This window comes from Paenibacillus wuxiensis (assembly GCF_040195695.1).
Lineage (GTDB): Bacteria > Bacillota > Bacilli > Paenibacillales > Paenibacillaceae > Paenibacillus_B > Paenibacillus_B suaedae.
In genome coordinates, this window is sequence record NZ_JBEFZI010000006.1 from 115,343 (window position 1) to 173,013 (window position 57,671).

Consider the following 57,671-nt stretch of genomic DNA (forward strand, 5'->3'; position numbering starts at 1 on the left):
AGCATTTCCCCCGTATCTATCGTTCTTCACCTATTGACTTCACGAAAATAGGCACAATAGAGCTATTATGTTGCATCACGAGCGCCTTGTCAAACAGCATAGCCACTCGCCTCAAATTAGGCGCTCTCTTCAATCCATTCGTCTAGTCACCATGCTCCTGACCCACATACACTTATAACGTAAGATAAAAGCAAAGCATGACGAAAGGAGCCAATGAACATGTCCGAAGTATGTGGTTCAGTTGGAGGCTTTTGTGGTGGAGGTTTTACTAGCGTTGGCGTAATTCTTGTTCTCTTCATTTTGCTCGTCATTATTACTCGTTCCTTTGGCTGCGGATTCGGTTTCTAATTTACGCCAACAACCCCGGCTGTTGCAGCCGGGGTTGTTTCTTCTATCTTATACTTCTTTATCTATTAGGATTCAAATAATGCCTGTGCGATATATTGCCCTTGAGCACACCCGCCCGGTATGGCGAACAATGCTCTCGCTACCGTCTTCGTAGATTCGTTCATCTTGTCCTTCTGTCCAAGAATTTCTAACATCTGACAAGCTGTTTATATGGATTCATTCATAAAGGAACCGTCATTCATCCATGATCGTGCTATATACTTCTTTCCTGCGGTGATCACTGCATGATCGCTGCAAAATGGATATTGTCATGTATTCAATGCTGCGTTCCATCATAGCTAAGCCTCGCTTTGGCTTTAGGTTTTATCATTGCACATGCCATACCTGCAAAGATGAGAACGATTCCCCCTATCTGCATCCCTGTCGGCCGAAATCCAGTGATCCACGTATCCAGTAAAATTGCCACGGCGGGATCGAGAAATACGAGTACTGAAATGACTCGTGTAGGCAGCTCTCTTAAACTGTCAAAAAACAATAAATATACAAATCCGGTATGAATGAACCCAGTCGCTACAATTGCGAACCAATTGCTCCATGTTAATGCACCATAAGACGACATATCAACGAATGGCAGCAGCAATACGATCCCGAGGCTCGTCTGCACAATCGTAATCGCATACCCACTTAGTTGAACAACACCCTTGCCTAACAATGTGGTCATTGCATAAAACACAGCTGCCATGAATGCCCACACTACCCCTGATGTGAACAGCTCGTCCATGCTTGCGCCTCCTTCGATACCGATAACAAGAACAGTACCGACGAAGCATATCCCCACAGATAAAATAGACCAGACCGTTAATTTTTCCTTGAATAAGATACTTCCAACTAGCACGACAATGACCGGAGCCAAATGATATATCGATATCGCAATCGTAATCGACATCCACTCGAAGGACTTGAACAAGAACACCCAATTGCCCACAAGAAATACACCGCAAGCTATCGTTTGCAGCAATTCCCGTTTGCTCCACTGTTCACGCCGGTATTGGCCTGAAGCCGCCCAGCAAATTCCCAGAAATAATGTTGCGCAAATGCATCGTATGAAGACAAGCTCCATTGACGGTAATCCAGTATGCTCGGAGAAAAATCCGATAGAGCCAAAGATGCACATGGATATGATCATTTTCATCATTGGCAGCGAGTTATTCCATTTCAAGACGATGACAACCTCCTTAATGTACCTCACCTGGTGAATGAATTTCATAGAACGCAGCCTTACTACCCTTCTACATTTTACCACATGTAACATATATAAAAAGAAGGGACAAGCTGTGCATCGCCTATCCCTTCCCTATAATCAACCTATCTCTGTTATTCAGATGCTTTTACCGCCCTTGTCTTCCCCTGCCACTTGTTCTTAATCGAATGAATGATTTGGGCAATCGCGCCATCACCAGTTACATTAGCAGCCGTACCGAAGCTGTCCTGTGCAATATACAGTGCAATGGCAAGACTAATCATTGCTTCATCGAAGCCGAGCATGGATTGGAACAATCCGGTTGCCGCCATGACGCCGCCGCCAGGAACACTTGGTGCTGCAATCATCGATATGCCTAACATGAAGATGAACGGCATCATTGTGCTTACCGATAATGGCGCGCCATTAATGTACATGATCGCACTTGCTACGGAAGTAATCGTAACCGTTGAGCCAGTAATATGAATCGTTGCACATAACGGTACCACGAAGTTTGATACTTCTTCATCGGTACCAAGCTTCTTCACTTGAGACATGGTCACGGGTATCGTTGCCGAAGAAGACTGCGTCCCTAGCGCTGTTAAATACGCCGGGAGCATCGTGCGCAGCATCGAGATTGGGTTGCGCTTGTTCAATATGCCCGCGATCGTATACTGTCCAACAATGACCACAGCATGCAGCACTAATATGACAAGGAAAACTTTAAGGAACACTTGCAGAATGAATGCAACCTCGCCTGCTTGTGTCATGTTCATAAAGATCCCCGCAATGTGGAACGGCAATAGTGGAATCAATATCGCATTGATTACCTTGCCTACAATCTCCTTGAACTCCAACGATGCGGTAAGCAAGACATTTGACTTCACAAACGTAATGCCGACACCGATCACGAAGGATAGCAGCAGAGCAGTCATAATGTCGAATACCGGTGGCATGTCCAATTTGAAGTAACTTGTTAGCAGCATCTCTTCTGGATTGCTCGCCCGAAGGCCAGATGCTCCAGACAGCAGCCACGGGAATGTTGTCTTGGCGACGCCGTATGCCAGCATGCCAGACAATACCGTGGATACATATACAATCAATGCCGTTATGCCAAGAAGCTTGCCAGCTCCCCTCCCCAACTCTCCAATGCCTGGGATAATAAAGCCAAGAATGATTAACGGTATGAGAAAGCTCAAAAATTGCCCGAATAAATGATTAAACGTAGCAAATATTCTTATAAACCAATCTGGCATAATTAGTCCCGCTCCAGTACCGAGCAGGATTGCGATAATAATACGCGGTAATAATCCTAGTTTTCTCATGAAGTACTCCCCTCCAGTGCACGCAAACAAATCAATATATATGTCCTCACACAGTATACATATGTATTCTTCTTGAACACATTGTCCATATTAGCATACAACGAAAGAGAACAACACTGACAAATTGAGGGATTCATTGCTCAACTATAGGATGTACTCGTCCCCTTGAATCCATGATAACTGATTCAAGCATTCTCATTAACTTGGCGATACGATCATTTCAAGATTATGCTTCGCTGCTCATATGTGGTAATGTGATAGAGAGACAACTGCAGCGTTGCTGCAGCAAGGACAAGGAGGAAATATTTTTGAATCGCACAAAATCCATTACATTCTTCACGCTCATGCTAGTCGTACTGCTTATCGCGGCTGGTTGCGGCAGCAAGCCAAGTACTGGGCAAAATGGAGCGGCAGACACAACCAAGTCTGGTCAAGAGACGAACAAGGAGGCTCCGAAAGATAACAGCGATAGCAAAAAGACTTCCGATTCCAAAAATCCGATTGTCACGATCGAAATGGAAAGCGGAGACAGCATTGAGATTGAGCTGTATCCTGACAAAGCTCCGAACACCGTAAACAACTTTATTTCTCTCGTGAACAAAGGATTTTATGACGGGACGATCTTCCATCGTGTTATTCCAGGATTTATGATTCAAGGCGGAGATCCTCAAGGCATCGGCATTGGCGGGCCTGGTTATGGCATTAAGGGAGAATTTGCGAACAATGGAGTAGAGAATGACCTGAAGCATACGGAAGGCGTATTATCAATGGCACGCTCTCAGGATCCGAATTCAGCAGGATCCCAATTCTTCATCATGGTAGCAGACGCACCACACTTGGATGGGGATTACGCGGCCTTTGGCAAAGTGATCAAAGGGATGGAAATCGCGCAAGCGATCGTGAATGTACCAACCGGGGCTAACGACAAGCCGGAGAAAGACCAAAAAATGAAAAAGGTTACTGTAAATACATTCGGCATCACGTATCCGGAGCCTGAAAAAATTCAAAGCTAACTCATAAGCTAATATATTTGATTACAGGGACAATAGAAGGCTGGCTCCTTCTTTTGTCCCTGTTCTATTTTATATAACCCATCAATGGGAATCACGTAATCATGCTGATGTGCTGGTGAGCACTCTATTTATCGGCTTAAGGTGATTTCGCAGCCTAAGGAACGTTGTAAGGAGTCAGGGGCTGCACTACTTCCGTGCGCCCCGTTGTCCTTTGCTGGCATTGCTGCGAGATGAACGAGATTGGATCGACGGCTGTGACTTGCGTACTGGCTTTCCAGAATGACGGCGACCTCCTGCTTTTGCACGATTTCCTTTTGTGAGCGCAATTGGGCCCATTAATGACTGAAAAGTGCTGTACATGGATCGTGCTTGCTGGAACATGCCGAACATCTTCTGAATTTTGCCGAACGTATTCATCAGGTCATCGATTCCATATTGTCTGTTCAATGAAGTGTAAGAACCACCGCCTGCGTTGTCTGCAGCTTCTTGATTCGCAACTGCATTGGATGCAGAGGGATCCGTTGGGGTTGTTAGCCCCATTACATTTTGATTCATGTAAGGCGCAGATGCTTTCGTTCTGCCCGGCTTGCTGATAGATCGTGAGGCTGCTCTAGGCGAGGCGGACAGCTTGTGCTTGGGTTTCGAGCCTTTGCGTCGAGACGTTCTCATGATGACGACCATCCTTTACCTCTGCTTGTATGGGTGATTCCACTCTTGGTAGAGCGGAAGCCTTACAAGATAATCTATGCACTCCCGCAACAGCTCGTATAGGTATCTATCTCTTTATTCGTATTTTTGTGCCATCACCCAACTAGGGGTCTGATCTTAGGAAATACTTGCAAGGCGTTATGATAAAATACTTCCTCATGATGACGCTCCGGAATGACCGTTTTCACAAAGTCAATGTAGGTTCCAATCGGTGCAAGTGGCCAATCTGTTCCGAAGAGCAGCTTATCATAGCGGTCACAATACACGATGGCGTGGCGCAAATGCTGAAAAAATAATGGCGACTCCTCGTCCAATCGCGCAAATCGCCTTGAATCTCCCACAAGCAGCCCCGACAGATCTGCATACACGTTTCGATTCTTATATACGACTTCTGCTCCGTCCAGTACCCATGGATCACCGAAGTGTGCCATCATCATCGTCACATCACGATGCTTCACGGCCACTTCATCAATCGTTAACGGATGGGCGTATTTCAGCAGCCCCCGTTCTGAATACGTATCTCCACAGTGGAATACAACCGGAACCTCGTACTTGGCAGCCAACTCATATACCCGATCATAGACACTGTCGAATGCATAGAATGGATAATAGCCAAGATATAATTTCAATCCCACTGCTTGCGGCTTCTGCAGTTCGAGCTCTATCCGTGCCCATGCCTCTTCATCGCATTGATAGGGATTGATTCCAATACAATAAGCAATCGAAGGAGGGAGCACATCCACAAGATCAAGTACCATCGGGTTATGGGCCTCAGCATCAGGGAATCCCTCTGCTTTCGTCTCTGCCAGCCCCATTCCGATACCGAAGACAACACCATGCTGTGCGTATTCTTGCAGAAGCCCCTTCACACTGTATTCTACCTTGGATAATTCGTCTGCCGTACGCTGGAACTCCTCGATTCGGGACAGGTGCATATGGGCATCAATGATTTTCACCCCTTGACCACCTCCGGCTCAGATTGCGGAAAACGAATAGCACGAAGATCGGTTAACGCCTCCGGTTCGATTCTTTCCATCGAGAACATCAGCATAACGGGAGAAGTACGCTGAGTATGACCGTTCGGGATGTGCAGCTTGTGAATCACATTTGTATGTGTCACTTCTTTATTGGCATACACGCTCGAGCGAGAAATCGTATGATCTGTCACGATGTGCATAATGGCTGTCTTATCGCTGGAACCGAATCGATAATCAGAATTTTCGTAAACATCGACAACTCCCTTACCTTGAGGGAAAGCGATTGGCTTTCCGTTCGAAGAATACGCTTCGAGCCAGCTATTTTGCTCAGGTTCCCCGTTATAAATGAACATTTCTTGCTCCAATCGATCATTCAAATAAGCTTGAGAAGCTTGATGCACATCCGTGAAATGGCATAATACTGGTACACCTGGCAACAGTAAATAATAATTGCTCAATCGAATTCCTTTATACTTTTCATGCTCACGAATATGAAGATCAACCCGAATTCCCTGCCATTCATTACGATGCTGATCAAACAGCTTAACAAATTGTGCAGACCGTTCTTGTTTTAAGGCTGACAGCATCGTAAGCTGATCGAGGCTGGAATAAAGCCCACCGACAAATGGATTCCACCATGACTTAACGTCCCGATCCGGGAAATTACTCATTAACCATTCTTCCCCTTCAACTTCGAGCGAGAACAGAGAAGAATAATAGTCAGGTGCCGCTTTCATCCGAATAACTCCGTTATCAACCGTGTATACGGTATACTCCGAATCCACCGTCTCGGTGCAATCAATCGGGCTCGATAACTGACGGAAGATTGCTGAATGATACTGCCCTAGCTCTACATCCAAGCATGTGTGAGCATCAACAACATCAATCGATTGAAGTAGTGGGCGCAACGTCACGCTTGCTTGCGTCACCTCTTCTTCAGGCGTTATGGAGCACTGGGCTTCAATCTCTGCCGAATAGCGGTATGACATCTGCACATTGCCACTCCATATGCTTTGTTTTCGATCCTCCAAGATCATGGTAGGTTCGCCCTTCACGAACGGATTCCGGTCGACTGTCTGCAGATGCGTCTGAGGGGTAAGTTCGATATGCTCATCCCATCCCTCCTGCATGGTACAAGCACGGAAGGCCTTCCAATCCACAAAGCTTCCCAGTGAAATGAATATGGGTTCACTCTTCACTGTCTTCCAAGCATCAAGCATCCCTATATTCGTATCCAAATCCATATACCAGCCTTGAAACTTCAATTCGTATTTCTTACCCCAGCTTATCCCGATCGGCAGCTCGTCTCCGCGGCTGAATAACCAACGTTCCGTTATTAGGTTGCTATCCCAGAACTCATATTCACTTCCGATAGAATCATTCATTTCTACAAACTGACCCGCATAAGGAATGATTGCACGGTAGAGATCATGACGAACGGATTGGGATATCCATAAATCTTCAAGCAGCGGCTTATCCCCTTCATTCGTTGCTTCGAACCAGCGTTCAACGATGCCATCACCATGAAGCCGAGTCATTACTTTCAATAAGACGCCCGGGAAAGCTGAGGAGCGGTAATGCACTTCCTTCACCATGGCTCCGTTCTCTTCTTTTGCAAAAGACACATGACTAGGCGCTGCCTTGGAGAACTCATCCGAAAATGGCTTGCCTAGTTTCGGAAATAAGAGACTCATGTGCTTGTCCATTCCGACGCAGCTAAGCGTTGTGTCGTTATGCTCCTTCATGAGAGATACTGCATATTTTCCATGTCCAATCTGCCATCCTGAGTTGCAACGCCCCCCGTAAGCTGCACCTATCCCTGGGAATGACGCACTGATTAACGGAAGGAATGACAATGATTCTCCAGACCCTGTCTCAACTTGTATAAGAAGCTCGGTTTGGTAATAACCGAATTGAAGAACTTGATACCGGAGTGGAATGGACTTGCAGGAGAGCGGCTCGATCTGAATTTCGAACTGGCTGTGCTCCCAATCGATCTGATCTTGAGAAGGGAGCATGAAGCGGAACGTCGCTGACTCTGCCAGGTGACTTGCGATGTCAAGATAGGCAACGCCTTGCTTCCTATGGAAGGCGCCGAGATCAGGAAGCCTCAATTCCACAGCAGCGGGCTGTTTCGGAACAACACCGACTCGGAACTGTGCGGATTTCCCATTGATCAACAGCTCTGTACATACAGTTGGAGTCGTTCTCCACTGGCTGATTTCCTCCTGCAATTGCTGAACATTGAATTCTGCCTGGAGGGTTGCTTCTCCAATTACATCAATTGATGACTGCCAATCAAAATGAATATTGCGATCACTCTTCCCTTGAAGTTCGATATGAAGAGGTTTCCCTGACTTATTTACGAGATGGTAGTGAATCGAGTAGGTTCTTCCGCAAATCAGATCCGGCTGCGCGATCTCGGCCGTCAATATATAATCATCCGTATCAATCTGCCTCATACCGCGTCCTCTTCGTTCAAATTCCACTCTCAGTTTCTTGCCGGACTTCTCCCACTCATACCGATAATAGTCGAACCCATTTTGCTTGATGCCGTCTGGTGCGAGGGTGATTTCTCTCACGGAATCCTGATACCAATCAAAATACTCAAAATGAGATGCCAATGCTTCTGTGCGGACTACCGTTGGGATAAAGTTCATGAGATGTGTCGTTTCATCCCGATCCTCCCAGAAGAACCCGCATTTTTTATATAAAGGAACCGCCTTCGTATTGCTTTGCCACGTGTACAAATCCAATCTTGGCCATCCTAATGTAATCGTGTCATCAATGACTTGAAGTAAGAGCTGCTTGCCAATCTTCTGCCCATGATAGTCGGGATGGACATTTAATAAATGCACATACAGTGCGCCCGTGTCTTCCCGATACTCGCATATTTTGCAAAAGCCTACGACCCGTTCGCCGTCTAGCGCTAAGTATAAGGCTAGAGTATCCGCACTCTCCTCCCTCTGCCGCACTTGCTGTGCCGTCATCCTTGAATTTCCGCCGCCGAATGATTCATGACTATCATTCCACATGTCGGCGATCGCTGCTGCCAATTCGGGTCGATACTTCTCAATTTGGATTGTACGAATCATACCGCAACCTCCCAAGATTACTTCAACTAGAGCTAGTAGAGATGCCATTATATGACATCACCACTGTTGATTATATCATCATATCAGTGGATAAATGTTACATTTGAAATACACTTTCGAAATCACGTTCTCCCTCGTAAAACAGTCCAAAATCTAGTTGACAAGCTCAATCGTGAACAGCTACGATATGATTGTTCATATGTCCATATATTGGAATTTTAGCTTCGAATGCATAATTGAATCCCCCTCTAGCGTATATAGAGGGATTTTCAATTTGTAGATCTAGAATATACGTTCTTAATCACAGTACATAGCGTCTTAGGTAGATTGGATGTGGAACTAGTATGAAAATACGGAGAACAAGACCGGACTTTCTCCTACTGCTGCTAACTGTCTTATTGGTAAGCTTCGGAATCATGATGACATTTAGCGCAAGCTCATATACCGCGTTGCAATATTATAAACAACCTTGGTATTTCATTGATCGCCAGCTCGGATTTGCCTGTGTGGGATTCGTTCTTATGCTGCTGTTTATGTGCATCCCCTACCCAAAACTCAAGAAGCTATCTGTCCTGCTTGTCTTCGGCTCCATTGCCACCTTACTGCTCGTCCTACTCATTGGCAAGGATGTAAATGGTGCAAGGCGCTGGCTTATGATAGGCGGCTTCACCATACAACCGACGGAGTTCATCAAATTATTTGTGCTGCTATATGCATCTATTCTCATTGCCCGCAAGGGAGACAAGATTCGCAGCTTCAAGCTCGGGCTGCTTCCACTCCTATTCGTGGTTGGCTGCATCGCCTTATTAATATTGAAACAGCCGGATTTCGGCTCTTCCCTGCTTATCATCATTGTAACCGGGGTTCTCATCTATGTCGGTGGTGCAAAGCTGTCCCATCTTCGTTCCATCCTGCTAGGACTGGCGCCCATTATCATATTCCTCGCCGTGTTCAAAAGCTATCGGTTGAAGCGGATTACTTCCTTTATGAATCCGTGGAACGATCCTGATGGAAGCGGCTATCAGCTGATTCAATCATTATATGCTGTATCCCATGGCGGGATTGCTGGGACTGGATTTGGGCAGAGCATACAGAAGATGTCTTACCTGCCAGAGGCACACACAGATTTCATTTTCTCCATCATTGCGGAAGAATGGGGGTTATCAGGTACAATCTGTTTTCTCTTGCTCTACTTCCTCTTCCTGGCTCGTGGACTGCTTGTAGCCTTGCGTTGCAATGAACCGTTCGGACTAATCCTTGGTACGGGGATTATTTCTATGATAGGCATCCAACTTGTGATGAACATAGGTGCTGCCACTGGATTTCTGCCGATTACAGGTATCCCGCTTCCCTTCATCAGCTATGGAGGCTCTTCCCTGATTGTGTGTATGACTTCGGTTGGCATGCTGCTGAACATCTCTCGCTACACCTATGAGACTCAACAGGCTGAAAGTAAAAATATAAAAAGGAAAACGAGGTATACTCATGAAAGAAAGATTGGAGCGCATTAACTATGTCATTAGCTGTTGGTATCGATCGCTCTCGTTCTAAGTAAAAGCAGCTGCCAGAAATCTGAAAGCGGCTATCACTTATCTGAATCGAATCAATTTAGCACGCCATTATGATATTGCGGCACACTGCTGTATTACTATGAAGCACGCAGAGACTTACCGGATAAGAACACGAACTTTAGAACATGCCAAAAAACCCGCGACTCCGCGGGTATCTTTATGTATTCGACTTGCGGTACAACATGCAGCCGTGCATCGCCTAGTCTGTTTACATTTCTTTGTTCGAATCCTGACCAATGGTCATACGATATTTCAGTTCCGTAATATTTTGCTCCATTTTACGAACAATTTCCTCAATGAATTTAACATCCACAGACGGCTCCGTATTTACGATTTCTTCACGTTCACGATGCATCATTGAGATCTTATTTGCTCGTTCTTGCAGCTTCAATTCCTTGTATTTCTCCAACAGATCAGAGATTACCGCATAGAATTGGCTGTAATCCTTAATAATATCATCCAAGAATGCGTCTACTTCATCGGGATCATATCCACGGAATTTAATCTGAAAATCCTTCTGATGAATGGTGAATGCATCCAGCGTAATTCCTAGCTGCTCAAACAATTCCTTCTGATGATCATATTGATCGTTCTTATTCTCTTCCATCTCTGTTCCTCCGTTCCATGCCAACCGGATCGCCTTCCTATTCCAAGTTGCGATCGATTTTATCTAAAGAACACACTATCAGCACTAACCGAACATTTCAAGTGTTTCCTTGTAACCTGTAAGTAAATGGCAAGAAAAATCCTTCTTAGCCTGCGTCAAATCGGAAAATGCCCCAGTCTTGTATGATAAGACTGAGGCAAGGTGCCTACACGATTACACGGTATCGTTGTCCTTAGCTGCGGAACGGTTCGCTCCCGCTTGTTCGAAAGCTTCTGCACTAAACTCTACATTATTGGCCTGCTCAGGAACAGGAAGCTTATTCAGCTTCGTGGATTGAACCTCTGCTTTTGTAGCAACTTGATCATCATGAGATTGCTTGTTGTTCATTGCTGCCCCTCCTTTCCCTAACCTAGGATCGAAGGTTATTATGTGCATGAACATGCATTTCCATACCTATCCATCACATTGTTCGTAGTGGATTAGGAATTCACTACAGCAGCATTCCCGTTTATATAAGTCCGTTCTTGCAGTGAGATTTCGATAATACGATGAAGCAGCTCACCGTACGATATCCCCGCTGCTTGTGCACTTTTAGGCAATAAGCTGTTTTTCGTCAACCCAGGAAGCGTATTGACTTCAATCACGTACGGAGTTCCTTGATGTAAAATCATATCAATACGAGCGTATACACTGCATTGCGCAGCTTCATATACGCCAAGAGCAGTCCGGCTAACCTGCTGCATCACTTGCTCCGGCAGCTCGATAACTACCTCGTCCGCACCACCATCTTCATACTTGGAGGTATAATCGAAAAATTCCCCCTTCGGCTTAATCGATAGAATCGGCAGCATTGCTCCATCTAATATGGAGCATGTGATCTCTTCGCCTTGAATATATTGCTCAATCAGCACTTCCGAATCATATTGGAACGCTTCCTCTAAGGCCGCGACAAGCGCATCACGATTGTGCACCAACTGTACACCGATGCTGGATCCGCCTGCGTTTGGCTTAATGACGAGCGGATAACCTAGGTCTGCCTCAATCCGATCGATATCATAGGCGGAATTCGATCGCAGCATAAGCCAATCCGCTGTTGCGAAGCCTTCAAACTTCACCAGCTTCTTCGTCAGCAGCTTATTCATACATAAACTGCTTGATAATATCCCACCCCCAGTATACGGAATCCCGAGCGTATCAAGTGTTCCTTGAATGGTGCCGTCTTCTCCGAACGCCCCATGCAACGCGAGGAGCGCGATATCAATCCCTGATACCTTGTCAATCAGCTCTGCCTTGCTGTTCAATACAATAGGTACCGCCTCATATTTGCCAGTTAGGTGTTTCATCATTTCCTGACCTGTCATAAGCGAGACGTCCCGTTCTGTAGACACGCCCCCCATAATGATACCAACCTTCATCTGTTATCCCCCCTGGATGATTTGCTTTATTACGTTCCCTATGATTCGAGTCCCTCGCTCGATGTCTGGCTTCGATACGCGTGAAAATCCAATTCGGAATGTGTTGGCGCCTCCTCCATCTGTGTAGAATCGGCTTCCAGGTGTAAATAGAACGCCCTGTTCACGGCACTTCATAAGTACATCCTCAACATTAACCGAAGGCTCCAGTTCAATAAATAAGTGGAGTCCACCATCGCCCCATAATCTGCGGAGTGGAATATGTTGTTCACAACACTGTACAGCCCATTCGTACTTGCGTTTATATACGGATTTGGCTTTTTTCAAATAAGATTCAAAATGCCCATTGTGTAAATATTGATAGAGTACCGCTTGATCCAATGTTGAGGTATGGATCGTTCGAGCCCTCTTCATACTAACGAGATATGAAATGAGCTGCTCATCTGCAATAATCCAGCCGATTCTCATCCCTGGAAACAGAATTTTAGAGAAACTCCCAATATAGATAACATGATTAGCCCCGCCAGCGCAGGCAATAAGTGGTGCGACATGCGCACCTGAATAGCGCAGTTCCTCACTAAAGCCGTCTTCGATTACGGGTATGCCGTGCTTGGCAAATAAGCGTATTGCAGTCATCCGCTTGTTAGGAGACATCACCACTCCAGTAGGATTCTGATAGGATGGGATTAAGTATGCCAGATCATAGGAACGTTCCTCTAAGGCGTTCGTTACCTGTTCCATGTTCATCCCATCGTGCTCCATCGCAATGCCTTCGATCTTGAGTCCATGCATCTTGAACAATTTAATGGCACTATGATGGGTAGGATTCTCACAAATGACACGCCCATGACGCTTATCCATAGCAGATAGGACAATATCGAGTCCTTCCGTGAAGCCGTTCGTAATGAGCATATCCTTGCCCTTCATATCAATGCCCTTAGATTCCATATATCGCTTCAACTCTTCAATTAGCGGCTGATATCCCTGAGCATATCCGTAATTCAGCATAATCTCGCCTTCGGCTGCAATACGGTCTACCAATGCCTGCTTAACATATTGAAGTGGAAATAATGATTCATCTGGCGCAATACTCATAAACGAGATCATTCCGCGCTCGCCGCGTACACCGTGTTTCATCACATCCATGCGCTCAGCAGTTTGCGCCTTCTCGCTCATTCTCTTGTTCCAGTCCATATTTGCTACAATTGTATCGGCTCGTTCAGCAGGTGAAGCATAGCTGCCCTGCCCAGGGATTGAATAGATGAGCCCTTCATCAGCAAGTTCTTGATAAGCTGCAATAACGGTGTTGCGGCTTACACCCCATACATTGCCAAGCTCCCTTGTCGAGGGAAGCTTCTGATCAGCTGTTAGCCATCCGCGATTAATGAGCAGTCGCAAATAATCTCTAACTTGCAAATAAGCTGGTCTCCCTGGGATCAGCTTAAAATCTTGGAACATGTGCTCAACTCCCCTTTCTTATCTTGGCACAAACCCTTCCAATTGAGAAGAACCACATTCAGGTTATTTTACAACCGATGCGGTTCTTAGTCGATGTGATAGTGGAATCTAGCACTCTGCTGTAGTAAACTAGTAATGCATCATCCAGATATGATTTGAACGAGCTCTAGGAAGCAACACGATTACTATTAATATTGACTACTACATTGGAGTGATTGCTTGTGACAACGTTACCATTGAATGAACGTGGAATTCCGGCAAGCCGCATCGTGCTTGGCTGCATGGGAATGGGCGGAAGCTGGGATAATGAGCCGTATACAAATGAACATGTGAAGCGTGCGGAAGCTGCTATTGAAGCGGCGCTTGAGATTGGCATCAATATGTTCGACCATGCGAATATTTACTCCCGCGGCAAAGCGGAGCAAGTATTTGGCGACGTGCTGAAAGCGCAACCAGGATTACGCGAGAAGATTATTATCCAATCCAAATGCGGCATTCGTTTCGCTGATGGTGATATTCCGGGAAGATATGATTTCTCAAAATCTCACATCTTAGAGAGTGTCGACGGCATTCTTAGTCGTCTCGGTATTGAATACTTGGACATATTGCTGCTGCACCGCCCCGATCCTCTGATGGAACCGGAAGAAGTCGCTGAAGCATTCAACCAATTGAAGCAATCCGGCAAAGTGCGTCATTTCGGCGTATCCAATATGAGTGCAGGTCAGATTCGACTTCTGCAATCATGCTTCAATGAACCGTTCGTTGCGAATCAGTTGGAAATGAGCTTAGCCCGTTATGGCTGGCTGGATGCAGGCGTGCACGTGAATCAAGCAGCCGCCGCTGACGATACTTTCCCAGATGGAACGCTCGAATACTGCCGCATGAATGGCATTCAAATTCAATCTTGGGGACCGCTGGCGCAAGGCTTGTACTCTGGACGAAATCTTGACAATGAACCCGAATCGGTTCAAGCTACCGCGAAGCTTGTTCAGAAGCTAGCTTCTCAATACAATACAACTTGCGAAGCGATTGTACTTGCATGGCTAATGAGACATCCAGCACATATTCAGCCCGTAATTGGTACTGTTAATCCAGAGCGGATCCGCGCTTGCAAGGATGCACCTTCCATTACATTGTCGCGTGAAGAATGGTATTCCCTCTACGTCAGCACGAGAGGCCGTATGCTGCCTTAATCATCGTTGACACAGCGATATAGATGACTGAATCAAGCGGCATCCATCCGGATGCCGCTTTTCTTCTGTTGAATACGATTTTTTCGTTCAATATCGTAAATTCAAGATGATCAAATTTACAAAATGATTCGATATGCATATTGACAATAATTTATTTATATGTTATCATATATTATTTAACTATTGATATTTAATTCCATCCGTGATAAAACATATTATGCTAAGACGCAATGGCAAACCTTACTCACGATGGAGGGATATACTATGATCGTTGCACCAGGAGTCATGATGTTGGAGTTGGAATCTGAAGGCATTGGAGGACCAGTAGCAATTCATCCTACTCTAATATGGGATGAAGAGGATGCAATACTAATCGACACTGGGATGCCAGGGGATTGGATTCGAATCCAGCATGCGATGCAAGAAGCAGGCGTGCCGCTCGATCGATTGCATGCTGTCCTGCTTACCCATCAAGACCTCGATCATATCGGGAGTCTGCCTGATGTGGTATCAGCCAAGGATGGCCATCTCGAGGTGATAGCACACCACGAAGACGCCCCCTACATAGAAGGCAAATCTCCACTCATTAAGACAAGCCATGAAGCTATGGCGAAGCTTCTGCCGCTGCTGCCAGAAGAACATCGTCCTAAGGTCTTGGCCATGTGTAACATGCATCCATCAGCGAATGTAACCAGATTGATTACGGATAATGAAGTTCTTCCTTACTGCGGCGGAATCCACATTATCCACACGCCTGGCCATACAGCAGGGCATGTCAGCATCTATTTGGAGCGCAGCCGTATCTTGATAACCGGCGACGCGATGATAAGCGTCGATGGAATGCTGCAAGGCCCCGTCCCGCATGCGACGCTGGACATGGACAGCGCAATTCACTCTCTCTCCAAGCTGGCCAAATATCCGATTGACACAGTTATCTGTTATCATGGCGGTCTGTCCGAACAGAACATACACCATCAGATCCTGCAACTATTACATTCGTCGATAACGAAGCCATAATAAAGAGGGCAGCTAACCAACATCTTATTGTGGTTAGCTGCCCTCTTCTTTCCTTTTGAAATCAACACACCATACACTTTTCAAATCTGATAATGTAAAAACCATTCTTTTCTACCTCACTGGTTCCTACTCTTACATTTCCTGCTCGCTCATAGAAATGTTGATTATTACGTATTGACCTTCACATCATGTCATCCTTTACACTATGTTTGTGGCCGCATTATGAAGGAGTTGGTACCAACAATGCATATTCGTGAATTATCTAAGCTTACAGGAGTCAGTCTTCGTTCGCTGCGTTATTACGAGCAGAAGCATCTGCTGTCCCCCGCTCGTTCAGAGAATGGGTATCGCATATACGAAGACATCGATGTCCAGCGCGTTCAGCTGATCCAGTTATTCTTGAAGCTTGGAGTTAGCACTGATGAGATAGCACGCCTGATTCAGAACTGTGAAGGGTTGCCAGGGCGTAACAGCAATAATAGCAATCATCAAGCTGAATGCGCTGCAGCGTTTTATGAAGAACGACTTCAGGAGATAAGAGAACAGATTCAATTATTACGAGAAGCAGAGCTGCAACTAGAAAAACTAGTTACTCATTGGAAGCAACATATAACAGAGGATTAATATTGTAATTTGAGAAGAAACGAGGGATTTCCTATGCTGTTTTTGGATCATGTTACACTTGCAGTTCCTAATTTGTCTCAAGCCGTCCATCTTATTCAAGAGACTACCGGCATTATATTTTCGAAGCAAGTCATTCCGTTCCCAGGAACAATTGGGCAGGTTGCCTATTTAAGAGAGGGATTTATTGAACTCATCGCCTTAGAGGATTTAGAAGAAGCACAGAAGACGCCATTGGGCTCAGCATTCGCTGCATTTTCCTCTCAGCGTGCAGGGATTTTCGGAGTCGCATTAGAAGTAACAGGGGGGTTGTCTTCATTTATTGAACCTGCAAGAAGTCTAGGAATACCTTATATAGGACCTAACCATCAATTCGCTCCATTAGAAGACGGAACCAGCATCTCTTTTCAGACGGCCTACATTGGACCACACATGCCGTGGTTAATCGAGTACGAGCAATCGCGTGTCTGGCCTAGTGCATATACATTGACTGGAGTCGAAATTCAAACAACGAATATTGAAGAGGATCTAACTGTGTATTCCAGCGCCTACCAGCTGCAAGCATCCATTGCAACAGATTCCGGCAGCCTGGATCGGATATTCTTGCTTGATCGTGGTTGGCTATCACTTCATCATACCGATACAAATGAAACATCAGGGTTTAACGCAGTTGTTTTGAAGAAGGATAGCGATACATTCCGTATTCTGTGTACACCTCAGGGTTTACAAGTAACTTCGTAAGGATGCTGGCTTCATAAGTCTCCTTGTTCGCCATCATAAATTCAATACTCGTTTATTTGATTGATTTTATTCGAATTTATTTTGATCTAACTTTCACATAGGTTGAATTTGGTGTATGATGGCTAATAGTGGAATTCAAGGAGGTATGATATGATCTTACGACGTCTTGCAATTGGGCTCGTTTTCATTGTACTTTCAGTATTGTATGTGTACATTTGGCAAAATGGAGATCTCCGCTCCTTATTCAACATCAATTGCTATTTAGGTTTAGGGTTGTGGGTAGTCGGTTCCCTTTTCTCGGGTCTATTCACGGATGATACGAAGCTTAAATTTAATATGGGCCATATTCCGGAAGAAGACCATCGAAGAAATATTAAATTCAGCGGTACGATGTTTTTAATTGGGCTGCCGAGTATTGTAACATCCATCATTATCTTTACTTTTGTCCTATAAGCGAGCGGCATAATCATCATATAAGAAGAGAGGATGTTAGCCCCATCTACTTGGCGGGCACATCCTCTCTTTGTATTATAGATACATAACTGTGAATTGAACGATTGAATAGCGGTATAACTACACATACACCTGGTGCAAATATTGCTCGAGCCTCTCCTTCACCTGTGGCCATTCCTCATCAACTATGCTGTACACATTCGAGTCGCGAATATACCCGTCTTCCATCACCCGATGTCGGCGCAATTTCCCTTCGTATACGGCTCCTAACCGCTGAATGGCGCGATTCGAGCGCTCATTGCGCACATCTGCCGTCAGCTGAACACGAATCGTATGCAGCTGTTCAAAGCAATATTGCAGCAGCAAATACTTGCACTCTGTATTGATGCGAGTACGCCATACAGAAGGGTGATACCATGTGCCGCCAATCTCGGCATATCGATGCAAGGCAGACATATTCATTATTCTCGTCGCGCCAATAATTCGCTCTGTAAGCTGATCAATGACAACGAATGGATACTCAGTCCCCTTCTCGCGGTTCAGAACAGCATCATGAATCACTCGTTCTGCATCCGTAAGACTGCGGATGGTGCGCGGCAAGTAGTGCCAAATATCAGGATGAGATGCTGCTTCATATAAATCTTCCTTATGTTCAGGAAGCATCGGGATCAGCCTAGCACTGCTCCCCGCCAGCTCGAACAATTGATTGTTCATTCGTATCCATTCCCCCGAAGGTCTGATAGGTATAGAGTGCAGTCTGTAACTTGTCTATGTATTGCTGCTCATGACTTGAACACATAAATTGAATTGAAGGGCGAACTGACGTATCCGATGACTGCTTCAGCTGGTTTTCCTGCATTACTTGTGCTAGACGCTGCACGGTGCCATGGCTGCCGTCTATAAGCTGGATATGAGCAGGGATAATGTCTCTCAATATGTGCTTGTAATAGGGATAATGCGTACATCCTAACACAATCGTTCCATACTGATTCAAATCCAATCCAGCAAGCTTATGCACGAAGTAGTCTCCTATCACTCCCTTATCAAAGTTTAACTGCTCGCAATACTCTACCAATTCCGGCAAGGGAATCGAATCCACAATATGTTCTTCGTCAATTCGACTGACTAATGTATGGTATTTGTTCTGACTTAAGGTTAACGCTGTCGCGAATACAAGCACACGCTTGCCATTGTCGCGGTTCATTTCCACGGCAGGCTTGACTGCTGGCTCCATCCCGATGATCGGAATGTCGTACTTCCGTCTTAGTTCTGACGCTGCGATGCTTGTCGCTGTATTGCACGCAATAACAAGCGCCTTCACATTGTGCTGCATGATGTCTTCCACAGCTGAATGTACATGGCGCATTACTTCGGATTGAGATTTCGTCCCATATGGAACATGCAGCGTATCTGCATAAAATAAATATTGTTCATGCGGCATCTGCTTCATAGCCTCAGCCAACACGGTTATTCCACCGATTCCAGAATCAAAAAAAGCGATTGTCATTCCATTCACCTAGCATTCTTATTAACATTGCAACATCTAGTTGTCGATGCTTATATTGTACTCCTTTTCGGCGGTGAATCCTATCGAAAATTTGTCGCATGGTGTCAGTAGAAAATAAATTGCTTGACTAAGTGTCTTTAATCAAAATTGTCATCGTGGAAGGCTGCAGCATGTAAACAACCGTTTCTATAAAAGATGTACGTGTTCGCCATATTCATGAATAGTACTTTTATACCTAAACACCAACGGCAGGGTTATACGAAACAAACTGCCACTCATTTTACTGCAAGGAGCGGTCGCGTAAAACCAGTGTGAGTGCGATGAAGCCGTGGGCGGACAGAAGCTGTAGCTACACAGAAATAATTAAATCAGGAGGGTTCTGTGCCAATGCCGAACACTCCTGAAAATGTTTTAGGCTGTGTAAAAACGCAAGTCAGTAAAATTTGTTGTAATATATTCAAACTGCAAACGGTAAATTGATTGACATTCGCCAGAAAATCGAAACGTTTTTGTAACCATCAGACTTAGAGGTTATTTTTCATAGACATTCTTCATACCAATCATCTTCAAGATTTTGAATAGTATCTTGTAAAAGTTCTGAAAATGTTGGAGCTATAAAATAAACAAAATCAGGGTCATGTACATAAAAGATAACTTGCCCAACTGTACCATGTTCTGTCGGGTCGAAGTCTAACATTAGATACAATGACCCTCCTACAACCTGTGCAAAAGGAAACCACTGCTTGTTAAATAAATATGGCTTAATACGAGAATCAAGCTTACTAATTTCTTCATCGCTGTAATATTCACTCATTAAATGATCGCGATCGCAGAAAAATTTCTTGGTATCTCTAATATCGTCTAAGGAAAGAAATGTAAATGGAATACAACTATCTTTATATGAAGTATACAAAAGATTAAGCGGATAGCCGCTGCCATCCTTAAGTTTATAAAACGCCTTAAAATCCGTTGGTAATGAAATACTAAAATCTCTTTCAAAATCGTCAAATTGTTTATCTGTTACTCCGGTTATCTTCTTGTACTCTTCAAAATACTCAATATCTTCGTCAACAACTTTCCCAGCTAATAAACCCTCTATTGTTTTACGTAATTCATCTATTAGGGACACCTTACTTACCTCCAAATATAACTATCCTTCGCAAGGAACCTATTATTCCACGAATACACCCAGTCTACTTTTACGATTCTACAAGTTGATGAAGAAACCCTTAGAACCTCAATCAGAGCTCAGTCTAGAACTTTATTTTCTTGTGACACATGGCAAATGAAAAAACCTGCTGCACCAGCATGATACCAGTTCAGCAGGTTCTTAGTTCTCAACCTATTGTTCCTTCAACTATTCATCTATCAGCTTCGTGTACTGCTCTGCATTCAGCAAGTGCTTCACAGCTTCCTCAACGCTGCCTTCTACTTCAACTTCTGCAATCCATCCATCTTCGTAGGGGCTGCTGTTCACAAGCTCTGGCGACGCTTCCAATCCATCATTGACCTTCGTAATTGTCCCGGATACCGGACAGTACAACTCAGATACGGTCTTCACCGATTCAATTGATCCCATGCTGTCCCCTGCGGACAAACTGGTTCCTACTGGCGGAAATTCAATGAATACGATGTCTCCCAGCTGGGATTGTGCATGATCTGTAATGCCAACCCGTACCGTATTGCCTTCTATGGCAACTACCCATTCATGCTCTTCACTATACAACAATCCATTCTTCACTTCGCTCATGTCAACGCCCCATTTCATTCATAATGTCATTCATCAGGCCGTCTATCCAATCGAGATCGTAAAAATGGACAGGAAGCGGCCTTGTCGCCTTGTTCTCTGTCCTCGGTACCTGAGAGTTCCCGTTCCTCCACAGCCACAACTGCGGTTGAACTTACCCCTTTGGCGGCATAGAAAATGCACTCTCCAGAGCTGCGTCAGAATGGCGGTTATGGAACCTGAGAGATTCATTGCCAATCGGCGGCTGGCAACTTGCTCCTTCGGTGTTGACAATCGCAATTGTCAAACTCTCCCGACCTTCCTCGTTCGCGAATTACGATTAAACTGGGTAATTATAACACCATTAGATTATTGCAAGATATGCATGATTGTCAATACGACAAGCTATGAAATCAGTTGTGAAGAAAATATCAATTGACAAAGTGTGGAAAGCTCAACTAATGTAGAGATGACAGCTGAAAATGGCGAATGATGGTAAAGGGAGAGACTGCTGAGACATAGCGGCGCCGAAGGAGTAAGCCTGAATAGGTGAATCTCTCAGGCAAAAGGACTTTTACCGGACGCACCTCTGGAGAGCACTGCTATTCATGAAAACGAATACAGTCACCCAAGGGGAAAGTCGATGGTAGACTCGCAAACAAACAATTTGTTTGCGACAATCGGCGACACTCTCAGGTACAAAGGACAGAGCGAGAGAATGAGAGGATGCGATGCATCCACTTTTCTTTCGGCTGTCCTTTTTATGTTCGTATACCGATAATTAGTCCAAATACGCGTATCGAGGTGAATTCATGAGTCAATTGAAGAGAACGCCAATATTTGATCAATACTCTGCTTATCCGGGTGCACGCTGCATTGACTTCGGCGGCTGGGAGCTCCCTGTTCAATTTATCGGCATTCAGCGAGAGCATGAAGCAGTTCGTACACATGCAGGTCTATTCGATGTCTCCCACATGGGTGAATTTATCGTAAGCGGCCCTGCCTCCCTGACATTTCTTCAACAGATGACAACAAATGATGTATCGCGGCTCGAGGATGGCAAAGCACAATATACGCTGATGTGCTACCCTGACGGAGGAGTTGTCGATGATATTCTCATTTATCAGATGAAGAGCGACCGTTACATGCTCGTCGTTAATGCCTCCAACATCGATAAAGACTACGCATGGCTGCAGAAGCACCTGATTCATGGCGTTACCTTGACCAATGTATCGAATCGCACAGCATTGCTTGCCCTTCAAGGGCCGAATGCCCAAGCTATTCTTGCTGCGGTAACTGAGGCACCTATTGATTCGCTCGCTCCATTCCATTTCCTATCGGATGCACAAGTCTGCGGCGTATCAACATTGCTGTCTCGCTCAGGCTATACCGGTGAAGATGGCTTCGAACTCTACTTGTCCGCAGAGGATGCAGCACACGTATGGAATGAGCTGATTCGCGCGGGCGAACCGTTCGGCTTGCTCCCAGCAGGGCTTGGTGCTAGAGACACCTTGCGCTTCGAGGCACGTCTGCCCCTCTATGGACAAGAAATTACAGCCGATATCTCGCCGCTTGAGGCAGGACTAGCACGATTCGTCAAGCTGGATAAGGGCGACTTCATCGGCCGTGTAGCATTAACGAAGCAGAAGACCGATGGACCGGCACGAAAGCTGGTCGGCATCGAGATGATCGACAAAGGCATTCCTCGCTCCCATTATCCAGTGCTTGCAGATGGGCGCGTGATCGGAGAAGTTACAACAGGAACACAGTCGCCGACATTAAAACGCAATCTAGGGCTGGCCTTGATTGAATCCGCATTCTCTGAATTGGATACAGAAATTCTTGTCGAAATTCGCGGCAAGCAGTTGAAAGCCCGCGTCGTCTCGACTCCATTTTATAAACGAATCCCGACCCCTGCCAAAGGAGCGAATCCATCATGAAGCATCGTTACATTCCAGTGACGGAACAAGATCAGGCTGACATGCTGCAGCAGATCGGCATCACTTCCATTGACGAGCTATTCCGCGATATCCCAGCCTCCATTCGTTACAATGGAGTACTGCCAATGTCTAAACCATTAGATGAAGCAGCCATGATGAAGCATATGAAGGAATTGGCCTCCCGCAATGCTAATAGTGAGAGCCATACCAGCTTCCTTGGTGCTGGCATATACGATCATCATATCCCTGTAGTCATCCAGCATCTAGTCTCTAGATCAGAGTTCTATACCGCCTATACACCCTATCAGCCTGAAATCAGTCAGGGTGAATTGCAAGCAATCTTTGAATTTCAATCCTATATATGCGAGTTGACTGGTATGGCTGTTGCCAATGCCAGCATGTATGATGGCGCTACTGCACTTGCAGAAGCTGGAGCACTGGCGGTTGGCGCAACGAAGCGCAAGCAGCTTGTCATCTCGAGCACTGTCCATCCAGAAGCGAGACAGATTGTTCGCACAATGGCTCGAGGACTTAATGTTGAAGTGGTCGAGATTGGATATCAAGACGGGGTGACTGACCTTGCTCAGCTGGAGCGTGCTGTCACGGACGAGACTGCTGCCGTACTGATTCAGTCCCCTAACTTCTTCGGATGCATTGAAGATGTGCGCGCCATTGAACCTATTGCACATGCAAATAAAGGTCTGCTCATCATGAGTACAAATCCACTGAGTCTTGCTATGTTGGAGAGTCCTGGCAAACTAGGTGTAGATGTATGTGTTGGAGATGCCCAGCCGCTTGGCATTGCAGCATCTTACGGCGGTCCTACATGCGGTTTCTTTGCCGTTGCAGAGCCCTATATGCGCCGCATCCCTGGCAGAATTGTCGGCTTGACCAAGGATCTGGATGGCAAGCGTGGATTTGTTCTTACACTCCAAGCGAGAGAACAGCATATCCGTCGTGAAAAGGCGACATCCAACATCTGCTCGAACCAAGCACTTCTTGCTCTTGCTGCTTCCGTCTATATGTCCGTCATGGGCAAGATGGGAATGCAAGAGGTATCGAAGCTCAATATACAGAAGTCTCATTATGCAGCTGCTTATATCAATAACAAGCCCAATCTGGGATTAGCGTTCCAGGCGCCTTATTTCAATGAATTCGTACTTCGTCTCCCGCAAGATACTGACATGGATCGATTGCAGTCTCTGCTCCTGGACAACGGATTCATTGGCGGCTTGGATCTTGGCCGCTTCTATCCTGAACTGGAAGGACATATGCTCATTGCGGTCACGGAGAAAAAATCCAAATCAGACATCGAACAATTTATTGACCTGCTGGAGGTGAGCTGCGTATGAAACCGGAACAAGCACTAATATTTGAATTGAGTCATCCTGGGCGTATTGCCTATTCCTTACCTGAATGTGATGTTCCAGAAATCGAGATTCAAGAGCTTGTCCCAACTTCGATGCTGCGCAGTCAAGAGGCCGAGCTGCCTGAAGTGTATGAGGTTGATGTGATTCGACATTATACCGCCTTATCACGCCGCAACTTCGGCGTAGATAATGGTTTCTACCCACTCGGCTCTTGTACGATGAAATATAATCCGAAAATTAACGAGGATGCAGCAAGGCTGACAGGTCTCGCAGCAATCCATCCTTATCAGCCTACAAGCACGGTGCAAGGGGCTCTAGAGCTGCTGTACACGCTGCAAGAGGATCTAGCTGCCTTGACTGGTATGGATAAAGTCACGCTTCAGCCTGCGGCAGGCGCGCATGGAGAATGGACGGGGTTGATGATGATCCGGGCTTACCATGAGAGCCGCGGCGAGCAGCGGACGAAAGTAATCGTTCCTGATTCCTCTCATGGCACGAACCCCGCTAGTGCAACTGTAGCTGGCTTAGATACGATTACAATACCGTCTAACGAACAAGGATTCGTTGATCTGGAAGCACTCAGAGCCGCTGTTGGATCTGATACGGCAGCATTGATGCTCACGAACCCGAGCACGCTCGGATTGTTCGAAGAGCATATTGTCGAGATCGCGAGCATTGTTCATGAAGCTGGCGGATTGCTCTATTATGATGGCGCTAACTCCAATGCCATTATGGGTATTACGCGTCCTGGGGATATGGGCTTTGATGTTGTCCATTTGAATTTGCACAAGACGATGAGTACGCCTCATGGCGGCGGCGGCCCTGGTGCTGGCCCTGTTGGCGTGAAGAGCAAGCTGATTCCATTCCTCCCTTCCCCTACGGTGATGAAGCATGAGGATGGTTCATATGAATTCGATCAAGGCTCTCCGCTGTCCATTGGACGAGTCAAGGCCTATAACGGTAACTTCGGTATCCTCTTGCGCGCCTATGTATATATTCGCACTTACGGTCCAGAAGGGCTGCGCCGTGTATCTGAATGCGCGGTACTGAATGCCAACTACATGATGCACCGTCTGGCGCCTTATTACGATATTCCATATCCAGGCGTATGCAAGCATGAGTTTGTGATGTCAGGCAAAGGGTTGAAGCAGTACGGCGTGCGGACGCTGGATGTTGCCAAACGCCTTCTTGACTTCGGCTTCCATCCGCCAACCATCTACTTCCCGCTCAATGTCGAGGAGTGTATGATGATCGAGCCTACGGAAACAGAGAGCAAGCAGACGCTGGATCGCTTCATCGATGTGATGATCCAGATCGCACAGGAAGCGAAGGAACAGCCTGAACTGCTGCTGAATGCACCGCATTATACGGATGTGAAGCGATTGGATGAAACCCAGGCCGCACGGAAGCCTGTATTGAACTGTGCTTGTAATTAATTTGTAATAAGCAGCAACATGCAAAATGCCCCGAGCGCCTACCGACAATTCGGTTACGGCACTCGGGGCATTTCATTATTGGACGAATTGTAACTTACCTTCAGTCCTTCAGTATTACAACTTTAGATTGCTTTAATTATTTCTTCGCTCGGCTAACATAGAATTTAATCTTGTCACCCTTCTTCGCAGCTCCACCAGCAGGAACCTCTTGCTTAAATACTTTCCCTGCTTCCTGTTCATCCGAGTTCTCGAGAACATACTCATATTTCAAGCCGCTTGCAAGAACCTGCTTCTCCGCTTCTTCCTTCGACAACCCCACTAAGTTAGGAACAGCAATCTCACCAGACTTCGGCGGTTCCGTCGTTGTATTCGTGTTCGGATCCGGCTGCTGGCCATCAGGCAGCTGACCGTCTGGTGGCGTTGTCGTGTCTGGCGTTGTCCCTGTCTGACCATCATGAGCGCCGATATTCGTCGTTCCAGAATCTGTTGTATGATCGTCAGGTTTCTTCTCTGGCGTCGTAGGCGGAGTTACACTCGTATTGTTCGAGTTGGAATCCCTATTACGGTCACGGTCACGCTCTGTCGACTTCCGATCCGCATCATCCGATTTCTTCTCCGTCTCGCGTTCTTGAGAGGAATTGTCATTGGATGAATTATTATTGTTATCTGTCACTGGCGGCTCTGTTACGTTTGTAGAAGAGCCAGAGTCCTGTTGGCTTGCATCTGAATCCGTTCCCGGCTCTGTTGCTGGATTCTCTGTTGCAACCTGATCGTTAGACTCTGGAGCATCAGTAGATATCGCTGCATCATTTGCCTTCGACAAGGAGTTTGCCAACATGACTGCTCCGCCCAATACGCAAATAAATACGGCAGCACATGCAAGAATGAGTATCATTTTCTTGCGGCCCACATTCTCCGCGTTATCCGCTTCATAAGGTGCGGCTTCTTCTTCCTCCGCCTCTTCCTCAGCAGTGATGAGCAGCTCTGGATCCACTTTCGGAACGGGCGGCGTATAAATGCCCCCAATTGTCTTCACAGGGATGTTCGGCGAATCCATAATCTCGCGAAGCGTCAGCATGAAGGAAAACTGCGAGATTTCTCCTAAATAGACACTCTGTACGAGAGACAACAGCGCTTCCTTCTGACCTGGAGACAGTTCCTTCAATGCACCGGCCAAGCGCGACTCATACATTTCATAGTATTGAGGCACATTCAAATGCAGTGTGCTCAGCTGATACAGCAAGTAGCACAGTCCCAATGTACCGCAGCGTTCGGTCGGTGCCTCTGACCAATAGTTCATCACAAGAACTTGATGATCCTCCGTAATCCACAAGTTGTCGACAGATACGGAGAAGTTCGTAATATTCGATTCCAGCGCATCTTGAATCGCCTTACCAACTTCATATAACAAGGACAGCGTCTTGTTGGCACTCAGCGCGTGATGCTGTATGTACTTCGCCAGCGGCATTCCGTTATAGGAGGTGAACACCACGAAGAAATCACTGCCGGACGTCCCTGCATTCAGCATATGGAAGAATCGATTATTTGAAAAATGCGAGATTTGACCAAACGCTTTCTTGCATTGCTCAGCCTTATCTAGTCCCTTATTCTCTACCAAATATATAAATACATCTCTCTTAAGTGACAAATCTATGGCTTCATATAAAACTCCATCTGCCAAATGCAAAATTACCTTGCATAATTGATAACGTTCCCCAATGTAAGCACTCATATGTCTTGCTCCTCCGCGATTCATGCTTGGAAGCCCAACGCTGAACGTCGAGCTCTCCTAAGACATTATGAAGCAAATTATGATTTTTTGCAAAACTTGCATTAACGAAACATTGTGCAGCTATTTGCCAATTCCTTAAACTATCGCCTATATAGCTTAATCTGGCTCATTTTCGCAAATTTTTCAGATTATTTTCTTCCATCATTTTCATTAACGATTCATCAACATTTCGTCATCAATTTATCGTGATTTATTCGTTGTCTAGTCGTTGCTGAATCATTGATTTGACATCGTTTCATCATCGTTCGTCATTGTTTAATCATCATTGTATCACCATCAGTCGCTCTCAATTTTACATTTGCAACGTCCTCACTACATCCCTCCATTGCTTGATCAACTGCTCCATCTTGTCATGTGCCCCGTGAACTTCCCCCATTCGTGCTGCTTGCCCTACCCATAATGACATATATTGAGGATTATTGGTTCGAGCAGCCGACTGTCTAACGCCTCTCGTAAGTTCATTCATAATTGGATAAGCAGGTATGGAATCGTGATAAGTCTCCAACCTGCGAATGAGATCATTCCGTAGTCCTCTTGCAGGCTTGCCTGAGATTGTCCTCGTAATGACCGTACTGCATTCGTCAGATGCGCGAATGGCCGCTTGATAAGCGGGATGTGCCCCGCTCTCCTTGCACAGCAGGAAAGCACTCCCTAACTGTGCTGCTTGTGCTCCAAGGGCCATGACCGCCGCTATCCCGCGTCCATCCATTATACCGCCAGCAGCAATGACGGGAGCGGATACCTGATCGACAATAAGAGGAACTAACGCCAATGTGCCGATTAGAGCTGAATAGGGGTCTCCCACAAATGTTCCACGATGCCCGCCTGCCTCACTGCCCTGAGCCACGATCATATCGATACCTGCAGCTTCAAGCTGAATCGCCTCGGCAACATGTGTTGCTGTTCCTATTAAGAGGATGCCAGCTTCTCTCAATTGACGAATATAGATCTCATCGAGAATTCCGAATGTAAAGCTGAGAACCGGAACGTTCTCTTCAAGAATGACTTGAATCTGGTTATGAAAAGTTAGCCGATAAGCTGACTCATCAAAGCAGTATGTCTCTTTGCTTCTATCTTTGCTGATTTCTTGACCTTGCTGATTCAGATGTATATCGATATTCTGCAAATCTTCCATCACTGCATCCGATATATGCTGATCAATCCCGGCTGGTTCTGGTATGAATAGATTTACTGCAAAGGGCTTGCTCGTAAGCTGTTTGATTGCCCGAATTGCTTTTCTCATCTGTTCAGGCTGCATGTATCCCGCTCCCAGCGTCCCGAGCCCTCCAGCGTTCGATACAGCCGCTACAAGCTCAGGTGTGGTTGCTCCCCCTGCCATCCCTGCTTGAATAATCGGGTATTGGATGCCTATTCGATGGATTATCGTATTATTCTTATTCAATCTATCACTCACGATTCAATCTTCCCTTCTGCACCAAGGATTTGAACATCGATCATGCTATTTTCGTACATGTACGAGATCGCCTCGTTCCACACTCCTACCCTTCGACGAAAGAGATGGAATTTCCTGTATAATAACCACTTTCACTTGTTCTGACTCCGTGCATAATTGATGCATTGACATAATATGTTTCCCATCAGTGTCATCGTGCGTACAATGTCTATGAATCATAGCAGGGTTTAGAATTGCTGGTGGGATAAGCGTAAACCGTGTACCATCATCACTGTCGAGAAGCGCACTCACGATATTTTGAATGTGATAATGATCAATCCAACTAGAATGATAATTTTCACGGAGAAGATGGCAACGTTTCCATCCTTCGCGCATATGATAAATATAAATATTTTTGCATCGGGGAAAGTTTTTGTTGCCCAACAAACATAGTTGACCTATACTAATGAAGTAGCATGAACGGAAAAATTCCGCTTTTTTTTGGGACAAATCTTGCACTAGGCAAACTTTTTAGGACATGGTGAAATCAGGAGAGTGAATCAGATGCATTCAAATGTCGTAACGCTATACAGTGCTGGCACAGGCCAGCATGTACGGTTGAATCGAATCGAAGTTCAAGGAGTACTACGGAGAAGATTGCTTGATCTCGGTTTTGTTCCAGGCAATGTGATCGAAGTGCTGCAGCGCAGTCCGCTCGGCGATCCGATCGCATTCCGAGTCAATAATACAACGATAGCGCTTCGCAAGGAAGAAAGCATACTCATGTATGGCGAAATAGTTGGGAGTGATGATCAATGACAGAACAATATACAGTTGCCTTAGCCGGCAATCCAAATACCGGTAAAAGCACCTTGTTCAATTCCCTTACAGGAATGCGACAGCATACGGGAAACTGGGCGGGAAAAACCGTCCTAACAGCAGAAGGCCACTTCAATCATGAAGGTACTTCCTATAAAATGGTCGACCTGCCAGGTACGTATTCGCTCTATTCCAATTCCGCCGACGAGGAAGCCGCTCGGGATTATATTATTTTTGAGAAACCCGATGTGACACTCGTCGTGCTGGACGCGACATCACTGGAGCGGAATTTGAACTTGGCATTGCAAGTGATGGAAATGACCAACCGCGTTGTTGTCTGCATTAACTTGATGGATGAGGCGAAGCGGCTCGGTGTCAAGATCGACACTAATGCGATCGAGAAGAAGCTTGGTGTACCCGCAGTTGCGATCTCTGCACGACACCGTACTGGGATTGATCAAATGATGGAGAAAATTAAGGGTGTGGCTTCCGGCAAGATTGTACCTTCCCCGCTGCTCGTGCAATATAGCGAGGATATAGAAGAGAAAATCGCAGCACTAGAACCGATCATTCGGGAGAAGCTTGGCACAACATTTCCAACAAGATGGATTGCACTTCGTCTGCTTGACGGTGATGAGAGCTTGATCAATTCGATGAGATCCAGATGGAACTCGCCGGTCGCAGATACCGTGAAGGGAGTTGTTTCGTATGGCCACACCGCTTGCCACTAATTCAGAATCATTGGACTCCTTATTGTCCAGAGCACGCACTCTTGCAAGCGGAGAAGCAATTCGGGACGGAATTGTAACGGATATTTATCGTACGACGCGTGATATATGCAGTGCAGCCGTTGTCTATGAAGACAAGAAGAAATTAAAAAGCACATACCGGTTAGACAAGATTCTAACCTCTCCGATCTGGGGCTTTCCGATCATGCTCGCCATCTTGGGTGTTGTATTTTGGTTGACGATTGCTGGAGCGAATGTTCCGTCGGAAATGATATTTTCCTTCTTCGAAGTGATTGAAGGGTACTTAAACACGGCATTTGAAGCGATGAATGCTCCTGCTTGGCTGCATGGCATTCTTGTACTCGGCTTATATCGCGGTACATCATGGGTAATCAGTGTCATGCTGCCGCCAATGGCTATTTTCTTCCCTATTTTCGCGTTACTTGAGAATTTCGGGTATCTGCCTCGAGTTGCATTCAACATGGATCGTCTATTCAAAAAGTCAGGCGGACACGGGAAGCAAGCCTTGACGATGTCGATGGGCTTCGGATGCAATGCAGCAGCGATCTTGTCTACACGGATTATCGAATCGCCACGAGAACGCATGCTTGCGATATTAACGAATAACTTCGTACCATGTAACGGCAGATGGCCGACCCTGATTCTGTTGTCATCTCTGTTCATGGCAGCAGGTGTAGCAAGTGGGATGCAGACGATCGTAACGGCAGCTATCGTGATGGGTATGGTTATGATTGGGATTGTTGTCACCTTGACCGTATCTTGGGTCATGTCCAAAACAGCACTGCGCGGTGTGCCCACACATTATACGCTTGAACTTCCACCGTACCGCAGACCGCAAGTCTGGAAGACGATTTTATTGTCATCGCGTGATAAATCGCTTAACGTATTGACTCGCGCTGTCGTTATTGCGGCACCAGCCGGCGTTCTGACTTGGATTCTTGGCAACGTATTTGTCGGAGGCGACAGCATATTGAATCATATGGCTTCATTCTTCGACCCATTCGCCCACGCTATTGGCTTAGATGGATTCATCGTTATGGCATTCCTGCTCGGCTTGCCTGCGAACGAGGTTGTCCTTCCTATCTTGCTAATGGGCTACTTGTCCTCTGGGGCAATGGTTGATGCAGATGGAATGGAGAACATCAAGGAAATCTTCCTGCAGCATGGATGGACATGGTTGACTGCATTGAATATGATGCTGTTCTCCTTGCTCCACTACCCTTGCGGAACGACACTATACAACATTTATAAAGAAACGAAGAGTGCAAAATGGACAATATTATCTGCCGTTATTCCGCTTGGAATCGCTATAGCAGTCACCTTCGCCACGGCTCAGCTCGCTAGAGCCTTCGGTTGGGTATAAAGTTATCTCTCTCCCCCTAAACGATAATGTTCAGGGGGTTTCTTATTCATTCCCTCCTTACTTGCTAACTATACCGAATTGCTAGAACCATGATTTCGTTCGTTACTACCATCCGTATACATATACATTTCTTTCCTATCATGTTAAAATGATCATTCATTCTTTTTATGATTATTCATTAGCGAATACAAATACCTAAACATCTTTAATGGGGGGGATTCATTTCATGGACAAGCAGCATCTGCGCTCAATTATGGATCATCAATATGAGCTACCAACAGAAATCGAACAATATGAAGCCGTACAACAAGTAGTCAGCCTACTTGGCTCTACAGATCCTGAATTGAGGGATGATCTTGCATACGGGATATTGTATGAATGGCTTATTACACAAAAAATCCTGACCGCTGGACAACTAACAGAGCTTCTTCATCAGACGTTATCAGACCAAATGCTTTTCAAAGGAATTGGGACTGCTGAGAACGATTCGGTCTTCCAACGTACATTCTCCGCCCTCTTACTCGCACTGCTTCTGAAGCGTGATGAACAACAGCCTTATATAAGCAAGCCTTTATATGAACACATTGCGAAGCGAGTTGTTGATTATTGCATGCAGGAGAACGATTATCGCGATTATGTAGAAGTTAAGGGATGGGCTCATGCTCCAGCTCACATCGCAGATGTCATGGCTGCTTGTGTACGCAGTCCACACATTGGCCCAGAGGAATGCAAGAAGCTTCTCAGTGCCATTGAGCACATGCTTCTTCATGCGAATCATATCTTGCGAACAGAGGAAGATGAACGCATGGCGACAGCCGTCGTGTCAATGCTTGAGCTTAATAAGTTGTCGTTCATGTCCTATTGCGCGTGGCTTATGCAGGTTGAGCTGCCCAATGAAGACAAAGTGATTTATCGCTGTAGACGCATAAATGTTAAAAATTTTGCTCGATCTGTATGGATGCGTGCAGCAATGAGAGAATTCATCGATCCAACAACAGGATGGCACAATTGGTATAACATTGAAAAGAAACTGAATCCGGTCTTCAACAGAGACATATAAGATCAACTTCATTTCTGTTAATTTCCTCGTTATTCTCTTGTAGAGCGCCTGATTAAATACAAAAAAAAGAACCTGCACTTACCTGCAGGTTCTTGATGTGATATCTACATACTTAACTCGTTAGCCTGTGAATGATTGTACCCACACGCCATTGTAGTATGCAACACCGATGGAAGTGAAGCTGGAGTTCAGGATGTTCTTACGGTGTCCATCGCTGTTCATCCATGCGTTCATTACTTCTTGCGGATTACGTTGGCCTTTGGCAATGTTCTCGCCAGCAGTATTGAAATTGACACCTTGTGCTCTCATCAGATCGAATGGGGAGCCAAGTGTTGGAGATTGATGGTCAAAGTAGTTGTTATCGTTCATGTCTTTCGCCTTGATCATCGCAACTTTGTTCAATTGTGCATCGGATTTCAATGGCTGCAAACCAGCATTCGCACGTTCTTGGTTCACCAAATCGATAACTTGGCTAGCGAAGTCACTGTTCGCATTGTTGTTGTCTTGTGGCGCAGTTGGTTTATTTTCACCAGGTGTTACTGGTTTTTCAGCTTCTGGCTTGTTTACTTCTGGTTTGTTAACCTCAGGCTTTTCAACTTCAGGTTTCTCGATTTCTGGCTTCTCTACCTCAGGTTTCTCAACTTCAGGTTTGTTAGCTTCTGGCTTTTCAACTTCAGGTTTATTTACTTCCGGCTTGTCCACCTCTGGCTTTTGAACGGGAGGCGGAACGATTGGCTTATTCCCAATTTCTTTTTGAATGGCTTCCATCCATTTGGACAAGATTTGCTTCAATTCCGAGTTATCTTGGAATACTTTATCAAAGTCCATATTCATACCCAGGTTTGAACAATTCGAGTTCATCATTGGATTCGGCTGTTGCACTGGGCTAACGGGTGCTGCCATAGCAGAGTTCACCGCCATAACCGGTGCCAATGCAATTGCACTTGTAATTACAACTTTCTTAAATGTCTTCTTCATCCTGTACATCTCTCCCTTTGCAGCCTGCGAGGTTAGCTGTCGGGTTCGGGTTAAAGTGGACTCCCCTGTCGCTATACGACTTCACCCCAATGAATCGGTTCCCCCGCGCTCTGACGAGCTTCGGCTTGTTTTGTGGTACGTTTCCGATCCTAACACGGATAATACAGGAGATCATTTCAAATATATTGTAATTAATTATAATATCTTCCAAACAAAAAGAACCGGAGTATGCTAGACTGCACTCCGGTTCTACTTTTCTAGTATTCCATTTGGTCGGAAATTGATCTATTCCTAATCCGCTCGCTTCTTACTTGATCACTTGGGACAATGCTGTGAAAATCACGCCAAGCGCATAGGCACCAGCATCAGGATAGCCAAGACTCCGTTCGCCAACCGTCCCCGCTCTTCCCATACGAGCTACTATTGTCTCTGTATACTTTGCACCTTGAACAGCAGCCTCTGCCGCTTTCACAGAAGCAGTCTTCACGTCATCGCCCTCAGACGCACTCTGTACCCACGCATCTGCAAATGGAGCCAACGCATCGACAAGTGTCTTATCCCCAACTACAGCTCCTCTTCCGAATGAGCGCTCGCCCGTGTCTTGAATGCCTTTAACAACTGCTTGCATCATTTGTGCAAATTCAGAAACGGACAATTCTACGCGTTCGCCCGCGAACTTGCTGGCTGCACGGAATGCTGAACCCCAGATTGGGCCGGAAGCGCCGCCGCAATGCTCCATAATAACTAACGAGCAAGCATGGAGGAAATTGCCCATGTTGTCTGAATGATGTGCAATGATGTCATGCCATTCTCTCTTCAATTGTTTGAAGCCCTTCGCCACACTCATACCGAAGTCGCCATCACCTGCATGTGAATCCAAATCGCAGAATGGAACCTCATTTTCAATGATGATTTCACTCATCTTGTCTGTTAGATAGATCAGGTTATTAACCGTGAACACATTATGTTCGACCTTCGAGAAGGCCTCGTCCGTCTCTACTGTGAAGGATACCTCGTGGCTCGCAGTTCCTGCTTCGGACATCTCCTCAGGATGGATTGGTTCAAATGAACCACTCACCTGCAACGCCGGTGTATTACAGCTTGCTTCGAGGTAATGCTTAAGCTGTTCATCCAAGCGGATAACCGACACCGACGCGCCAGCCATATCGATACTTGTCATGTAGTTGCCTACGAATACTTTGACAAGAGTAATTTGCTGTGCATGAATCTCCCGAACTACGGCGTTCGCCAGCAAGTACAATTCTTGCAGCGGAGATCCGCCAAATCCATTAATCAGCACGGCTAGCTCCTGCTTAGAGCCTGCTGTAATCTTCATGTCACGGAACAAATCCGCAACCATTTTCTTCGCCAGTTCGTTAGCAGAAGCGATCTTCTCTCGACGAATGCCAGGCTCCCCATGAATTCCTACGCCGTACTCGATCTCATCGTCATTCAACTGGAACGTTGGTGTTCCTTTTGCTGGAACTGTACAAGAGGTAAGCGCGAATCCAATACTTCTTGTGTTGTCGATCGCGTGCTGAGCAATCGCCTTCACTTCTGCAAGCTCCAAGCCCTCTTCAGCGGCCGCACCTGCAATCTTATGAACGAGCACTGTGCCTGCAACACCTCTGCGGCCAACCGTGTATAGACTGTCCTCTACAGCTATATCGTCGTCCACTTTGACATAATCGACCTGAATTCCGTCTTCTTTGGCTAGATGCGACGCATTTTTGAAGTTCATAATGTCGCCACTGTAGTTCTTAATAATGAGCAGCGTTCCCTTCTTGCTTGCAGAGGCCTTTAACGCTTGATAAATTTGAATTTGTGAGGGGGATGCAAATACATCACCGCATACAGCTACATCGAGCATGCCTTGTCCTACAAATCCAGCGTGAGCTGGTTCATGACCGCTTCCTCCGCCACTGATCAACGTAACCTTGTTCTCATTCACGATTTTTTTCTTGACAATCTTGTATTTGCTGATGAACTCCAGTTCCGGATGTGCAAGCACCATACCGTTACACATTTCCCGAACCAAAGTTTCCGGTTGATTCAGTATTTTTTTCATTCCTTACACGTCCTTCTGGTCTTTGAATTGTTGACCCATCATATCAGCCACTCGAATCGCCGATACAACCATCTCTTCTGTGACTGGGAACGGCATGGAGTGGATAGATTCTTCAGGGATGCACGCCTTCTGTGCTACTGCCTGTAATTCTTCGTTCGTAACACTTGTTACACCGAGATCAGCCAAGCATACCGGAAGACCAATGCTTAGGCAGAATTCCAATACCTCGTTCATCTCTGCTGCGCTTGCATTCTCAAGGACAAGCTGCACCAATGTTGTAAAGGCTACCTTCTCGCCATGCATATAAGAGTGAGTGCCTTCAAGTGAAGTTAATCCATTGTGGATGGCATGAGCTGCTGCCAATCCGCCGCTCTCGAATCCTAATCCAGACAAAAGAATATTCGTTTCTACAATGTTCTCCAGTGCAGGCGTTACCAAGTTCGCATCGCAAGCCATCTTCGCCTTCGCACCGTCTTCAAGCAATGTCTCGTAGCACAACTTCGCAAGTGCGAGTGCTGCTTTCGTACCTTTGGCAGGTGCTACTCCTCCCATTGCACCACAAGGCAGTCCTGCATTTACATTCGAATAAGAGCTTGCTGTTGCACGTGCTTCGAAGTAAGTGGAGAGCGCATCTCCCATGCCTGCTACGAGGAAGCGCGTTGGCGCATTCGCAATGACAGTCGTATCAATCATGACCACACTAGGACTTTGCTTGAAATAAGCATAATCGTCAAATTCCCCTTCAGGCGTGTACATGACCGCGGAATGGCTAGTTGGCGCATCAGTTGCTGCAATAGTTGGGACGATAATAAGCGCTTCCCCTTCTGCCACACATTTGGCCGTATCAATCGCTTTGCCTCCACCAAGTCCAATTGTACATGAGCAATTATGCTCAATAGCAAGCTGTTGTAATCTTTTTACTTCTTGACGCGAGCATTCTCCAGTGAAACCGCTCTCAACTAACGTAACTTTGTATTTATTCATTGTATGTTCAAGCTTATGCTTTACACGCTGCACATCATCTGGATGAGCGATCAGAAGAGCAGAATCTCCGAATGTTCGAATGAAATAACCCAAGTTATACAGTTCATCTTCACCTTGTACATATTTGGCTGGACTGATAAACGCTTTTCTCATGATTAAATGCCTCCTCTGTGCTATTTATATGTTTATTATAGAACCGTCAATGAACTAGATCATTGAACTATTATTGCGAAATAAAGCGCTATCTTATCGGATTTTCTTATCATTTGTACGCCGAATGGTATTATCTTGTCATCCAACCCGAAAATTATGCTATAATTTAGCCATGCAAACAAAAGGAGAATGAGTCATCGTGAGTTCCCGTTTTAGCTTAGAGAGCATCATCGATATGGAAAAATGGCAGCAGCTGCAAGACTCGCTATCCTTAGTGACGAAGATGGCCGTGATTACGACTGACTATAAGGGCATCCCAGTAACAGCGCATAGCCATTGCCAAAACTTCTGCAAGGCCATTAGACAGGATGAATCGTTGTCGCAATACTGCCAGAAGTGCGATGCGCGCGGCGGTCTGGAGGCTGTTCGTCTGAATAAGCCGTATATCTATTTGTGCCACTTTAACATTGTCGATATTGCTATTCCAATTATCGTGAATAATCAATACATGGGAGCAGTGATGGCCGGACAAGTCAAGCTGCGTGACAATCCGATGGAGCTCGAACAAATTGTTACCCGACCCGCTAATGCGGATGCGAATCGGAAGTTCAAGAATCTCGAGCCGGAATACAGCTCCTTGCCGGAACTGTCCTATGATGAGGTTGTCACCATTTCTGAAATGCTCTATCATCTATGTAATTATATTGTAGAGGAAGCCATTTCCAAAAATACAACCATTGAAATGTATCGGCAGGCGCTTCATAGTGAGAAGACTGCCTCCGAGTTTTTAGCAGACCATAGCTATCGCAGCATTCAAACATTCAAGGCAGAACTGGATAACACGCTGATCGACAATCAAATTAGCAAGATGAAAAATCAGCAAATGCTTGCCTCCAACTCGATGCTTCAGCCTGCATTCGATTATATTTATACACACAAGAGCGAGAACGTAAAGCTGACGGATATGGCTGCACTCTGCCATGTCAGTCCCAGCTACTTCAGTCGTATTTTTACGAAAGAAACAGGAGAAAACTTCTCGGTGTTCATTCCGCATCTCAAAATCGAGTGGGCCAAACAAATCTTGGAGACTACCGATCTGTCTATTTCGGAAATTAGCAATGAGCTTGGCTTCAGTGAACCGAGCTACTTCATTAAGTCATTTAAGAAATTTGAGCAACTTACACCTGCTCGCTATCGCCAAATCTATAAACGATAAACCATAACAAAAAGCCGTCACTCCACGTTCTCCTGCGAACTTGGGGACGGCTTTTCAACCCTTCCTCTCTTCCATTTACTCATCGAATCCACTGCTGCAAATCATCCATCGTTACATATGAGATAGAGGGCGATCGTTCATGCTGCTCATGTCCTTCTGTACAGGCTGCCGCTTTATAACCATGTTCCAGCTCGAACGTATAGAAGCGTACCGATTCCTTATCCGGCTTCAATTCGAATGTCCCTGCCCCATTGTCAACGATGGAGAAGGAATCCAGCGGAATAGATAAGCCCTTTCCGGCTGCTTTGATATAGCTTTCTTTCAATGTCCATAATGTATAGAAGTAGTCCATTTTTTCCCCGTCATCTTTTTGCATAAGAGCATCCGTTTCTTCCATCGAGAAAAAACGACGCGCAATCGACAAGTCAATCGGCTTTATTTGCTCCACATCAATGCCAAGCACTCCTTGCCCCCATATCATCATCACCCAGCAGCCTGAATGAGAAATGTTGAAGGAAAAGTCGCTGTCTCCTGCGACACGTGGCTTGCCGTACTCATTGTGTTCAAAATGTATGTCTGCATTTGTATATCCGTAATCCTTACATAACACTGCTCTAACCAAAGATTCTCCAAACAGAGAGCGGTACGCATCTTCAACAAACTTAAATTTTCTAATTCGATCTCTTCGCTGCGGTGCAACCTTGCTCATAAAATCATCATACTCCGCAGGCGAAATGTGTTCCGGTAAGTGAAATGCTGCGATTTTCGTTATGTTCATCACCTTTTGACCGATATATTGAACGACATTTAGAAGCCCATCTTCAATAACCAGCTAGCCAGATGCTCTTCCCGCGCTTTTATGTCATCCTTGTCTCTATTATATTTGCCCAATTGGTATTCGCCAACAAGATTACCGTCGAGCATGAGTCAAGCATGAATAGCATGCTCCAACCAAAAGATGCTCATTAGTCAACATGCTGTAAATACCTTCATGTTGGAAGACGAATGAGCATCCTTGATTATCTGGAAACGATGAATAGACCGTTATGCTTGAATGAATTGTGGAGACATTTGCAATTCATAGTTGTTCTTTTCTTTCTGCTTGTTATAGATGAAGTGCATAATAATCGCAGCGATTAAGAAGAAGCTGACTTGCAAAATCTGTACTTGCGCGTTGAAGTAATAGAACTGAAGTCGGCTTCCCGTTGCTGTCAGCCAGAACGTGAAGAGATAGAACAGCAGAGTGCCTCTTGTTGCATTGAACACGTAGCTTTGGAACCATATGAAGAACATAAGCTGAATGACGTAGAGAAAATAGGAGGTGCTAGTTTCATAGGAAGAGATCACGTAACCTGGCAGCACCCAAAGTCCGAATATGAGTCCAGTGAGCAGCGAACTGGTAACATTGTTTTTGAATTTGCCCTGAAGAAAAGGAAGCAAAAAGCCAATCCAGCCAAAGATTCCACCGATAAGCCCTGTCTCCTCAATCAGATTCCACAGTCCAATTAGGAACATGTCAGAAATGCTGTATGTCATTTGCGGAAGAGGAATGCCGAAGAGCTTTGAGCCATAGTGCATTGTCGCTACGAACAAAATGACGACTACTAACAATACAGGGAACCAGAACAAGTCTTGTTTTCTAGGAATCAGTTTGGAGAACACGCCCTTCACTGCCTTTGAACCGCCCATTGCATAATACGCAATCAATCCAGCGAACGATGGTGAGTAAAGCGCAATGATGGTCAGCGGATGCATAAGCGTGAGAGGTCCTGTAATCGGAACCAGAATGTCCCCAAACAGCATATAGGCAAGCCCAATCCCCCAACAAGCGCCAAACGAGATGGCCAAATACAAATACAGATATTTGTTATGATTGCTCATCTTTTCAACCTCCCTATCGTATTGGTTTGGTGCTGGATCTTACTTACACATTCACTTTCTTATGGATCAAAGCCAGTAGGTTATTGACCGTGCTGAAGTTTTTCAAATCCATATCCTCATTTTCGACTTCGATTCCGAACCTCTGCTCGACAAAATTTACAAGCTTCATCGCGAACAGCGAGTTGACGAAACCCAATTTGAAGAAATTGTCGTCATCCGAGAATTCAATGTTATCTTCGCTAATGGACAAATTTTGATGAATGAAGTTTCTGATTTCATTTTGATAGTTCATAGTATCCTCCTTCAACATTTGGCAATTGGACTTCAATATAAGGTGGGAAGTCTTGAATATTGTCTAAATCATGTTCCAACACATAGTTGCCCTGCCCATCCGATGATTTCTCACGAAATCCTGCAAAGCGATAACTGACATACATCATCCTGTTGCGTCCTGTTTCGCGAAAATCGGCCAGCAGCGGGGTGTTCTGTTTTCGAGCCTCTTGTAATATGTAACTAAGCAGCACCGTTCCTACGCCTCGCGACACGACCCGACATGACATGAGCAGCATCTCTAGCTTCCAATGAGTTTCTTGGGTATGGATTAAGGCTAGCCCAATCTTACCGTAATCTCCATACTTGTCTTCTAATTGGCAGACTAACAGCCGATGGTGCGGAGATTGCCGCAACTCGTCCAATTCTTCATAGCTGAACGTTCTTCCCGTAGCATTCAATTGATTCGTTCGAACCGTCAGTTCCTCAGCTCGCTGCAAATCCTCTTCCTGTGCGGGATAGATCGTAAACTTCATAGACAGCGTTGCAAGAAACGCCTCCGAGGGCCCTTGATATTCACTTTCTGCCAGCTTCCGCTGATAATCAGCCTGATACAATTTGCGTCTTCGTGCAGAATCAACTGTTATGAAACGAGGATTCAGTGATGGATGTGATAACAGGGTGAGATATTGATCCGCATTGATGCAGTGAACACTCTCATGGACGTTCTGTACTTCTTCCAATTCGAAGGGTTGATCGTCAACAAACAGAATCGTGTCCATACCGATATTGATATTTTTCTGAATTTCTGCGAGTGAATATGATTTGGCGTTCCAATGAATTTCAGGATACAGGAAGTAATCATCCAATCCGAACTCTTTCAGCTTGGACATGGCCAAGTCATAGTCGTTCTTGCTGGCAATCGATTGAAGAATTCCGCGGCTATCAAGTGTCTCGATAATCTCCCGAATGCCCTCCTTAAGTTGGACGCTGGATGACTCCACCAGTACCCCATCCCATAGTGTATTGTCCAAATCCCACACGACGCATTTATACTCTTTTTTTTCGTTCATACGTATCCTCCATCGGAATAGTCATAGAACCCTCATCCACTTTTGCGTCCCCACAGGCCTGCATCAACCATCTTCTTCAACAATGGGCAGCATCTATACTTGGGATCTTGATAGCTGTCATACAGAACCTCTAGCGAATGAACAACCGTATCCAAGCCTATTAAATCAGCCGTTTCCAGCGGCCCCATCTTATGATGGAAGCCTTGCTTCATCATTTGATTCACTTGCTTCGCCGTCGCTAATCCATCCTGTACGAGATAGGCCGCTTCATTCATGAACAGATGGGATAAGCGATTCGAGACGAATCCAGGCAAGTCGTCAATAATTCGTTGATAGGATGAAATATCCTTTAAGAGTACCTCATAGCCGTATCTTGCTAAATCCAGTGCAGTTGCACAGCCCATGACCCCTGCACCCACGATCGCAACTGTTTGGTTCGACCTCTTCCCATCCCTCCTCTATCATGCTATGCAGACACTTCATGCGCTCACTAATACCGCGCTTACAATCTGCTAGCCGGAGCTAGACTGATACAAGAAGAGCAAATGATTAGTAGATTTCTTCGTATGTTTCCTTCGTTTCCGCTAAAGCCTTGCCTACCTTGGTTCGGAACCATTCCACATCCTCTGCTGTCAGGGATATGTTCGGATACAGTCTCGACATCGTCGATACGAGTATGCCATTCTTCGAAAGATTATGGTTCAAAATAATGTCCATCGACATAATCTCAAAATCATAGTCCGAAGGACTTGTCAGTACCGAAGAGCAGCAATGATAGGCTGAACATGCTGGCGGACCTTGAATGACGAGTGGAAGCCCTATGGCATCCGCTTCCTGCTGGATAATCTGCTGCATCTCACACATCTTTTCATTCATTTCCGTCATTGCCAGCCCTTGATTGCGACTCAATATTTCCAGTGTTGTTTTGACAGCCGCCGTTCCAAGCGGGTACCCGTTGAAAGTTCCAGCATGAATTACTTTTTTGTCGACCAGAAGCTGCATAATCTCCTTCTTGCCAACTAGTGCAGATACAGGTACGCCGCCTCCCGCAATTGCCTTCCCAAGTGTTGTCAGGTCAGGACGTACATCGAATTGCTCCTGAGCGCCGCCTAATCCCATACGAAGTCCGGTTATTATCTCATCGAAAATAAGTACAACCTCATACTCATCACATAACGCCCGCATTTTCTTCAGATAACCCGGTGCGGGCATAACGCTTCCCCCATTCACGCATACCGGCTCCGTGATGACAGCAGCAATTTCATGGCCTTTCTTCCGCAGCAGTTCTTCTAGTGCCGCTTCATCATTCCATGGCAGCAAGTAGGATTGGCTCTCAAGCGAGTTCGCTGCGCGGCCTGCTGTTCCTTTGAGGTCTCCTCTGAAATCGGATGGAATTGGCTCCCCGCTGCACGGCGCTCTCCCGCCCATAATGTTGTCTGCATTGCCATGATAATGGCCTTCAAATCGGACGAAGCGGTTTTTGCCTGTCCATGCCCTAGCTACCCGTAATGCATTCTGTACGATTTCCGTACCTGACAAGCCAAAACGGATCATCTCAGCCGAAGGGATATACTTCGCAATCAACTCAAGCGCTTCTGCATCCATATCACAGTGGCTAACCGAGAGAACCCGATCGATTGTCTCCTTCAGGCTCTCATTGTATTCTCGATTCCCATGGCCAACGATCAGCGCACCGAATCTAGCATATAGATCAAGATACTCGTTGCCGTTCATATCCCATACCCGACTGCCTTCGGCTTTGACGAAGTGAATTGGGGTTTCCTCCCACGGAAGATGGAAATTATAATGCACGCCTCCGGGCAGCAGTTCTTTCACTCTCCGGTTGTAAAGCTCCATTGTGTTCTGTCGCGTAATCAATTGCGCTATCCCTCCTTTATTGACTCTACTATCCAACGAAGCTACCAATACCCATCATTCAGTAGATTCCTTCTTGGCATTTTGTATCAGATAGGATCGCTGCAATACGATATCAATATCCGGTCAAGCGTGAATAAGGAGTTGAGACAGTTGTTCCCGATCCGCCTGATCATCAAATGATAAAGATTGAGGAAGCCTCGTATTTTCCCGAATCAAATTACGGGTGATTTGATTCGGGCCAATATCCACAAATAAGTCAGCTCCTGCTTCATGCATCGCTTCGAGCACTTGATTCCAATACACCGGTGTAACCAACTGATGGGCAAGAATCGCTGCTAAGTTGTCTGCGGGCTCGATAATTTTACCTGTCACTGTCGACCATACATCGAATTTGGTAGGGCTGAATGTCACGTGCTGCAAGCAAGCTTCGAACTCAGGCTTCAAATAGTCCATTAATGCACTATGGTAAGGCGCATCTGCCTTCATAGGCATCATGCGGAATGGAATAAATTCTCCCCCCGCCTCGACCACATCATCCTCTACCTTCAGAAGTGCTGTCTGATGCCCCGCAATGATGAACTGACTGGGAGAATTGTAACCGGAAATTGTGACATAATCATGTGAACGAACGCTCTCGATGATATCTGTAAGCGTGTCTACATCTATATCTACGACGATTCCCGCTCTCCCCTTCTTCTCTTGCAGCGCGCGATGCATCAGTCTTCCCCTTTCTCTTGCCAAACGGACACCGTCCGAGAAGGGCAAGGCTCCTGCCGCAATGAGCGCCGAAAGCTCGCCAAGACTATGCCCTACAGCTCCGAATGGTACAAGTCCGATCTGTTTCTCCCACACTCGATACAGTGCATAACTTGCGGTCACGACTGTGGGCTGAGCAATTTCGGAAAGTGACAGTTCTTCTAAGCTTCCATTCAACAGAAGGTCTTGCAAATCCAAGTTCAATACATCACTCGCCTCTTCAAATACCTCCTGCACGATCGGGAACTCCTCCATCAATGAGCGGCACATCCCGCTGTATTGACTGCCTTGTCCAGGAAATGCTGCGGCAAGCTTCATATCGAGTAACCTCGCTTGAAATAATGCCGTAGACCATAATACGAAATCATTTCTTGCTGCATCTGGGAGGATCCCTCGATAATCTCCAACACCTTCGCTTCCCGGTATAACCTCTCTACTGGATATTGATTACTGAAGCCATTGGCCCCATGTACTTGCAGAGCATCGCTTGCGATCTCCACTGCTACCTTGGATGCAAAATACTTTGCAATTGTCGTTTCAATCGTAGCCTCGTCTTCCTTCGCAAGCCGCATTTCTCCAGCTCGCAAACATAATGCTCTTGCAGCGTGTACCTTCGTTACCGCATCTGCGATCATCCCGCGAATTAGTTGGAAGCTGCTCAGCTTCTGATCGAACTGCGAGCGGGTTCGGGAATAGGACACCATTGCATCCACGCCTTCTTGCGCAATGCCAACACCAGCCCACGCGATGCTGTATCGGCCGTTATCCAGTGCCGTCGAGACCACATATTCGAAGCCGAAGTTAAGCTTCCCTATTACATGTGATTTCGGCACCTTAACATCTCGCAGATGAATCTCAGCCAGATGGGTTGAACGTGATGCCATTAGTCCTTCAATTGCTTTTGTTTCAACACCCTCATAAGCTCTCTCCACGAGAAATACGGAGCTCTTCCCCTGATTCGCTGCAACAATAAAGAATACATCCGCGATATCTCCAAACGTAATCCACTTTTTCACACCATTAATCACGTAATAATCGTCTTCCTCATGCCATGATGTCTTAATATTCTTGGCATCTGACCCAACGTCCGGTTCGGTTAATCCGAAGCATGCAATCTGTTCTCCTCGTGCCAGCCGTGGCAGCCAGGTTTCTTTCTGCTCCTTCGTCCCGAAGCGAAGCAATGTCTCTGACACTAGTGAGGTATGAACGGTTATCAAGCTGCGCGCTGCTACAGAAGCCTTTCCGAACGCTTCTGTAAATAAGCCATAATGGATCGGATCGAGGCCAAGCCCGCCATAGGAGACAGGTAAAGATGCCGCCAGATAGCCTTTCTGCGCCATTTTGTCAATCAGCTCACGCGGCATTGTACCCTCATCTTCCATTTTTCGCACAAGTGGACGCACTTCTTTATCAACAAATGTACGAGCCTCTTCCACAATCGCTGCCTGTGAATTCGCCTGTGTTGGTTCCAGTTCTTGAATGTTCTTCATAGCGACACCTTTTCTTCTACGCATTCACTCAAATGCCCAGCGAATTCCGAAATTGTCTTGAATTCAAACAATGCCACTGGATTAATATTGATTTCCAGTTTTCTGCGGAGTCGGTTCACAATTTTGAGAGCTTGAACGGAGGACACGCCGATCTTCATGAAGTTCATATCCTCATCAATCTCTTCTGGTTCCTCATTAAGAATCGTTGCAATTTCTGCTTTCATAAAGTCCACGATCTCTTCCTTGTTCATCTTCCTTCTCCTCTCGACTATTCTTGAATCCAATGGGGAGTCTGCTCGAACGGATATGCTGGCAAAGGAACGAGCATGCCAGATCCGTCGGGATGCAATGACGACCAGTCTATATCAGCACCTGATACGTACAGTTGCCCCACAGTATGAAGCACTGTATCTTCAAGCGAATCAGAGGCGCTCGACTCGATCAGAATGTGCTCAGCTTTGCTGTTCTGCTTATGCGACAGCACCTTGTCTGCTTCTTCCTTAGTCATGCACACGCCGAGCAGGATATCCGCTCTCGATTGCAGCAGACCCGCATCTTCATGAGCACTGCACTTCTTATCCTCGCCTTCTTCACGAATGCTCTTCGATTCGCTCATGAATGTGTCTAAGGCTGTTTTGATATCCATTCGTTCTTGCAGCAGATCAGCAAGGATCTGGCCAGAACCAAGTCCTCTTACTTCGGTTATTGAAACTCCGCTTTGCAGAATTCGCTGTACAAGCGAGTACCAATAAAAGAAAACCGATAACTGTACGCGCTCCTTCATTTCCGGCTCAGAAACCCCATATTGGCTCGCACCACATTCGAGTACATCCAAATGGTCGATTGTGAATTGTTCAAAGGCAGCATCTCGAGTTAAGAGATTATCAGCCAGCGGTTGGCTGGCAATATCACCGATAACTAACGCTACTTTTGCGGCGCGGTTTTTCAAAAAACGACCTCTATTTGCCGTTTGCAATACCTCTACCTCTGCCTTCAATGAATCAGAATTAGAAAGAATGCAGGCAGCCCGATAGCTGTAATGCTTGCGATAACGATTCCGTGTAAAGCATAGATGATTGATATTTATAGAAGGATCTAGTTCCAGCAATTCCTGTGTCTGACGAATAACCCGCTCCAGAGCTTGCTCCGATTTAGCTGACAGGGTGAGCAGATGTTTACGCGGACGAACTGCGGATCTTGTGGTTGCTGCGGATGCTGCAGTCACCTCAGATCCCTCAGATGCTTCGGACGTTTCGGATGTCTTGGATGTCACGGCTGCCTTGGTAGCTTCGCTCGCAGTGGAGAGTGCCTCTCCCCCATTCCATTCTTCGAGCACCACATGCACATTCGTTCCCCCTAATCCGAACGAGCTTATCCCTGCCTTACGGGTGTTATTCTCATCAACTGACCATTCTTCAACATCCTGTACAATGAAGAACGGTGATTTCTCCATTTCAAGAGCTGGATTGCGTGTGCCCATATGCAGACTTGGAACCAGCTTTTTGTGATAGAGGGACAACAGCACTTTCACAAGTCCGGCCCCGCCTGCAGCAGGCAGCAAATGTCCGATATTGGTCTTGACAGAGCCCAATCCGATCTTGCCATCAGTTCGTCTCTTTCCTTCAGTAAAGAGCTTAGTTAGCGCGTTCACTTCAATCGGATCGCCGATTCTCGTGCCTGAACCGTGTGCTTCCACATAGCCAACTTCACCCGGTGACAGATTCGCATCAATATACGCCTCAGACAGAACTTGATATTGCCCGCCCGGATTTGGCGCCATGATGCCAAGCGAATATCCATCGTTATTGACGGCGCTCCCGCGGATAATGCCATATATCTGCTTGTTGTCCTGAACTGCTTGGGTAAGAGGCTCCAAGTACACAACTACTACCCCTTCACCTAACACGGAACCATCAGCTTCAATATCGAACGTCTTCGTACAACGAGTGGAGGAGACGATTCCCGCCTTTCGCGACAATTGATGAACGATTGGCGTAGCCAGTAGATTAGCGGCACCAACGATCGCTCCTGATATGCTGTTCTGTCTAATCGCTGCAACTGCTTGATGAAGCGCCACCAGGAAGGATGAACATGCCGTATCGATTACAAGCGCCGGCCCTGTAAAGTTGAGCTTATGTGCAATCAGAGCCGATACCATATTGTGCATATTCCCTACCATCGTATTTGGATGGATACGATCAACACCATGCTTGTCCATATAATTCATAACAAGCTGGTAGTACGTATTGATGTTAATGCCGGTATATACGCCGATGTTGCGTTTCTCATCCAGCCCCGGCAGCGCACCGGCATCTTCAAGTGCCTCATAGGCAATCTCCAGCATCAGCCGCTGCTGCGGATCCATGAATGCAGCTTCCTCATCGGAAATCTCGAAAAAGTCATTGTCAAAACAGTCGATATTCGCAATTTCACCAAGCCAGTCATCCCACTCTGGTTTTCCCGCCAATTGCCTGCGCTTCTCACTTACCTTGGCAACGCTGTCTTTCTTCGCGCATAGATTCTCCCAGTATTGCTGAGGCGTACTTGCGCCCGGCACACGCAGCGCAATTCCAGTAATGGCAACAGCATTATGCAAGTCTAATTTGTTGTCAGCATCCCATGCCGATGCAGGAATCTCACGTGCTTGAGGCATCGTTTGCAAATAATCTGCCATTTGCTTAATGGTCTTACAGATGACAAATAGTTCAAATCCAATTTCTCTGCCAAAGTGCTTCTCCATGCGGTCTAAGAACTGAAAACGTTGAATCGAGCTTCCGCCCAATGCCAGGAAAGAATCATCTGTAGATATACGTGTTTCCGGGATGCCCAGTACTTCTGCCCAGCTCCGGCGAAGGAAGGATTCAAGTTCATTTTGAGGAGAGTGAATAACCCGCTCCTGAATACGACGCAGTTCTAACCCCGCATGAATTTCTTGAAGCGCCTCGTCATACTCCCCAGCTTCATAGTTTTTGCGCAGCTCGAAGCGTTGGAGTTTGCCGCTCGTTGTCTTCGGAATCGTGCGAACCGGAATAACAAGAGTAACCTCAATGCCGAGAGATTCTCGCATATGAGTGATGATTTGGTGGCGAAGATCGAGCAGCTTCTCTACACCCGATTTGTGCTTCACGAAGGCAAGCAGTTCTTCCTGCTGTGTAGCGCCGTTAAACAAACCTACGAACGCGATGTTGCCGCGCGGAATAGCAGCTTGCTCATACAGCACTTCCTCCAAATCATGTGCGAAGTAATTTTGCCCGCGGATGAAAATAATGTCCTTCATTCTCCCGCTTACCACAAGCGAGCCTTCCGCTATGAAGCCCAAATCGCCGGTATGCAGCCATCCGTCAACGAACAAACTCTCGGTTAAGTCGTCACGATTGTAATAACCGGAGGTGACAGAACCACCTTGAATCTGAATTTCTCCTACAACATACTCGTCCACTGTATTCCCGTGCTCATCCGCAATTCGGATACTGATCTCAGGAAGCGGAGTGCCCTCATGAACGAACGGAAGGCGATCTCGTTCATCGGTTTCCTGAACAGGAACAGCAAGCTGTGCATGTATTAATTTAGATCGGGATATGTATTCTACCTTCGGAACTTCATCCATTCGCGAAATGCTGACGCCAACTGTTGCTTCTGCCATGCCGTAAGCAGGCAGCATCATTTCAGGCTTGTACCCACATGGTTCAAATTTCTTAGCAAAGCTGTTTACCACATGGATTGATATGGGCTCAGCTCCATTCAGTACAAACCGTAAAGAAGACAAATCAAGTGAGGCAAGCTTCTCGTCTGCAACCTTCTGTACCATCCAATCAAATCCGAAGTTTGTTGAACCGAACCAGGTAGCCCGATGCTCAGACATTTTGCGCAAGAACAGGTAGGGTGATCGGACAAACGTATACGGTGAGAAAATGACAATATTGCTTCCGCTCACAATAGGAGTAATATGCTGAACGAACAGGCCCATATCATGCGTATGTGGCAGCCACGTAAATACGGTATCCGACTCTTTCGTCTCGAATCGTTCTGCCATGGCGAGCGCATTAATCAAAATGTTGCGGCTGCTCAGCTTCACTCCCTTCGGAATACCTGTACTGCCCGAAGAAAATTGGAGGAACGCAAGCTCATCCGGCTGTGCATCATATGGCTCCCCATCGCCTTCGGTTTCTAGTTCCTGCGTGGAGATAAAGTGGATTCCCTCATAGTGGGAACTCTGTTGAAGCGATTCATAATACTTGCGATTATGCTCCTCCATAATAATGATTGGCTTTTGAAGCACTTCCCAAATTCTCGTCAGCTTAAGCAATCCGGCAGACAGCGGCTTCCACGAGGTAGGCTGACTGACCGGGGCTGCAACAATGCCGCCCAATATACAGGCCCAGAATGTACAGTAGAAGTCTTTAGACTGATCAATTTCCAAAATGATTACTTCGCCTGGCCGTATCCCTTTTCGGTACAGCATGCTCAAGCATTGCCGGGCATTCTTCACGAGTTCCGGATAACGGAGAAATTCCTCATTTCCAGAAGCGTCTACGAAGGTGAGGCCCTTCTGCGGATATTGATTTGCGACATACTGAATCATTTCGGCTAAATTATGATACTCTGCTGGAAGTGTAAGAGATTTGCCATGTTGAATCGCCTTCTTAGACATGTTGAACCTCCTTATATGGATGACGAAAAAAGTAGTGGCTTGCTGAACAGGATGTATGATGTACAGCATTCAGCAAGCTGTCACCAAGAAGAGTTGCCGTTGATTGAATTCAGAAGCCAAGTTAGTGCACGAGGGTGTATTGACCATGGAGATATGAACGAATAAATGCTTGGATAACGTCTGCGTTGAGACCTAGCGGGCTTTCCAAGTGAATACGCAGTTGTTCTTTATCGTAGTTGACGGAAATGGATAGCTGAGCTGGAGCACTGGCTTCCTGTTCACTGGATGAGTTCCGGAAAGCATCAATCTCCTCTTGTGATGCATAGCCTTGGAAATTATAGAGTACAAGAGCTTGTGGCTGCCCGCCGCTGCGATAAGATGCATCCAGCAGACTCGCAAGTTCGATATATTCCCCTGATAGCTGCTTATGGTACAGCAGTGACAAGAAGTTAATCGAATGTCGTCTGCAATGCTGCATCACATCTTGTAACCTAGCTGCCGGTTGGCCTTCGTGCAACAGCACGGGGATAATATCTAGAAATTCTCCTACGCTGTTGTAGAAATCCTGATTCTGATAGCTTCTTCCATAATGGATCATCGCGAGCGGAACGTCGGTTATTCCTGTATAGGAACGCAGTAAGGCGCCAACCAAGTCAAACGAATACTGCCATGGGTCTGCTATGTTCGTCAATGCAATCGGGATGGACAGCTCAAGCTCCGTAACCTCTCGGTTCGGAACGTGGAGCAGACTGTCCATGATGGAGCTGTTCTGCTCTTTCCATACTCGCAGCTCATGGTATTCGATGATATCCTGTTCCGTGATACCTACTGGCCCCTTGGACAGCAGTTTTACATAATCTGCATACGGCTGAATAGGCTCGTCGTCCCTGCCCGCTATCCCCTGTTCAAATTGACGACGCACAACTTCTGCACTCATCCCATCAAAGGCAATATGGTCGAATCCCCATAGAATCTGATGGGTATCATCTGATACACGCAGACAGCACAATCTCCAAGGCAAATGGCCCGCTATATAGGGTTCTGACAAAATAACGCCAGTCAAGCCGTCCACAAGACGTTGTTTTGTCGTCTCGTGATACGTCCGCAGATCGATATACGGAATGTGCTGAGCGATGAATGCAGAGAGAGCGGTACTATCATACTCATTCCAAGCAGGCTCATCCTCCCCTTCCATTACGCTATGAAGCAGCTGATTGCGCTGAATAATCGTGACTAGCAAGTTGCGAAGGAACCTCTCGTCCACATTGTGAATAGGAGTTATAAATCCGCTGACTTGAGCCCCGAATGCTCCGTGTGCGAGTTGGACAGGCGACAATGGGAAACGGCCAACTCGATCCGCTGAAGCCACCATCGTGGAAATGAGAGAGCATGAGGCACGTACATGCTGCACAAGCAACTGGATCTGCTGCTCAGAAAGCTTGGCCGCCGCCACCGCTCCCTCTCTCCATGGGCCCTCGTGCTTATGGAGAAGTGAGGACGAACGAGAGCCGCTCAGTCCAGGAAGTGCAGCCAACTGCTCAACTGTCGGATACATGAAGATCTCATTCACCTTCAATTGAAGCCCGGCTTGCAGCAGCGCCTGAACAAGTGCGATAGCCTTAATGGAATGCCCTCCATGCTCGAAGAAATCATCTGTAATACCGATTCGCTCCTGATCCAGCACCTCTTGCATGCAGCGCAGAATCGTCCGTTCGACCTCGGTTCTCGGAGCCGCATATGTCGACTGACCCTGCTCATTCTCGCTGATGTTTGTCAGGGCATGACGATCGATCTTTCCATTTATATTGAGAGGCATTCGTTCAAGCTTGATCAGACGAGCAGGAATCATATAGGCTGGAAGCTGTTCACGCAGCAGTGCTTTCATCTGCTCTTGGTTCCATCTCTGTCCATCCGCACGCTCTGCCTGCTCAACGGTATAATAAGCAACCATGTACATGCTGCCGGTTCGATCTGTTCTCGCTAATACAACTGCCTCCTTCACGCCGCTGACGTGCTGAATATGATTTTCGACCTCTCCAAGCTCAATCCGAAAACCTCTGATTTTGACTTGGAAATCAAGTCGACCAATGAAGCCAATCTCCCCTGTAGGAAGCCTCCATACCAAGTCCCCAGTCCGGTATAACTTCCCCGTATTGTCGAATGGATCGTTCACGAATCGCTGTGCGGTTAGTTCATCCCGGTTTAAGTATCCTTTGCTTACGCCCGCTCCGCCGATATACAGCTCGCCAGGTACATATGGAGGCACTAATTGCCCTTGCTGATCCAAGATGTACAGCTTGGTCTGGGAGAGCGGATATCCGACTGGAATGCTGTGCACGTGCTCATCCGTATGTCCGATTGGATAGTAGGCAGCAAATACCGTCGTCTCCGTTGGCCCGTACCCATTGATCAATGTATCCGGCCCTAGGTACTCTACCGCTTTGCGTGCATGCGGTATCGAAATGGCTTCCCCGCCAATCAGCAATTTCCGGACATGCTTCAGTGCGGTTACATCCCAATCCACCAGCATATTGAACAATGCTGACGTGATGAAGAAGGCCGTGATTCGCTCCTGCTCAATGAACTTGGCCAACTGCGCAATTTCGATTGCCGAGTCCTTCGAGATGATGACTAAACAAGCACCATTCAGAATCGCTCCAAAAATATCGAATACCGAACCGTCAAATGCGTAATTGGACAATTGAAGCATTCTGTCACTGTGCAGTATCGTCACGTAATTCGCGTTCTTCACAACACGGGCTACATTGCGGTGACTAACAAGTACTCCCTTCGGTGTTCCTGTCGAACCTGACGTGTACATGATATATGCTGTATCGTCTGCATCTCCGATATTGGAACCGATATTGGTTGTCCATGATGCTGAGTCGTGAGATCCATCGTCATCTTCTGCTGTCCGACCTTCCTCACGATCCAGCAACAGTCGAGGGAGTGACTCGTCAAGGATGGATTGCAGCACTGAATCTGTGAGGATGAGAGAAGCACCGCTATCCTCCAGCATGAAGGCGATCCGAGACTGCGGATAATCTGGGTCGATCGGCACATAGGCGCAGCCCAGCTTCAAAATAGCTAGAATGCTCACAATCTGCAGCGGCCCGCGATCAAGCAATATCGCTATATAATCTCCCTGTTGAACATGCTCGTCTGCAAGGCGTGTGGCGAGCCTGTTCGCTCGGCTATTCAACTCTGCATATGTCAGTTCTTCATCATTCCACACAATTGCAGGGCGCTGCCCATGCAGCTCCACCTGTTCTTCAAACAACTGTGCAAGCGTTGGATGGTCTGCTTCCAGCGTAACTGCTGGATTCAACTCGTGCAGCAGCCACTCTCTCTCCTGTGGTGTTACAAGCGCAAGCTCACTCAGCCTACGAGTTGTATCTTCAGTCAGTTGCGTAAGCATGTGGAGCAATCGCGTTCCATAAGATTCGATTCGTTGTCTGGTGAACAAACTCGTATTGTATTCCAAGGAAGCCACATAGCGATTGTTCCGCTTCTCAATTGTCCAGGTGAGGTCGAACTTCGAATCCTTGTTCATCATTGGCCTAGGAGTTAGTGATAATCCGTCTAGCTCCAATTCCTCCGTGCCCATCGTAATGTAATTGATAACGACATCAAACAGCGGATTTCTTGCGATGTTCTTCTCGATATGAAGCTCCTCAAGCAGCATCTCGAACTGGCAATCTTGATTTTCATAGGCCTTCAGCATCTTCTCTTTCATGTATTGCAGATACTCGCCCACGCTCAGGCTTTCATCAATTTGTGAACGGATTGCCAATGTATTGACGAACATTCCGACGATCGGATCGAGATCGGCATGGCGTCTACCTGCAATTCCTGTACCCACAATAAGATCCTGTTGGCCCGTAATCTTCCACAGCGACAGCTTCAAAACAGCCATGAGAATCATATACGGGGTCAAGCCTCGCTCAGATGCCAACTGTTCCAGCCGCCCACTGAGCGCTTCACCAAATTCGAATTCCACTTCATCGCCCGAGAAGGTAAGCACAGGCGGTCTTACGTAATCTGTCATCATATTGAGCGTCGGAATCTCGCCTGCAAATTCTTCTTTCCAATATTGAAGCTGTGTACCAAATGCTTCGCTCTTGAAGAATTCATTTTGCCAAGCAGCAAAATCCTTATATTGCAGGGGCAATGGCGTTAGTGACTTGCCTGCATACAGTGCTTGCATCTCTTCTAGTAAAATCGCTATCGAATATTGATCCGATATAATATGGTGCATATCGATGAGCAGAATGTGCTTCTCCTCGTGTATGCTCGTCCATCTTACGCGGAGCAGCGACGCCTGCGCCAAATCAAACGGCCGGATGAAAGCCTTGATTTCAGCTTCCACGCCTTCCTCAGTTGTAGTGTTGAATTCAACAACGGAAGGCACCTCGTCCTCAATGATTTGGACTACTTCTCCATTTACGAGCTGGAACCGAGTGCGCAGCGATTCATGTCTTTGCACAATTTCATCAATGATTGACTTGCATCTTGCCTTGTCAAGCTGCCCTTCCACCTCATATACGGAGGCCAAATTGTAAGGAACCGCATCGCCAACCAGCTCATGTACGGCATACATGCGCTTCTGCGCAGATGAGACTTCATAATAAGGCTTGTTCGCAACAGGCTGAATCGCCATGAATTCCTGCTCGTCAGCGCGGTTTGTCCATATCCAATCCACCATCTGGTCAAATACGGCATTATCGAATATTTCCGTCAATGACATATCCAGTTTAAATACTTGTTGTATGTTGGCGGACAAGGAAATGGCCTTCAACGAATGACCGCCTATGACGAAGAAATCATCCTCAGCCTTTACCTCGCCGCAGCCGAGAAGCCCCTGCCATAATTCTGCTAGTTGCTCACCGATGGTATCCCGACTCCTAATACTGGATGACTGTCCAGTCTCGATCTGCTGAGCTTGCGACAGGGCATGGGCACACGAACCTTCTTCCTTACGCTTCAGCTCAAATGCATTAAGAATCACATCATGCTCATGATACGTCGCATCGAACACATAGGTTGGCAGCGGGATACGCTGTCTTCTGCTCTCCGGATGCAGCATCGACCAATCGATCTCGAAGCCTTCACACCACAGCTGGGCAAGCAAGTATTGGAATTCTATCCAGCTAGACGCTCCATGCCCGCCAGCTGGCAGCACATGAACCGGCGGCGAATCCTGCGCCTCCGTTCGATGTGAATGTTGGGATGTGGCAGACGCGTAATCCGAACATTCGCAGCCGATCTCAACGACACTTACACTGATTTCTTCAATAGTGCTGCTATTATGGCTTACAACAATGAGTGGAATTCGGGATGGACGGAGTGGATAATGCAATAGTTGCTTTCTAACCGCCTCTGTCCCGGCACCATTCACTACAGCCTCTAGCGCCCCTTCTTCCAAACCTTGCAGCCATTTCCCGCTTGTTTGTACCCATTCAACCGCGTGCTCCAAGGCCAACACACCCGCAACCGTTAAGGCACACACCTCACCAATGCCTTGACCGAATAGTCCATCTGGCAGGACACCAACATCGATCAAACTCATTGCTATCCCGTAACTTACAGTAAACCATTCCAATGCAGGGTCATCTTGCAGCTGATGGAAGTCATCCCTCTTATCGAGTTCCGTGCATGCAATCACATGTTCCACATGGCGGTTGAATGTTGCCGCTAGCGGATGTAGATTTTGCGTCGTTGATGTATACCAATCTCGGCCTAAATCGCGATAAGCCCCCGCTTCCGCAGCAATATAAAAGTGAGCGGTCGGTCTGCCGTCCTGAATACGCAATCCAGATTGTTGAAGGAATTGCTGTATTTCCTTCGTCTCATAGGGTAAACCTCCATCTAAGAGGAGCGCCTTGCGGTATTCGAACGGCTTGCGCCCCATTTGCAATGTCCAAGCGGCATCCGAGATATGGACTTCTGGATGGCTGTGCAAGTACTCCAACACAGCCTCACTCGTATGGGTCAATGCCGATTGACTCCTAGCTGAGAACAAGAGCAAATTGACAGGTTCCGATGGCCGGAATCGGCTTATTTCAGGCGGCTGCTCCAGCACGACGTGCACATTCGTTCCACCGATACCGAAGGAGCTTACACCAGCCCGCAAGATTTGACTCCGATCCGTCCGATATTCAGCCTGTGTATTCACATAAAATGGACTGTTCGCGAAATCAATTGCAGGATTCGGCTTCGTAAAATGAAGTAAAGGCGGAATCGTTCGATGGTACAGGGACAGAACGGTCTTGATGAAGCCTGCCACCCCTGCCGCAGAATCGAGATGCCCGATATTCGCCTTTACAGAACCGATGGCGCAATAGCCTGTCTTCTTCGTATCCCATGCTTGCTTCAGGGCTTCGATCTCGATCGGGTCTCCCAATTTCGTTCCTGTCCCGTGTGCCTCAACATAGTGGATATCCTCAGCCGATACGCCAGCCTGTCTAAGGGCAGTTTGAATGACCTGGGCTTGACCGCTCACACTTGGAGCTGTGTACCCAATTTTCTCAAGACCATCATTATTCATTGCCGATCCCTTAATGACACCGTAGATATGATCGCCATCTCTAAGGGCTGCGGCTAGCGGCTTGAGGAGTACAACACCGCATCCATTGCCAGATACGGTTCCCGATGAATCCTCCGCGAATGGCTTGCAGTGCCCGTCTTGGGAGAAGATCATGCCTTCATGCCATAAGTAGCCTTCCTTCCGCGGATAGGAAATGGACACTCCACCGGCAATCGCCATATTCGACTCTCCACGCTGCAGTGACTGTACCGCTTGATGAATCGCTACTAATGAAGTTGAGCAAGCGGTTTGCACATTGAAGCTAGGCCCTTTCAAATTGAGCTTGTATGACACACGGGTCGTCAGAAAATCTTTTTCATTCAAGGTAATCGCTTCGAATGCACGAAGCAGATCTTGTTGATGACCTAAGAATTGAATCATCCAAGGAAGATTGGAGCCACTTCCGGCAAACAGGCCAATTAACCCCTTGTATGCAGAAGGATTGTATCCCCCATTCTCCAGCACTTCCCATACGCATTCATGAAGCAGCCGAATTTGCGGATCCATCATGTTGGCTTCCTGATAGGGATAATCGAAAAATGCGGAGTCGAAATACTCGATACCATCAAGGTAACCTTTTGCTTTCACATATTTCGGATGAGACAGCAAGTCAGCATCCACACCAGCTTGCAGCAGTTCTTCGTCTGAGAACTCCACAACTGACTCTACGCCAGATACGATATTATCCCAAAATGCATCAATCGTAGGCGCTCCTGGGAATCGTCCCGCCATCCCTATCACTGCGATATCTGC

At 46.5% G+C, this 57,671-nt stretch carries 45 protein-coding genes and 4 riboswitches (1 of these 49 cut by a window edge); of the genes, 16 read left to right on the plus strand and 29 right to left on the minus strand.

All coding sequences use genetic code 11. The annotated features are described in order from the left end of the window. Positions 1-219 precede the first annotated feature (219 nt). Positions 220-348: a sporulation protein YjcZ gene (locus tag ABN764_RS14665; protein WP_194483572.1), complete on the plus strand. Its 129-nt coding sequence runs from the start codon at positions 220-222 to the stop codon at positions 346-348. Positions 349-664: 316 nt separating this feature from the next. Here the strand turns inward: ABN764_RS14665 and ABN764_RS14670 are convergent, their stop codons facing one another. Both ABN764_RS14670 and ABN764_RS14675 read right to left on the minus strand, forming a co-directional pair. Beyond that, positions 665-1,543: a DMT family transporter gene (locus ABN764_RS14670; RefSeq protein ID WP_065291218.1), complete on the minus strand. Its 879-nt coding sequence runs from the start codon at positions 1,541-1,543 to the stop codon at positions 665-667. A gap of 179 nt (positions 1,544-1,722) precedes the next feature. Next, complete coding sequence (locus ABN764_RS14675) at positions 1,723-2,913, minus strand: dicarboxylate/amino acid:cation symporter (RefSeq protein WP_268624832.1); 1,191 nt, start codon at positions 2,911-2,913, stop codon at positions 1,723-1,725. 308 nt (positions 2,914-3,221) lie between these two features. Here ABN764_RS14675 and ABN764_RS14680 point away from each other — a divergent pair, with 308 nt between their 5' ends. Next, positions 3,222-3,926: a peptidylprolyl isomerase gene (locus tag ABN764_RS14680; RefSeq protein ID WP_370510427.1), complete on the plus strand. Its 705-nt coding sequence runs from the start codon at positions 3,222-3,224 to the stop codon at positions 3,924-3,926. Positions 3,927-4,112: 186 nt separating this feature from the next. Here the strand turns inward: ABN764_RS14680 and ABN764_RS14685 are convergent, their stop codons facing one another. The 3 genes from ABN764_RS14685 to ABN764_RS14695 all read right to left on the minus strand — a co-directional run bounded on the left by ABN764_RS14685 (position 4,113) and on the right by ABN764_RS14695 (position 8,706). Further along, positions 4,113-4,595, minus strand: coding sequence for a hypothetical protein (locus tag ABN764_RS14685; RefSeq protein WP_446672323.1), 483 nt, complete (start codon positions 4,593-4,595; stop codon positions 4,113-4,115). Positions 4,596-4,729: 134 nt separating this feature from the next. Further along, complete coding sequence (locus tag ABN764_RS14690; RefSeq protein ID WP_174809809.1) at positions 4,730-5,590, minus strand: amidohydrolase family protein; 861 nt, start codon at positions 5,588-5,590, stop codon at positions 4,730-4,732. Next, complete coding sequence (locus ABN764_RS14695; protein ID WP_446672324.1) at positions 5,587-8,706, minus strand: GNAT family N-acetyltransferase; 3,120 nt, start codon at positions 8,704-8,706, stop codon at positions 5,587-5,589. The genes ABN764_RS14690 and ABN764_RS14695 overlap by 4 nt, the downstream gene beginning before the upstream one ends. A gap of 344 nt (positions 8,707-9,050) precedes the next feature. Here ABN764_RS14695 and ftsW point away from each other — a divergent pair, with 344 nt between their 5' ends. Then, on the plus strand, positions 9,051-10,217 hold the full coding sequence (gene ftsW / locus ABN764_RS14700; RefSeq protein WP_268624827.1) for a putative lipid II flippase FtsW: 1,167 nt from the start codon (positions 9,051-9,053) through the stop codon (positions 10,215-10,217). Positions 10,218-10,485: 268 nt separating this feature from the next. On the opposite strand, the gene ABN764_RS14705 is transcribed toward ftsW, so the two are convergent. The 4 genes from ABN764_RS14705 to pdxR form a co-directional block, all read right to left on the minus strand. Further along, positions 10,486-10,884 carry a DivIVA domain-containing protein gene (locus ABN764_RS14705; RefSeq protein WP_072730012.1) on the minus strand — a complete coding sequence of 133 codons (399 nt, stop codon included), beginning with the start codon at positions 10,882-10,884 and terminating at the stop codon, positions 10,486-10,488. Between the two features lie 213 nt (positions 10,885-11,097). After that, complete coding sequence (locus ABN764_RS14710) at positions 11,098-11,271, minus strand: hypothetical protein (RefSeq protein ID WP_162833950.1); 174 nt, start codon at positions 11,269-11,271, stop codon at positions 11,098-11,100. A gap of 92 nt (positions 11,272-11,363) precedes the next feature. After that, positions 11,364-12,299 (minus strand): D-alanine--D-alanine ligase, encoded by a 936-nt coding sequence (locus ABN764_RS14715; protein WP_446672325.1) that lies wholly within the window; start codon positions 12,297-12,299, stop codon positions 11,364-11,366. A gap of 3 nt (positions 12,300-12,302) precedes the next feature. Continuing rightward, entirely contained in the window at positions 12,303-13,754 is a 1,452-nt protein-coding gene (gene pdxR / locus ABN764_RS14720) for a MocR-like pyridoxine biosynthesis transcription factor PdxR (protein WP_446672326.1), read from the minus strand. A gap of 221 nt (positions 13,755-13,975) precedes the next feature. On the opposite strand from pdxR, the gene ABN764_RS14725 reads away from it, so the two are divergent. The 5 genes from ABN764_RS14725 (at position 13,976) to ABN764_RS14745 (ending at position 17,779) form a co-directional block, all read left to right on the plus strand. Then, positions 13,976-14,947: an aldo/keto reductase gene (locus tag ABN764_RS14725; RefSeq protein WP_446672327.1), complete on the plus strand. Its 972-nt coding sequence runs from the start codon at positions 13,976-13,978 to the stop codon at positions 14,945-14,947. Between the two features lie 264 nt (positions 14,948-15,211). Continuing rightward, complete coding sequence (locus ABN764_RS14730) at positions 15,212-15,964, plus strand: MBL fold metallo-hydrolase (protein ID WP_446672328.1); 753 nt, start codon at positions 15,212-15,214, stop codon at positions 15,962-15,964. A gap of 243 nt (positions 15,965-16,207) precedes the next feature. Next, positions 16,208-16,588: a MerR family transcriptional regulator gene (locus ABN764_RS14735; RefSeq protein WP_446672329.1), complete on the plus strand. Its 381-nt coding sequence runs from the start codon at positions 16,208-16,210 to the stop codon at positions 16,586-16,588. A 33-nt stretch (positions 16,589-16,621) separates the two neighbouring features. Further along, a complete protein-coding gene (locus tag ABN764_RS14740) occupies positions 16,622-17,326 on the plus strand; it encodes a VOC family protein (protein WP_446672330.1) in 705 nt (234 codons plus the stop codon). 150 nt (positions 17,327-17,476) lie between these two features. Continuing rightward, on the plus strand, positions 17,477-17,779 hold the full coding sequence (locus ABN764_RS14745) for a DUF5316 family protein (protein WP_174810871.1): 303 nt from the start codon (positions 17,477-17,479) through the stop codon (positions 17,777-17,779). 120 nt (positions 17,780-17,899) lie between these two features. Here ABN764_RS14745 and ABN764_RS14750 read toward each other — a convergent pair whose 3' ends face one another. From ABN764_RS14750 to gcvH, 4 genes are all read right to left on the minus strand, one after another. Then, positions 17,900-18,493, minus strand: coding sequence for a GNAT family N-acetyltransferase (locus tag ABN764_RS14750; protein WP_268624820.1), 594 nt, complete (start codon positions 18,491-18,493; stop codon positions 17,900-17,902). Continuing rightward, complete coding sequence (gene murI, locus ABN764_RS14755; RefSeq protein ID WP_021255040.1) at positions 18,453-19,286, minus strand: glutamate racemase; 834 nt, start codon at positions 19,284-19,286, stop codon at positions 18,453-18,455. The genes ABN764_RS14750 and murI overlap by 41 nt, the downstream gene beginning before the upstream one ends. Positions 19,287-19,824: 538 nt before the next feature. Continuing rightward, entirely contained in the window at positions 19,825-20,415 is a 591-nt protein-coding gene (locus tag ABN764_RS14760) for an SMI1/KNR4 family protein (RefSeq protein WP_446672331.1), read from the minus strand. Positions 20,416-20,643: 228 nt separating this feature from the next. Beyond that, complete coding sequence (gcvH, locus tag ABN764_RS14765; RefSeq protein WP_021255041.1) at positions 20,644-21,036, minus strand: glycine cleavage system protein GcvH; 393 nt, start codon at positions 21,034-21,036, stop codon at positions 20,644-20,646. A gap of 193 nt (positions 21,037-21,229) precedes the next feature. After that, positions 21,230-21,338: riboswitch (glycine riboswitch) on the minus strand. Positions 21,339-21,501: 163 nt separating this feature from the next. Beyond that, positions 21,502-21,596, plus strand: a riboswitch (glycine riboswitch). Positions 21,597-21,599: 3 nt separating this feature from the next. Further along, positions 21,600-21,723: riboswitch (glycine riboswitch) on the plus strand. Positions 21,724-21,824: 101 nt separating this feature from the next. Here gcvH and gcvT point away from each other — a divergent pair. From gcvT to gcvPB, 3 genes are read left to right on the plus strand one after another with little or no spacing between them, the layout of a single operon-like run. Then, positions 21,825-22,952 carry a glycine cleavage system aminomethyltransferase GcvT gene (gene gcvT, locus ABN764_RS14770; RefSeq protein WP_021255042.1) on the plus strand — a complete coding sequence of 376 codons (1,128 nt, stop codon included), beginning with the start codon at positions 21,825-21,827 and terminating at the stop codon, positions 22,950-22,952. Continuing rightward, positions 22,949-24,304, plus strand: a complete 1,356-nt coding sequence (gcvPA, locus tag ABN764_RS14775) for an aminomethyl-transferring glycine dehydrogenase subunit GcvPA (RefSeq protein ID WP_174809271.1) — start codon at positions 22,949-22,951, stop codon at positions 24,302-24,304. The genes gcvT and gcvPA overlap by 4 nt, the downstream gene beginning before the upstream one ends. Beyond that, positions 24,301-25,758: an aminomethyl-transferring glycine dehydrogenase subunit GcvPB gene (gcvPB, locus tag ABN764_RS14780; protein ID WP_446672332.1), complete on the plus strand. Its 1,458-nt coding sequence runs from the start codon at positions 24,301-24,303 to the stop codon at positions 25,756-25,758. The genes gcvPA and gcvPB overlap by 4 nt, the downstream gene beginning before the upstream one ends. A 136-nt stretch (positions 25,759-25,894) precedes the next feature. Here gcvPB and ABN764_RS14785 read toward each other — a convergent pair whose 3' ends face one another. Continuing rightward, positions 25,895-27,490, minus strand: coding sequence for a PASTA domain-containing protein (locus ABN764_RS14785; RefSeq protein WP_446672333.1), 1,596 nt, complete (start codon positions 27,488-27,490; stop codon positions 25,895-25,897). Positions 27,491-27,842: 352 nt separating this feature from the next. After that, a complete protein-coding gene (locus tag ABN764_RS14790) occupies positions 27,843-28,964 on the minus strand; it encodes an NAD(P)H-dependent flavin oxidoreductase (RefSeq protein ID WP_446672334.1) in 1,122 nt (373 codons plus the stop codon). Positions 28,965-29,507: 543 nt separating this feature from the next. Between ABN764_RS14790 and ABN764_RS14795 the strand changes: the two genes are divergently transcribed. The 4 genes from ABN764_RS14795 to ABN764_RS14810 all read left to right on the plus strand — a co-directional run bounded on the left by ABN764_RS14795 (position 29,508) and on the right by ABN764_RS14810 (position 32,934). Then, on the plus strand, positions 29,508-29,762 hold the full coding sequence (locus ABN764_RS14795; RefSeq protein WP_072729902.1) for a FeoA family protein: 255 nt from the start codon (positions 29,508-29,510) through the stop codon (positions 29,760-29,762). Next, positions 29,759-30,493 (plus strand): FeoB small GTPase domain-containing protein, encoded by a 735-nt coding sequence (locus ABN764_RS14800; protein ID WP_268624813.1) that lies wholly within the window; start codon positions 29,759-29,761, stop codon positions 30,491-30,493. The genes ABN764_RS14795 and ABN764_RS14800 overlap by 4 nt, the downstream gene beginning before the upstream one ends. Beyond that, positions 30,471-31,874, plus strand: a complete 1,404-nt coding sequence (locus tag ABN764_RS14805) for a nucleoside recognition domain-containing protein (protein WP_446672335.1) — start codon at positions 30,471-30,473, stop codon at positions 31,872-31,874. The genes ABN764_RS14800 and ABN764_RS14805 overlap by 23 nt, the downstream gene beginning before the upstream one ends. 226 nt (positions 31,875-32,100) lie before the next feature. Further along, entirely contained in the window at positions 32,101-32,934 is an 834-nt protein-coding gene (locus tag ABN764_RS14810) for a DUF2785 domain-containing protein (protein WP_446672336.1), read from the plus strand. A gap of 120 nt (positions 32,935-33,054) precedes the next feature. Here the strand turns inward: ABN764_RS14810 and ABN764_RS14815 are convergent, their stop codons facing one another. From ABN764_RS14815 to ABN764_RS14825, 3 genes are all read right to left on the minus strand, one after another. Further along, positions 33,055-33,912, minus strand: coding sequence for a CAP domain-containing protein (locus ABN764_RS14815; protein ID WP_446672337.1), 858 nt, complete (start codon positions 33,910-33,912; stop codon positions 33,055-33,057). A 6-nt stretch (positions 33,913-33,918) separates the two neighbouring features. Beyond that, a riboswitch (cyclic di-AMP (ydaO/yuaA leader) is annotated at positions 33,919-34,048 on the minus strand. Positions 34,049-34,219: 171 nt separating this feature from the next. Beyond that, on the minus strand, positions 34,220-35,980 hold the full coding sequence (gene dhaK / locus ABN764_RS14820) for a dihydroxyacetone kinase subunit DhaK (protein WP_446672338.1): 1,761 nt from the start codon (positions 35,978-35,980) through the stop codon (positions 34,220-34,222). Between the two features lie 3 nt (positions 35,981-35,983). Continuing rightward, a complete protein-coding gene (locus ABN764_RS14825) occupies positions 35,984-37,117 on the minus strand; it encodes a glycerol dehydrogenase (protein ID WP_446672339.1) in 1,134 nt (377 codons plus the stop codon). Positions 37,118-37,316: 199 nt separating this feature from the next. Between ABN764_RS14825 and ABN764_RS14830 the strand changes: the two genes are divergently transcribed. Beyond that, on the plus strand, positions 37,317-38,333 hold the full coding sequence (locus ABN764_RS14830) for a PocR ligand-binding domain-containing protein (protein ID WP_446672340.1): 1,017 nt from the start codon (positions 37,317-37,319) through the stop codon (positions 38,331-38,333). Between the two features lie 79 nt (positions 38,334-38,412). Here ABN764_RS14830 and ABN764_RS14835 read toward each other — a convergent pair whose 3' ends face one another. From ABN764_RS14835 to ABN764_RS14885, 11 genes are all read right to left on the minus strand, one after another. Continuing rightward, complete coding sequence (locus ABN764_RS14835) at positions 38,413-39,111, minus strand: 4'-phosphopantetheinyl transferase family protein (protein WP_446672341.1); 699 nt, start codon at positions 39,109-39,111, stop codon at positions 38,413-38,415. A 266-nt stretch (positions 39,112-39,377) separates the two neighbouring features. Next, positions 39,378-40,214, minus strand: coding sequence for a hypothetical protein (locus tag ABN764_RS14840; RefSeq protein WP_217492499.1), 837 nt, complete (start codon positions 40,212-40,214; stop codon positions 39,378-39,380). 43 nt (positions 40,215-40,257) lie between these two features. Continuing rightward, entirely contained in the window at positions 40,258-40,506 is a 249-nt protein-coding gene (locus tag ABN764_RS14845; protein ID WP_021255057.1) for an acyl carrier protein, read from the minus strand. Continuing rightward, positions 40,490-41,557: an HAD-IIIC family phosphatase gene (locus ABN764_RS14850; RefSeq protein WP_446672342.1), complete on the minus strand. Its 1,068-nt coding sequence runs from the start codon at positions 41,555-41,557 to the stop codon at positions 40,490-40,492. The genes ABN764_RS14845 and ABN764_RS14850 overlap by 17 nt, the downstream gene beginning before the upstream one ends. A gap of 32 nt (positions 41,558-41,589) precedes the next feature. Beyond that, entirely contained in the window at positions 41,590-41,976 is a 387-nt protein-coding gene (locus ABN764_RS14855; RefSeq protein WP_446672343.1) for a 3-hydroxyacyl-CoA dehydrogenase family protein, read from the minus strand. Positions 41,977-42,106: 130 nt separating this feature from the next. Beyond that, on the minus strand, positions 42,107-43,435 hold the full coding sequence (locus ABN764_RS14860) for an aspartate aminotransferase family protein (RefSeq protein ID WP_446672344.1): 1,329 nt from the start codon (positions 43,433-43,435) through the stop codon (positions 42,107-42,109). 123 nt (positions 43,436-43,558) lie between these two features. Next, entirely contained in the window at positions 43,559-44,509 is a 951-nt protein-coding gene (locus ABN764_RS14865; RefSeq protein WP_446672345.1) for an ACP S-malonyltransferase, read from the minus strand. Then, positions 44,506-45,681, minus strand: a complete 1,176-nt coding sequence (locus ABN764_RS14870) for an acyl-CoA dehydrogenase family protein (protein WP_174809022.1) — start codon at positions 45,679-45,681, stop codon at positions 44,506-44,508. The genes ABN764_RS14865 and ABN764_RS14870 overlap by 4 nt, the downstream gene beginning before the upstream one ends. Further along, a complete protein-coding gene (locus ABN764_RS14875) occupies positions 45,678-45,932 on the minus strand; it encodes an acyl carrier protein (protein ID WP_446672346.1) in 255 nt (84 codons plus the stop codon). The genes ABN764_RS14870 and ABN764_RS14875 overlap by 4 nt, the downstream gene beginning before the upstream one ends. Before the next feature lie 17 nt (positions 45,933-45,949). Further along, the gene (locus tag ABN764_RS14880; RefSeq protein WP_446672347.1) at positions 45,950-50,332 is read right to left on the minus strand and encodes a beta-ketoacyl synthase N-terminal-like domain-containing protein; all 4,383 of its coding nucleotides are present in this window, start codon (positions 50,330-50,332) and stop codon (positions 45,950-45,952) included. A gap of 121 nt (positions 50,333-50,453) precedes the next feature. Beyond that, positions 50,454-57,671, minus strand: the final stretch of a protein-coding gene (locus tag ABN764_RS14885) for a non-ribosomal peptide synthetase (protein ID WP_446672348.1). Its footprint extends 9,393 nt past the window's final position; the window shows 7,218 of its 16,611 coding nt (coding positions 9,394-16,611); its start codon lies off the right edge, out of view; the stop codon is at positions 50,454-50,456.

Coding starts and splice junctions, on each gene's coding strand:
- ABN764_RS14835 (WP_446672341.1), bottom strand. CDS start 39,111: ATGAACATAACGAAAATCGCAGCATTTCACTTACCGGAACACATTTCG.
- ABN764_RS14840 (WP_217492499.1), bottom strand. CDS start 40,214: ATGAGCAATCATAACAAATATCTGTATTTGTATTTGGCCATCTCGTTT.
- gcvH (WP_021255041.1), bottom strand. CDS start 21,036: ATGAGCGAAGTGAAGAATGGATTGTTGTATAGTGAAGAGCATGAATGG.
- ABN764_RS14710 (WP_162833950.1), bottom strand. CDS start 11,271: ATGAACAACAAGCAATCTCATGATGATCAAGTTGCTACAAAAGCAGAG.
- ABN764_RS14665 (WP_194483572.1), top strand. CDS start 220: ATGTCCGAAGTATGTGGTTCAGTTGGAGGCTTTTGTGGTGGAGGTTTT.
- ABN764_RS14850 (WP_446672342.1), bottom strand. CDS start 41,557: ATGAACGAAAAAAAAGAGTATAAATGCGTCGTGTGGGATTTGGACAAT.
- ABN764_RS14685 (WP_446672323.1), bottom strand. CDS start 4,595: ATGAGAACGTCTCGACGCAAAGGCTCGAAACCCAAGCACAAGCTGTCC.
- ABN764_RS14815 (WP_446672337.1), bottom strand. CDS start 33,912: ATGAAGAAGACATTTAAGAAAGTTGTAATTACAAGTGCAATTGCATTG.
- ABN764_RS14805 (WP_446672335.1), top strand. CDS start 30,471: ATGGCCACACCGCTTGCCACTAATTCAGAATCATTGGACTCCTTATTG.
- ABN764_RS14740 (WP_446672330.1), top strand. CDS start 16,622: ATGCTGTTTTTGGATCATGTTACACTTGCAGTTCCTAATTTGTCTCAA.
- dhaK (WP_446672338.1), bottom strand. CDS start 35,980: ATGAAAAAAATACTGAATCAACCGGAAACTTTGGTTCGGGAAATGTGT.
- ftsW (WP_268624827.1), top strand. CDS start 9,051: ATGAAAATACGGAGAACAAGACCGGACTTTCTCCTACTGCTGCTAACT.
- ABN764_RS14800 (WP_268624813.1), top strand. CDS start 29,759: ATGACAGAACAATATACAGTTGCCTTAGCCGGCAATCCAAATACCGGT.
- ABN764_RS14695 (WP_446672324.1), bottom strand. CDS start 8,706: ATGATTCGTACAATCCAAATTGAGAAGTATCGACCCGAATTGGCAGCA.
- ABN764_RS14735 (WP_446672329.1), top strand. CDS start 16,208: ATGCATATTCGTGAATTATCTAAGCTTACAGGAGTCAGTCTTCGTTCG.
- ABN764_RS14675 (WP_268624832.1), bottom strand. CDS start 2,913: ATGAGAAAACTAGGATTATTACCGCGTATTATTATCGCAATCCTGCTC.
- ABN764_RS14845 (WP_021255057.1), bottom strand. CDS start 40,506: ATGAACTATCAAAATGAAATCAGAAACTTCATTCATCAAAATTTGTCC.
- murI (WP_021255040.1), bottom strand. CDS start 19,286: ATGACAATCGCTTTTTTTGATTCTGGAATCGGTGGAATAACCGTGTTG.
- ABN764_RS14715 (WP_446672325.1), bottom strand. CDS start 12,299: ATGAAGGTTGGTATCATTATGGGGGGCGTGTCTACAGAACGGGACGTC.
- ABN764_RS14810 (WP_446672336.1), top strand. CDS start 32,101: ATGGACAAGCAGCATCTGCGCTCAATTATGGATCATCAATATGAGCTA.
- gcvPA (WP_174809271.1), top strand. CDS start 22,949: ATGAAGCATCGTTACATTCCAGTGACGGAACAAGATCAGGCTGACATG.
- ABN764_RS14880 (WP_446672347.1), bottom strand. CDS start 50,332: ATGTCTAAGAAGGCGATTCAACATGGCAAATCTCTTACACTTCCAGCA.
- ABN764_RS14795 (WP_072729902.1), top strand. CDS start 29,508: ATGCATTCAAATGTCGTAACGCTATACAGTGCTGGCACAGGCCAGCAT.
- ABN764_RS14705 (WP_072730012.1), bottom strand. CDS start 10,884: ATGGAAGAGAATAAGAACGATCAATATGATCATCAGAAGGAATTGTTT.
- gcvPB (WP_446672332.1), top strand. CDS start 24,301: ATGAAACCGGAACAAGCACTAATATTTGAATTGAGTCATCCTGGGCGT.
- ABN764_RS14750 (WP_268624820.1), bottom strand. CDS start 18,493: ATGAACAATCAATTGTTCGAGCTGGCGGGGAGCAGTGCTAGGCTGATC.
- pdxR (WP_446672326.1), bottom strand. CDS start 13,754: ATGTTCCAAGATTTTAAGCTGATCCCAGGGAGACCAGCTTATTTGCAA.
- ABN764_RS14825 (WP_446672339.1), bottom strand. CDS start 37,117: ATGAGAAAAGCGTTTATCAGTCCAGCCAAATATGTACAAGGTGAAGAT.
- ABN764_RS14875 (WP_446672346.1), bottom strand. CDS start 45,932: ATGAACAAGGAAGAGATCGTGGACTTTATGAAAGCAGAAATTGCAACG.
- ABN764_RS14730 (WP_446672328.1), top strand. CDS start 15,212: ATGATCGTTGCACCAGGAGTCATGATGTTGGAGTTGGAATCTGAAGGC.
- ABN764_RS14870 (WP_174809022.1), bottom strand. CDS start 45,681: ATGAAGAACATTCAAGAACTGGAACCAACACAGGCGAATTCACAGGCA.
- ABN764_RS14670 (WP_065291218.1), bottom strand. CDS start 1,543: ATGATGAAAATGATCATATCCATGTGCATCTTTGGCTCTATCGGATTT.
- ABN764_RS14785 (WP_446672333.1), bottom strand. CDS start 27,490: ATGAGTGCTTACATTGGGGAACGTTATCAATTATGCAAGGTAATTTTG.
- gcvT (WP_021255042.1), top strand. CDS start 21,825: ATGAGTCAATTGAAGAGAACGCCAATATTTGATCAATACTCTGCTTAT.
- ABN764_RS14865 (WP_446672345.1), bottom strand. CDS start 44,509: ATGAAGCTTGCCGCAGCATTTCCTGGACAAGGCAGTCAATACAGCGGG.
- ABN764_RS14745 (WP_174810871.1), top strand. CDS start 17,477: ATGATCTTACGACGTCTTGCAATTGGGCTCGTTTTCATTGTACTTTCA.